Source organism: Terrisporobacter othiniensis (assembly GCF_000808015.1).
Lineage (GTDB): Bacteria > Bacillota > Clostridia > Peptostreptococcales > Peptostreptococcaceae > Terrisporobacter > Terrisporobacter muris.
The window spans coordinates 1-57,671 of sequence record NZ_JWHR01000079.1 but is presented as its reverse complement, the minus strand read 5'-3'; the positions used below and the strand labels follow the sequence as shown (position 1 = coordinate 57,671).

57 protein-coding genes and 4 pseudogenes are annotated in these 57,671 nt (G+C 29.2%); 7 read left to right on the top strand and 54 right to left on the bottom strand.

Annotation, left to right across the window (positions count from 1 at the left end; translation table 11 throughout):
* Window positions 1-50 precede the first annotated feature (50 nt).
* The 10 genes and pseudogenes from QX51_RS08860 to yedE form a co-directional block, all read right to left on the bottom strand.
* Window positions 51-908 carry a cation diffusion facilitator family transporter gene (locus QX51_RS08860; RefSeq protein WP_039679544.1) on the bottom strand — a complete coding sequence of 286 codons (858 nt, stop codon included), beginning with the start codon at window positions 906-908 and terminating at the stop codon, window positions 51-53.
* Window positions 909-923: 15 nt separating this feature from the next.
* Window positions 924-1,280, bottom strand: a complete 357-nt coding sequence (locus QX51_RS08855; protein WP_039679543.1) for an ArsR/SmtB family transcription factor — start codon at window positions 1,278-1,280, stop codon at window positions 924-926.
* Between the two features lie 290 nt (window positions 1,281-1,570).
* Window positions 1,571-1,891, bottom strand: a pseudogene (locus tag QX51_RS08850) (VOC family protein); the annotation flags it as partial.
* A gap of 69 nt (window positions 1,892-1,960) precedes the next feature.
* On the bottom strand, window positions 1,961-2,332 hold the full coding sequence (locus QX51_RS08845) for a hypothetical protein (protein WP_141660809.1): 372 nt from the start codon (window positions 2,330-2,332) through the stop codon (window positions 1,961-1,963).
* Window positions 2,333-2,454: 122 nt separating this feature from the next.
* Complete coding sequence (locus tag QX51_RS08840) at window positions 2,455-2,850, bottom strand: RNA polymerase sigma factor (RefSeq protein WP_052232967.1); 396 nt, start codon at window positions 2,848-2,850, stop codon at window positions 2,455-2,457.
* 250 nt (window positions 2,851-3,100) lie between these two features.
* Complete coding sequence (locus QX51_RS08835; RefSeq protein ID WP_039679541.1) at window positions 3,101-6,268, bottom strand: ligand-binding sensor domain-containing protein; 3,168 nt, start codon at window positions 6,266-6,268, stop codon at window positions 3,101-3,103.
* A 243-nt stretch (window positions 6,269-6,511) separates the two neighbouring features.
* Window positions 6,512-7,075: a hypothetical protein gene (locus QX51_RS08830; RefSeq protein ID WP_039679540.1), complete on the bottom strand. Its 564-nt coding sequence runs from the start codon at window positions 7,073-7,075 to the stop codon at window positions 6,512-6,514.
* Between the two features lie 152 nt (window positions 7,076-7,227).
* Window positions 7,228-7,470 (bottom strand): putative Se/S carrier protein, encoded by a 243-nt coding sequence (locus QX51_RS08825; protein WP_039679539.1) that lies wholly within the window; start codon window positions 7,468-7,470, stop codon window positions 7,228-7,230.
* Between the two features lies 1 nt (window position 7,471).
* Window positions 7,472-7,690, bottom strand: a complete 219-nt coding sequence (locus QX51_RS08820) for a sulfurtransferase TusA family protein (RefSeq protein WP_039679538.1) — start codon at window positions 7,688-7,690, stop codon at window positions 7,472-7,474.
* Window positions 7,674-8,753, bottom strand: a complete 1,080-nt coding sequence (yedE, locus tag QX51_RS08815) for a YedE family putative selenium transporter (RefSeq protein ID WP_039679537.1) — start codon at window positions 8,751-8,753, stop codon at window positions 7,674-7,676. The genes QX51_RS08820 and yedE overlap by 17 nt, the downstream gene beginning before the upstream one ends.
* A 187-nt stretch (window positions 8,754-8,940) precedes the next feature.
* Between yedE and QX51_RS08810 the strand changes: the two genes are divergently transcribed.
* Window positions 8,941-10,104 (top strand): aminotransferase class V-fold PLP-dependent enzyme, encoded by a 1,164-nt coding sequence (locus QX51_RS08810; RefSeq protein WP_039679536.1) that lies wholly within the window; start codon window positions 8,941-8,943, stop codon window positions 10,102-10,104.
* A 102-nt stretch (window positions 10,105-10,206) separates the two neighbouring features.
* Here the strand turns inward: QX51_RS08810 and QX51_RS08805 are convergent, their stop codons facing one another.
* The 18 genes from QX51_RS08805 to QX51_RS08720 form a co-directional block, all read right to left on the bottom strand.
* A complete protein-coding gene (locus QX51_RS08805) occupies window positions 10,207-11,133 on the bottom strand; it encodes a DUF7973 family transport facilitator (RefSeq protein ID WP_039679535.1) in 927 nt (308 codons plus the stop codon).
* A gap of 58 nt (window positions 11,134-11,191) precedes the next feature.
* Window positions 11,192-11,704, bottom strand: a complete 513-nt coding sequence (locus QX51_RS08800; RefSeq protein WP_082007819.1) for a GlcG/HbpS family heme-binding protein — start codon at window positions 11,702-11,704, stop codon at window positions 11,192-11,194.
* 53 nt (window positions 11,705-11,757) lie between these two features.
* Window positions 11,758-12,579 (bottom strand): ethanolamine utilization protein EutJ, encoded by an 822-nt coding sequence (gene eutJ, locus QX51_RS08795; protein ID WP_039679534.1) that lies wholly within the window; start codon window positions 12,577-12,579, stop codon window positions 11,758-11,760.
* Window positions 12,580-12,692: 113 nt separating this feature from the next.
* Window positions 12,693-13,274: a BMC domain-containing protein gene (locus tag QX51_RS21455; protein ID WP_039679533.1), complete on the bottom strand. Its 582-nt coding sequence runs from the start codon at window positions 13,272-13,274 to the stop codon at window positions 12,693-12,695.
* Between the two features lie 72 nt (window positions 13,275-13,346).
* Window positions 13,347-14,462: a 1-propanol dehydrogenase PduQ gene (locus tag QX51_RS08785; RefSeq protein WP_039679532.1), complete on the bottom strand. Its 1,116-nt coding sequence runs from the start codon at window positions 14,460-14,462 to the stop codon at window positions 13,347-13,349.
* A 28-nt stretch (window positions 14,463-14,490) separates the two neighbouring features.
* Window positions 14,491-15,906, bottom strand: a complete 1,416-nt coding sequence (locus tag QX51_RS08780; protein WP_334291544.1) for an aldehyde dehydrogenase family protein — start codon at window positions 15,904-15,906, stop codon at window positions 14,491-14,493.
* A 97-nt stretch (window positions 15,907-16,003) separates the two neighbouring features.
* Window positions 16,004-16,654: a phosphate propanoyltransferase gene (gene pduL, locus QX51_RS08775; protein WP_039679530.1), complete on the bottom strand. Its 651-nt coding sequence runs from the start codon at window positions 16,652-16,654 to the stop codon at window positions 16,004-16,006.
* Between the two features lie 36 nt (window positions 16,655-16,690).
* Window positions 16,691-16,969, bottom strand: coding sequence for a BMC domain-containing protein (locus QX51_RS08770; protein WP_039679529.1), 279 nt, complete (start codon window positions 16,967-16,969; stop codon window positions 16,691-16,693).
* 16 nt (window positions 16,970-16,985) lie between these two features.
* The gene (gene metK, locus QX51_RS08765; RefSeq protein ID WP_039679592.1) at window positions 16,986-18,176 is read right to left on the bottom strand and encodes a methionine adenosyltransferase; all 1,191 of its coding nucleotides are present in this window, start codon (window positions 18,174-18,176) and stop codon (window positions 16,986-16,988) included.
* Between the two features lie 24 nt (window positions 18,177-18,200).
* Entirely contained in the window at window positions 18,201-19,514 is a 1,314-nt protein-coding gene (locus tag QX51_RS08760) for an aldehyde dehydrogenase (RefSeq protein WP_039679528.1), read from the bottom strand.
* 43 nt (window positions 19,515-19,557) lie between these two features.
* Complete coding sequence (locus QX51_RS08755) at window positions 19,558-19,821, bottom strand: EutN/CcmL family microcompartment protein (protein ID WP_039679527.1); 264 nt, start codon at window positions 19,819-19,821, stop codon at window positions 19,558-19,560.
* Between the two features lie 18 nt (window positions 19,822-19,839).
* Window positions 19,840-20,205, bottom strand: a complete 366-nt coding sequence (locus QX51_RS08750) for a BMC domain-containing protein (protein ID WP_082007818.1) — start codon at window positions 20,203-20,205, stop codon at window positions 19,840-19,842.
* A gap of 14 nt (window positions 20,206-20,219) precedes the next feature.
* Window positions 20,220-20,996 (bottom strand): hypothetical protein, encoded by a 777-nt coding sequence (locus QX51_RS08745; protein ID WP_039679526.1) that lies wholly within the window; start codon window positions 20,994-20,996, stop codon window positions 20,220-20,222.
* 73 nt (window positions 20,997-21,069) lie between these two features.
* Window positions 21,070-21,348 (bottom strand): BMC domain-containing protein, encoded by a 279-nt coding sequence (locus QX51_RS08740; RefSeq protein WP_039679525.1) that lies wholly within the window; start codon window positions 21,346-21,348, stop codon window positions 21,070-21,072.
* Between the two features lie 58 nt (window positions 21,349-21,406).
* Window positions 21,407-22,189, bottom strand: a complete 783-nt coding sequence (gene pduB / locus QX51_RS08735) for a propanediol utilization microcompartment protein PduB (protein ID WP_039679524.1) — start codon at window positions 22,187-22,189, stop codon at window positions 21,407-21,409.
* 25 nt (window positions 22,190-22,214) lie between these two features.
* The gene (locus QX51_RS08730) at window positions 22,215-23,132 is read right to left on the bottom strand and encodes a glycyl-radical enzyme activating protein (protein WP_039679523.1); all 918 of its coding nucleotides are present in this window, start codon (window positions 23,130-23,132) and stop codon (window positions 22,215-22,217) included.
* Window positions 23,133-23,169: 37 nt separating this feature from the next.
* Window positions 23,170-25,713: a glycyl radical protein gene (locus tag QX51_RS08725; protein ID WP_039679522.1), complete on the bottom strand. Its 2,544-nt coding sequence runs from the start codon at window positions 25,711-25,713 to the stop codon at window positions 23,170-23,172.
* Window positions 25,714-25,881: 168 nt separating this feature from the next.
* The gene (locus QX51_RS08720) at window positions 25,882-26,448 is read right to left on the bottom strand and encodes a DJ-1/PfpI family protein (protein WP_330376060.1); all 567 of its coding nucleotides are present in this window, start codon (window positions 26,446-26,448) and stop codon (window positions 25,882-25,884) included.
* A gap of 331 nt (window positions 26,449-26,779) precedes the next feature.
* On the opposite strand from QX51_RS08720, the gene QX51_RS08715 reads away from it, so the two are divergent.
* Together QX51_RS08715 and QX51_RS08710 are read left to right on the top strand one after the other, a co-directional pair.
* A complete protein-coding gene (locus tag QX51_RS08715) occupies window positions 26,780-28,081 on the top strand; it encodes a PocR ligand-binding domain-containing protein (protein WP_052232966.1) in 1,302 nt (433 codons plus the stop codon).
* A 22-nt stretch (window positions 28,082-28,103) separates the two neighbouring features.
* Window positions 28,104-29,120 carry an AraC family transcriptional regulator gene (locus QX51_RS08710; RefSeq protein WP_039679520.1) on the top strand — a complete coding sequence of 339 codons (1,017 nt, stop codon included), beginning with the start codon at window positions 28,104-28,106 and terminating at the stop codon, window positions 29,118-29,120.
* Between the two features lie 77 nt (window positions 29,121-29,197).
* Here the strand turns inward: QX51_RS08710 and QX51_RS08705 are convergent, their stop codons facing one another.
* The 6 genes and pseudogenes from QX51_RS08705 to QX51_RS08680 all read right to left on the bottom strand — a co-directional run bounded on the left by QX51_RS08705 (window position 29,198) and on the right by QX51_RS08680 (window position 34,836).
* A complete protein-coding gene (locus QX51_RS08705; RefSeq protein ID WP_039679519.1) occupies window positions 29,198-29,407 on the bottom strand; it encodes a hypothetical protein in 210 nt (69 codons plus the stop codon).
* An 83-nt stretch (window positions 29,408-29,490) separates the two neighbouring features.
* A complete protein-coding gene (locus QX51_RS08700) occupies window positions 29,491-30,873 on the bottom strand; it encodes an MATE family efflux transporter (RefSeq protein WP_039679518.1) in 1,383 nt (460 codons plus the stop codon).
* Window positions 30,874-30,883: 10 nt separating this feature from the next.
* Window positions 30,884-31,312: a MarR family winged helix-turn-helix transcriptional regulator gene (locus QX51_RS08695; RefSeq protein ID WP_039679517.1), complete on the bottom strand. Its 429-nt coding sequence runs from the start codon at window positions 31,310-31,312 to the stop codon at window positions 30,884-30,886.
* Between the two features lie 649 nt (window positions 31,313-31,961).
* Complete coding sequence (locus tag QX51_RS08690; RefSeq protein ID WP_330376059.1) at window positions 31,962-32,507, bottom strand: alpha/beta fold hydrolase; 546 nt, start codon at window positions 32,505-32,507, stop codon at window positions 31,962-31,964.
* Window positions 32,508-32,800: 293 nt separating this feature from the next.
* Window positions 32,801-33,631, bottom strand: a pseudogene (locus QX51_RS08685) (chloride channel protein).
* A 296-nt stretch (window positions 33,632-33,927) separates the two neighbouring features.
* Window positions 33,928-34,836: a LysR family transcriptional regulator gene (locus tag QX51_RS08680; protein WP_039679516.1), complete on the bottom strand. Its 909-nt coding sequence runs from the start codon at window positions 34,834-34,836 to the stop codon at window positions 33,928-33,930.
* 118 nt (window positions 34,837-34,954) lie between these two features.
* On the opposite strand from QX51_RS08680, the gene QX51_RS08675 reads away from it, so the two are divergent.
* The gene (locus QX51_RS08675; protein ID WP_039679515.1) at window positions 34,955-36,145 is read left to right on the top strand and encodes a coenzyme F420-0:L-glutamate ligase; all 1,191 of its coding nucleotides are present in this window, start codon (window positions 34,955-34,957) and stop codon (window positions 36,143-36,145) included.
* Between the two features lie 198 nt (window positions 36,146-36,343).
* Here the strand turns inward: QX51_RS08675 and QX51_RS08670 are convergent, their stop codons facing one another.
* The 10 genes from QX51_RS08670 to QX51_RS08625 form a co-directional block, all read right to left on the bottom strand.
* On the bottom strand, window positions 36,344-37,090 hold the full coding sequence (locus QX51_RS08670; protein WP_242842713.1) for a LytR/AlgR family response regulator transcription factor: 747 nt from the start codon (window positions 37,088-37,090) through the stop codon (window positions 36,344-36,346).
* Entirely contained in the window at window positions 37,083-38,228 is a 1,146-nt protein-coding gene (locus QX51_RS08665) for a sensor histidine kinase (protein WP_052232963.1), read from the bottom strand. The genes QX51_RS08670 and QX51_RS08665 overlap by 8 nt, the downstream gene beginning before the upstream one ends.
* Before the next feature lie 254 nt (window positions 38,229-38,482).
* Window positions 38,483-40,093: an amidohydrolase gene (locus tag QX51_RS08660; RefSeq protein WP_039679513.1), complete on the bottom strand. Its 1,611-nt coding sequence runs from the start codon at window positions 40,091-40,093 to the stop codon at window positions 38,483-38,485.
* Between the two features lie 45 nt (window positions 40,094-40,138).
* Entirely contained in the window at window positions 40,139-41,449 is a 1,311-nt protein-coding gene (locus QX51_RS08655) for a cation:proton antiporter domain-containing protein (protein WP_039679512.1), read from the bottom strand.
* Window positions 41,450-41,995: 546 nt separating this feature from the next.
* Window positions 41,996-43,465: a family 1 glycosylhydrolase gene (locus QX51_RS08650; protein ID WP_039679511.1), complete on the bottom strand. Its 1,470-nt coding sequence runs from the start codon at window positions 43,463-43,465 to the stop codon at window positions 41,996-41,998.
* A gap of 12 nt (window positions 43,466-43,477) precedes the next feature.
* On the bottom strand, window positions 43,478-45,319 hold the full coding sequence (locus QX51_RS08645) for a beta-glucoside-specific PTS transporter subunit IIABC (RefSeq protein WP_039679510.1): 1,842 nt from the start codon (window positions 45,317-45,319) through the stop codon (window positions 43,478-43,480).
* Window positions 45,320-45,487: 168 nt separating this feature from the next.
* Entirely contained in the window at window positions 45,488-46,333 is an 846-nt protein-coding gene (licT, locus tag QX51_RS08640) for a BglG family transcription antiterminator LicT (protein ID WP_039679509.1), read from the bottom strand.
* Between the two features lie 492 nt (window positions 46,334-46,825).
* Window positions 46,826-48,748 (bottom strand): bilirubin reductase, long form, encoded by a 1,923-nt coding sequence (gene bilR / locus QX51_RS08635; protein WP_039679508.1) that lies wholly within the window; start codon window positions 48,746-48,748, stop codon window positions 46,826-46,828.
* 21 nt (window positions 48,749-48,769) lie between these two features.
* The gene (locus QX51_RS08630) at window positions 48,770-49,531 is read right to left on the bottom strand and encodes an alpha/beta hydrolase (protein ID WP_039679507.1); all 762 of its coding nucleotides are present in this window, start codon (window positions 49,529-49,531) and stop codon (window positions 48,770-48,772) included.
* Between the two features lie 27 nt (window positions 49,532-49,558).
* Window positions 49,559-50,923 carry an MFS transporter gene (locus QX51_RS08625; protein WP_039679506.1) on the bottom strand — a complete coding sequence of 455 codons (1,365 nt, stop codon included), beginning with the start codon at window positions 50,921-50,923 and terminating at the stop codon, window positions 49,559-49,561.
* Window positions 50,924-51,097: 174 nt separating this feature from the next.
* On the opposite strand from QX51_RS08625, the gene QX51_RS08620 reads away from it, so the two are divergent.
* Complete coding sequence (locus tag QX51_RS08620; protein ID WP_039679505.1) at window positions 51,098-51,931, top strand: helix-turn-helix domain-containing protein; 834 nt, start codon at window positions 51,098-51,100, stop codon at window positions 51,929-51,931.
* A 152-nt stretch (window positions 51,932-52,083) separates the two neighbouring features.
* Here the strand turns inward: QX51_RS08620 and QX51_RS08615 are convergent, their stop codons facing one another.
* From QX51_RS08615 to QX51_RS21575, 7 genes and pseudogenes are all read right to left on the bottom strand, one after another.
* On the bottom strand, window positions 52,084-52,302 hold the full coding sequence (locus QX51_RS08615; RefSeq protein WP_039679504.1) for a hypothetical protein: 219 nt from the start codon (window positions 52,300-52,302) through the stop codon (window positions 52,084-52,086).
* Between the two features lie 100 nt (window positions 52,303-52,402).
* Complete coding sequence (locus QX51_RS08610; protein WP_139045035.1) at window positions 52,403-52,606, bottom strand: hypothetical protein; 204 nt, start codon at window positions 52,604-52,606, stop codon at window positions 52,403-52,405.
* Window positions 52,607-52,663: 57 nt separating this feature from the next.
* A complete protein-coding gene (locus QX51_RS19460; RefSeq protein ID WP_082007817.1) occupies window positions 52,664-53,065 on the bottom strand; it encodes a sensor histidine kinase in 402 nt (133 codons plus the stop codon).
* 16 nt (window positions 53,066-53,081) lie between these two features.
* Entirely contained in the window at window positions 53,082-53,327 is a 246-nt protein-coding gene (locus tag QX51_RS19455) for a sensor histidine kinase (protein ID WP_161791916.1), read from the bottom strand.
* A 97-nt stretch (window positions 53,328-53,424) separates the two neighbouring features.
* Window positions 53,425-53,646: a winged helix-turn-helix domain-containing protein gene (locus QX51_RS21585; RefSeq protein WP_330376062.1), complete on the bottom strand. Its 222-nt coding sequence runs from the start codon at window positions 53,644-53,646 to the stop codon at window positions 53,425-53,427.
* A 20-nt stretch (window positions 53,647-53,666) separates the two neighbouring features.
* On the bottom strand, window positions 53,667-53,798 hold the full coding sequence (locus QX51_RS21580) for a hypothetical protein (RefSeq protein WP_330376058.1): 132 nt from the start codon (window positions 53,796-53,798) through the stop codon (window positions 53,667-53,669).
* 18 nt (window positions 53,799-53,816) lie between these two features.
* Window positions 53,817-54,023, bottom strand: a pseudogene (locus QX51_RS21575) (response regulator); the annotation flags it as partial.
* 241 nt (window positions 54,024-54,264) lie between these two features.
* Here QX51_RS21575 and QX51_RS08595 point away from each other — a divergent pair.
* Together QX51_RS08595 and QX51_RS21570 are read left to right on the top strand one after the other, a co-directional pair.
* Window positions 54,265-54,960 (top strand): NAD-dependent epimerase/dehydratase family protein, encoded by a 696-nt coding sequence (locus tag QX51_RS08595; protein ID WP_330376057.1) that lies wholly within the window; start codon window positions 54,265-54,267, stop codon window positions 54,958-54,960.
* Window positions 54,961-55,011: 51 nt separating this feature from the next.
* The gene (locus QX51_RS21570) at window positions 55,012-55,284 is read left to right on the top strand and encodes a Rossmann-fold NAD(P)-binding domain-containing protein (RefSeq protein WP_330376056.1); all 273 of its coding nucleotides are present in this window, start codon (window positions 55,012-55,014) and stop codon (window positions 55,282-55,284) included.
* A gap of 433 nt (window positions 55,285-55,717) precedes the next feature.
* Here the strand turns inward: QX51_RS21570 and QX51_RS19960 are convergent.
* From QX51_RS19960 to QX51_RS08575, 3 genes and pseudogenes are all read right to left on the bottom strand, one after another.
* A pseudogene (locus tag QX51_RS19960) lies at window positions 55,718-56,816 on the bottom strand (IS3 family transposase).
* A gap of 188 nt (window positions 56,817-57,004) precedes the next feature.
* Window positions 57,005-57,340 (bottom strand): hypothetical protein, encoded by a 336-nt coding sequence (locus QX51_RS08580; RefSeq protein ID WP_039679501.1) that lies wholly within the window; start codon window positions 57,338-57,340, stop codon window positions 57,005-57,007.
* A 136-nt stretch (window positions 57,341-57,476) separates the two neighbouring features.
* A partial coding sequence (locus QX51_RS08575) for a DUF1492 domain-containing protein (protein ID WP_039679500.1) occupies window positions 57,477-57,671 on the bottom strand: 195 nt, incomplete at its 5' end.

Genomic DNA, 57,671 nt, shown 5'->3' with positions numbered 1-57,671 from the left:
AAAAAGTATGGAGCTTTTACGCTCCATACTTTTTATTTGTATTTATTTAATTACAATACTTCAATAGTTGATTCATTTATCCCCTCATCATTAAGCATTTCTTTAACTTTGTTTAATACCTCATTTTTATTAGCATTTTCTAACGTTTTTATGGATGCTGTCAATACATGAATTTCCCCATCCATAGTCCACATATTTAATTTTTCAACCTTTTCTATTTCATTTATTTCCATTAGATGTTCTTTTATTTCTTCATAAAGATCTTCGTCAGGCACCCTTTGCATTATAATCAAAATAGCTGTTTTTAAATTAAAATATATATTTCTTCCTATAATAATACATATTCCAAGAGAAAGAATAGGATCTAGAATATACCAATTTGTAAAATATATAACTATACTAACAACTAGCACAGCTATCCATCCTAGTAAATCCTCCATCAAATGCATTATAACTGTCTTATCTAAAATTTTTTTAGAACCTTTCATTCTAAATACTGATGCTCCATTTATAGCAATACCTATAAATGATAAAAGTAGCATGCCTTCTGCTTTTACAGGCATTGAATTTACCAAGGATTGCAATGCTTCACTAAATACAAATATTGTACATACTGAAAGCACTATGATATTAATAAAAGCTCCTATAAGTGAAATTCTCTTATATCCATAAGTATACTTTTCATTTGCACCTCTTTTGCCTACTTTTTCAAATACAAAGGATAATGCCAATGCTATACTGTCACCAAAATCATGTACTGCATCAGATAATATTGCTTTACTACCTGTAATAAGACCACCAACTAATTCTAATATTGAAAATCCAAAGTTCAGTAAAAATACCAATATTACATTACTTACTCCTTCACAATGATTATAATTATGTGAATGACTATGATTGTGTGCCATTTTATTCTCATCTCCTTATTTATATTTTATATGTTCTAATGCTCTGCTTAAAATATCTACAATGTGTTCATCGTCCAACGAGTAATAAACATTTTTTCCCTCTTTTCTACTTTTAACTTGTCTTTCAGCTTTTAATTTTTTTAATTGATGACTTACTGCTGACTTAGTCATATTAAGAACTACAGCTAAATCACAAACACATAATTCTTCCTGTGATAAAGCAGTTATTATTCTCATACGAGTATTATCACCTAGCACCTTAAACAAATTAGATAGCTTTGCTATATCTTCATTTGGTAGTGCATTTTCCTTAACTTTTTCTACTTTTTCTTTATCTATTGCAATGCAATCGCATATGTTGTTTTTTTCCATATTTTCCTCCTTATTAGCTGAGTAATTATTCAATTGTTATCTTCATAATAGTTGAACAAGCAATCAACTGTTAATAATTTTTACATAATTAGTGTGATTATTATATTACAATGTTATTCTTACAAAACCTCTTAAGTCTTTTCATATTTAAATTTATTATTTAATAAATTTAATAATAAAAGGAATTAGCAAACCTTAAAATTTAGCAATTCCATAAAAAAATAACCACTAAGTATCATAACTTAATGGTTATTTTTCATATATGTATTTTTATTTACATACGATTTATATTATTTATCTTCTCTAACTAAATATCTATTATTATCTTGATCTTTAAATTCAAACATTTTACCATATGGCATTATCATTAATTCTGCCACATCAACACTATTTGATTTCATTTCACTATAAGTACTTTCTATATCATTAGTACTTAATATTATATTTGGGTGAGATACATTTGCATTGGGATTTTGAGCTAGCATTAAATTCTTTTCATATATTACAAAAGAAGTAAACTCTTCATTACTAGGTCCAACTTCTAGCCATTTCATATTAGGTCCCATTGGTTGCTCTAATTTAACAACGAAGTTCATCTTTTTAGTCCAAAATTCTTTTGATTCCTAATCACCATAACTCTTCTTTATAAATTTTATTTTAATATATCTATTTATTAATAACTATATAGCTTGTCTTTTTCCAAAATATTTTATTAAACAAATTACAATCGGTATAGATATAAGAACTAAACTTATTAATACAGTTGAATATAATGTTGGGTTTCCGAAAATATCGTAAGTACTAGGGAATACAAACATATTTTCCACTTTAATAGCTTCTGCTATGTTTATTTCCTTAAAAACTTTAGATAAAGTCTCTATTGGGATAAGATCACCAATAAACTTTGGAATATGATACATTCCTAAACTTAATAAAATTGATATCATATTATTTTTTACTAATAGAGATATCAGCATAGTTACTAAAGCAAATAATCTTGAACCAATAAAACTAATCCCCAATTCTACCATATAGAAATCAATTATTCTCATATCAAAAGGTGTATATCTATAATATTTAAATAAATCCAGAGGCTTGTCCCAGCCTATAAAATCATACCTTAAAGCACTTATTAGATATATGCTGTGTATTATAATAAATATTAATCCACTTACTATTTTATTTTCAAATCGTTATAGTACTTTAAAAATATTGCTTCCCTTTGAAGATTTGTTAACTTTTCAACAGCTTCTTTTATTTTTATAGATTCCTCTTTTTTAGAGATTATATAAATAACATTTGATTTATCTTCTATTTCATGATTTTCTATATTATAATTCTCAATTCTTTGCTTATACGTTTTACTTTTAAAATTATCTTTTGTTGTATTTACTGCTATTTTTAATAGCCATTTTTTAAATTTTCCCTCTTCTAAATTGTATTTATCTATGTTTTGCATCATCTTTATAAATACATCTTGTGTTATGTCGTAGGCTATATCATAGTCATTTGTAGTTCTATATACATAACTATATACAAGGTCATAATGCCTTTTTCCCAACATTTCCATTGCACTTTCATTTCCTTTTAGTATCTTTTAGATTTTCATCAGTTTGCGCCAACATATCTCCCTACTTTCATTTATATAACGATTTAAATTTATAAAAGGTTTTATTTTTTATGTGCCTTTTCACTAATTTTTTTATTAAAAAATAAAAAGTACATCATTTGATGTACTTTTTATACTCCGAAAAAGTCCTACTTTATATAGTCTTGTAACAATCCTCGATTATTATATATGGTAACATAACCCTTATTTCTTAATTTATTTTTTCTTTTAAAACAATCTTAAAAGTGCTGCCTTTATTCACTTCACTAGAGACAGATATTTCACCATTGTGCAAGTCTATAATATGTTTTGTAATAGTTAAACCAAGCCCACTACCACCCTTAGCTTCAGACTTCTCATCTATAATCTGATTAAATCTATCGAATATAGAACTATGATATTTTTCATCTATACCAATGCCCGTATCCTTAATAATTATTTCAACTTGATTTCCTAAATCTTTTATAAGAACATCGATACGTCCTCCCTTAGGAGTAAACTTAGCTGCATTACTCATCAAGTTGACTATACATCTTTCGATTTCATATTTATCACATTGAATAATTTTTTCTTCCATATCAGGTTCTATAACAAGTTCTATATTTTTATTTTCTATATAATCCTTTAAACTTAATGCTGCCTCTTCTACTATATAAACGATATTTTCCTCTTTTATATCTATTTGATAATTTCCATGCTCCACTTTATTTGTATCAATAATATTATTTATTAATTTTAAAAGACGCTGAGAATTTCTCCTCACTATCTCCATATAATAGTTTATTTTTTCCCTTGATATTCCAGATTCCTTTTTATTTAAAGTTGTAATCAGCTGCTCTGTTGAAAATATTACATTTAAAGGAGTTCTAAGCTCATGAGATAAATTTACAAAATAGTTATTTTTATTTCTTTCTAACTGTATAACTTTATTTAGTAATTCATTGCTTTTTTCCATCTCGTCACTTAGCTCTTTGGTTCTTTCGCTTACTAATTTATCTAGCCTTTTTATCTTATGTTTTTGTGTATATATGAATAGAATTATTAATAAAAAATATACAAGATAAGCACCTTTGCTTAGCCAAATTGGTGGTTTTATAGTAAACTTCACGCTACTTTCTCCACTAATAACACCAGTGTTATTTCTTGCTTTTATTTTAATTTCATATTTACCTGGGGACAAATTATTATAGATTATTTCATTATTGTTAGTAAGGTGCCAATACTTATCTATCCCCTCTAATTTATATTGATATTGTATACCTTTTATATTTTTATAATTTGGTAAAAAGTAATTTATGCTAATGATATTTTCATTGTATTTAAATTCTAGATTATTAATATTATTATATATTTCGCCTTTTACAATAAATTGCTCAAATACTACCTTTGGTGAATATTCTCCCACTATTATCTCATCTGGATTAAATATGTTTAATCCATTAATACCTCCAAATAAAAATTCACCTTTGCTATTTTTATAATAGGAACCTCCATTAAATTCATTACTTTGAAGACCATCTTCTAAATATAAGTTTACAAATTTATCTTCATTAACATCAAATTTAGATATTCCATTATTAGTACTCATCCATAGATTTCCATGATTATCTATTAAAATTCCATAAATATTGTTATTTGATAAACCATCATCTTCTGTATAAGTTACAAGTTTATTTGTTTTCTTATCCAACTTGCATAACCCATCACTAGTACCAATCCACATGTATTTGTCATCCTCTGCTATAGTTCTAACAGATTTTGAATCTATTTTATCCTTAAATACTTTAACACTTTTATTCTTTGTATCTATTTTAATTAGATACCCTTCTAAAAATGTACCTATCCAATAGTTATCTTCTGCATCTTCATAAATAGTTTCTATATAGGTGTCATTCACGTTGTTATCACTAAGTATATATGAGAGATCTGTAACTTCATCTGTGTATGTGTTTAATACAAAAATACCTTCTGATGTGCCCATCCATAAATATTTTTTACTATCTAAATATAAGTATTTTATTCTCATTGAACTCAATATTTCATTGGAGTTGTAATCTTCTATTGTATTATTGTTTTTATCTATTTTATTAAGACCATTACTAGTTCCTGCCCATATGTATTTATCATATCCTGCAATATCATTGATTGTATTACTTACTAATCCATCATCTGTAGTAATATGTTGTATGGTTTCGCTATCTCTATCAATAATATTAATTCCTGTAGAGCTAGTACCTACCCACATAACCCCTTCTTTATCTTCATATATGCCATATACTGAATTTTCACTTAAAGAATTACTATCAAATGGATCATTTTTATAATGTTGAATTTTATTATTAGGATCAAATATACTGACTCCTTTATATGTTCCTACTAATATCAAACCGTTTTTATCTTCAATAATAGAAAATGTATTATTATCTACAATACTATATCTATCATAAGGTTTGTTAGTGTAAGTAATAAATTTATCTTCACTGTGTACATACTTAGATAAACCCTCGTTTGTACACACCCAAATAGTACCGTTGCTATCTTGCAATATATTTTTTACATAATTTCCACCTAAAGAATGTTCGTCATTCTTTATATTCTTATATACTGTAATTTCATTGTTCTCTATATTAATTTTATTAAGTCCTTCATCATAAGTTCCAACCCACAGATATCCATCTTTATCACTATAAATTTTGTAAATCCAGTTATCACTAATGGAGTTTTTCTCATCTGAACTGTATATTTTTTCTATTTTATTTGATTTAACATCTATCTTGTTTAAGCCATCTGTGGTTCCTATCCATATATCACCATTAATATCTTGGGCTATAGTATATATTGACTGATTAGTTATAACCTTATTTTTATATAAGATTCTGTTAAATTTATCATTTTCTTTATCATATAAGTTAAGTCCATCATTAGTTGCTACTAATATATTACCTTCTCTCGTAACTAAAATTTCACATACATTGTTATTAGATAAATTACCTTTATCCTTTTCAGTTGTATAGTTTGTTATGTTATCGTTTTTCGAGTTAATTTTACTTACTCCACCTGGTGTTCCTACCCATATGTTTCCTTCTTTGTCTTCTTTTATATCTATAATATAGTTACTGACTAAGCTATTTTGTGAGTTTTTGTTCTTCTTATATACTTTGAATTCATATCCATTATACCTGTTTAGACCGTCATTTGTTCCAAACCATAAATAGCCTTTGCTGTCTTGTAGCATGGTTTCTACAGTACTTTGAGATAATCCTTCTTCTATTGTTATGTTTTTGAAGTTTATGTTATCCATTGCATTTACTGTGTATATGCTAGTATTTATACATATTAATATTGTTATGATTCTTAATATATTTTTTATTACCCACATGCTATTTTTATTGTCCCTCTCTTATGTTTAGTTATTGTTTATCAAGGATAATTTTTTCTTAATGCTTAAATATTATACTATATATTTAGCTTCTTAACTACATTTTGGTTGTATATAAAAAAGGAATACTATATTTATCATATATAGTATCCCTTTTATTTTTATATTTATCTCTTCAATTGTATCCCCCATATGTTTTTACAATACAATTAATCCCTTGTAATATCTTTCCTTTTCTTACATCTAAAATGCGCATTCTATAAGGTTAATATTTCTATATTCTACAGCCATTGGTACAAATCTAACTCTATTACCTTCGCAAGCTATTCTAAATCCTTGAATACTTCTATTATCAGCTCTATCTACTACCATAAAGAAATTGCCAGGATTAAACCCTCTTCTCATTTCTATTCTAACAATTGCCATTCTTCTACAATTGTTTATAGTGAATTGACCACCGCCAGGTGATATGAATGGTTGAGGGTTTTGTCCTCCGCCAGGTGGTGTAAATGGCTGAGGAAATGATCCTCCACCAGGAAATATAAAAGGTGCAGCAGATGGCCCACCAGCAGGTGATATAAGAGGTGGATCGTCATCCATTTCTGAATTGTTATCACCTCCGCTATTGTCATATGGCTCATAAGTCTGGTACTCCTCTATAGGCATAACAGGCTCAAATAAACTAGCAACTTCTGTGTATTCACTTTTAATATCCATCTCAGGATATGCTTCCTGTACCTCTCTAAGATATACAGCCATAAACTTATAATAATTATCCCAATATTCTTGCCAATAATTTCTATCCATTGTTGATTCCCCTTTTTTGTGATATAAATAATGTTCTATATATCATATGTAAATATTGGGTAATGGTTCTTATTCATGTAATGTAAATCTATCATTATGTCTTCCTATATTCCTGTTGGTCATATAATAACAATGTTTTTTATTGCTACCTTTTAAGATTCATCAAAATCTCTATATAGACTATACTTATCCCCTGATACATAGTAAATTCTTTCAATATCATCTATATATAATGATTCAATGTCATCTTCATAAATAAAACTTACACCTATTCCACAATTGGAACTTATTTTTCTAGGAACTGGTGAAGTTTCATTTAAAATATTTTTTCTATTAAGTAATCTAGAAAACTTAATTGCCCCAGAATGAGTAAAAAATGTAATAAAATATTTCATTCTATTTTGCACCTACTACTAGAAAATCTTCTTCTAATTCTTTTATACTTACATTATAGCCCGCATGTTCCATATATCTTTTAACATTCATACAAGCCGTATTATTATCAACTAATATTTCAGCTCCAGAGGTATCTTCTTCCAATGCTTTTTTTGTTAAAAGAACTGGTTGTGGGCAAGAATAACCTCTTGCATCTACTTTTTTAGCCAACTTTAACATCCCCCTTCTCTTTAACTTTACTTCTTTCCAAACTAAAGTATGATATTAATCCAAGCACAACAAAGCATATTATAACTGCTATTTGTCCATTTGGAGTTGGACCTTCTGCAGATGCAGCCAACTTGAAGTTATGAGCAAACGCTCCTCCTACTAATAATCCCAGAATTGTCACAACAGAATCAACATTTCCTTCTCCAGCTAATATTAATTGTCTCATAGGGCAACCTCCTAAAAGAATAGACCCCCATCCAACTACTACCATACCTAAGAAGTTCCATAATCCATCATTATGTGCAATTGGCTGTTCTACAAATCCAGGGTTGAAAAATCCAAACATTAAATTTCCAACAAAAGCTGCCACTAACATTGCTAAAAATCCACATATTAAATAAGAATCCTTAAATAATATTAAATCCCTTATTCCTCCAGCCATACACAGTCTAGTTCTTTGGCATATAATCCCAACTGCTAGTCCTATTCCTAAAGCTAGAAAAGCTGGTGCATGCATTGAACCTGGTCCCTCTTGAGAAAATATTAATAATGTAGAAGATGTAATTAACATTACAAATAAAACTACATTTATAATTGGAAGTATGTACCCTTCCATCTTAGTTTGTTTATAATTTCTTTTTAATGAGAATCCCTTATTTAAAAATACAATTCCTATAGCAATACCTGCAACAAAACCTAATATACCAAATATTGCATTAAAATCTCCACCTGCTAATCTTAGTACCATTCTAGTAGGGCAACCTAAAAACATTAATGCACCTATCATGATCATAAAACCTAAGCAAAATCTAATAAAAGGTGAAGAACCTCCACGAGATGCAAATTCTTTTTTAGAAACGGCTATTATAAATGCTCCTAGTATCATTCCCATTATTTCTGGTCTTGCATATTGTACTACCGCTGCACCATGTAAGCCTAATGCTCCTGATATATCTCTTATGAAACATGCCACACAAATCCCCATATTCTTTGGATTCCCAAAATATACAGAAATTACTGCCAATAAACCTATAATAGCCCCTCCAACAATAATATTTCTTTTTTCTTTCATATACTCCCTCCTATAATCATATATATCATTTCAATTTCATAGTATCACGAAAGCAGTCAAAAGAAATGATTTTCCATCCATTATGCAAACTTTCAATATAGCTAATTCATTTATAGAAAAAAACTATAATCGATATCTATATAATGATGCTATATTAAACTTGAGATATAAAAATAGGAGGCTACCAATGAGAAAAATTTATTGTGATAACGGGGCTACATCTTACCCAAAAGCACCACAAGTTGGCGAATCTATGATTAATTATATAAACAACATTGGCTGTAATGTTAATCGTGGGGCTTATTCTTCTTCTTATGAAGCTGAAAATGCGGTCTATGAAACGAGAGAATTATTATGCGAACTATTTGATTTTGATAAACCAGAAAATGTAATATTCACTTCTAATATTACAACTAGTTTAAACATGGTTCTAAAGGGACTTCTATCAGAAGGGGATAATGTTATAGTCTCTTCTATGGAACATAATGCTGTTATGAGACCTTTAAGTTCTTTAATCAGAAAAGGTATTACAATGACTAAAATACCTTGTAATAATCTGGGCGAGATAGATGTGAAAAATGTTGAGTCATCTATAACAGAAAAAACAAAGGCTATTGTTATGACTCATTGCTCTAATGTTTGTGGTACATTACTCCCAATAGACGAAATTGGTCAAATATGTAAAAATCATAATATAATCTTCATAGTTGATAGTGCCCAAACTGCAGGAATAATAGATATAAGTATGAGAAAAAACAATATTGATATACTGTGTTTTACTGGTCACAAAGGTCTCCTTGGTCCACAAGGCATAGGTGGTTTTTTGATTAGAGATGAGATTGTCCCTTTAGTTGATCCTCTTATTGAAGGGGGAACTGGAAGTTTATCAGAACAGGAAGTTCAACCTATATACATGCCAGACAAATATGAAAGTGGAACTGCTAATATTCCTGCTATCTATGGTCTTAACTCTTCCTTAAAATACTTAATGGAAGTAGGAATTAAAAATATATATGAAAAAGAAATGTACTTAACAAAAGTATTTATAGATGCCATTTCAGATATTGACGAAATATTATTAATAGGAAAAAAAGATATGGAAAATAGAACTAGCGTAGTTAGTCTTGATTTTAAAAACTTAGATAATGGATTAGTGTGTCACCAGCTTGATAAATTTTATAATATTCAAACGAGAAGTGGCTTGCACTGTGCTCCTTCTGCCCATAAAACTCTCGGTACCTTTCCTAATGGAAGTGTAAGATTTAGTTTCGGACATTTTAATTCAGTAGACGATATTAATTATGTCATTGAATCATTAAAAAATATAATTAGTAGTAAGTCCGAGATTTAAATAGAGTTAAATTACAAAAGGACTTACATTTGTTAAGGTTTTCTTATACTTAGTAAGTCCTTTATATTTTATTAGTCGTAAAAAAATAAATGTTATATAACCTTAAGCGAATATAGCAAAAATTATAAATGTCATTATAAATATAGTACAAGCAGGTGGATCTATATGGCTATCACAATAGCTATTAAATGTCTTAGTAAAAAAGTCTCCTAATAACGAACATAGAATAGCAACTATTATTCCCACTATAGGATTTCCTGACAATACAAATGCATTTGCCGCTGGTAAAGTTATATGATGTGTTGTTGGTACTCCTGCTCCAAATTGTGCAAATATTAAAATTACTGCACTTATTGCAAAACATAGTATTGGATACGATCCTTTAACTGAATCTATAGGCACACCACTTTCTATTAATACGGCACCTGTATAACTTACTACAACACCTACTATTAAACCTAATACAATATTATAAATTAATTCATTACCTTTTGATATAAATTCTCTAGGTCCTTTATCTGTATATTTTCCTAATAATCCTGTTTTGCCCATGATTAATCTTGCTAATATACCAGATGTTGCAACAGTCATAGCTACTGTATCCGTTTGTAAGCCTATTACATTTGCATATAAATAGTTTATTAAATATCCTATTACTCCAAAAATTCCCCCTACAATAATAACAGAATAATCTCCTTTTGCATTTAAAGAAAATGTAATATCTGAACCATTAAACGTGTCTTCTTCAACCAGTGTAACTGTATCTCCACTTACTAATTGTCCTGTTTTTGAAGTCACACTTTTTCTACCGGCATAAGCAGCTGCAGCAACACCACCTGCAAATGCTATATGAGGTCCGAAAAAAGATCCAAACGCTAAGTTTCCTACTAATGCATCAGTTCCTCCAGCCAAAGCTATTCCAGCTCCCGCCAATGCTACAAATCCAGTCATAATAAATGCTGGTAATGCACCTAATGCTGCACCAAATGTTCCTCCTCCAAAAGCTGCAATTAAAGATAAAATGCTCATACTATTTCCCTCCATTATTAATAATATAATTATCTAAAAAATTAATATTTTTAAAATTTTATTTCGTCATTATTTCTCTAAGAGCATATTCACATACACATATGTCTTCTTCTACACTCCCACCACTTACTCCAATAGCTCCAACTACTTTACCTTTGTATATAAATGGTATTCCTCCTCCAAATATTACTAATCTATTGTTCGTATGCTGGATACCATATAATTCTCCTCCTGGTTTGCATAAATCTTTAAGATTGTCCGTTGGCATTTTTAAACTTGCTGCTGTGTATGCTTTATTTAAAGATATATCTATACTTGCAAGAAGGGAATCTTCCATTCTATGAACTAAAATTACATTTCCCCCATTATCTACTATTGAAATAACCACAGGTACTTTTATTTCTTTAGCTTTTTCTTCAGCAAATTCTGCTATTTTTTTAGCTGTTTGTAAATTAAGTTCCACACATGTATTATCCTCTATATTAAATTTTTCTTTATTTTTACAATCTAAGAATTCATTTTTAATTACTTTTCTTATTATAGATTCAATTTCTTTTATGTTTTCAGGCAAATTTATATCCTCCCTTAGCTTCAACCGAACATTTTACAATTTAATCAATATTTCTAAACTGTACAATTCATAGCTATTCCTAGAGGTGTTACTAAAAGTGGTTCTATAGGCTTTATAGTTTTCACTTTTATTTCTTTTTCAAATATTTTTTCGAATTCTTTGAAACAACAAGCCCCTCCTACCACGTATATCTCATGAACATCATAGTCTTCTATGTATTTCTTAACGATTGTAGCCATTTTTTCTACTACAGGTCTGATTATTGAAAATACTTCTTGTTCCTTACTTGCTTGTTTTTTTACTTCTTCCGCTTCCTCAAATGTTTTCTGTAAAGATCCAGCTAATACAAGAGTCATATGAGTACCTCCTGTAGCTTCATCTGCAGTAAATATAACTTTTCCATCTTTCAGTATGCTTATGCCTGTAGTTCCCCCTCCGACATCTACTACTACTCCTTCTTTTATATCAAGTGCATAAGAAGCTGCTGTTGGTTCATCAACTATATTCACAACTTCTAAATCAGCTGATTCTACTACATTTGCAATAGCTTTTATATTTCCTTTTGTTATTCCAGGAGGTATTGCAGTAGCTGCATAAGATAGTTTTTCTCCTATTATCTCTTCCACTTGTTCTTTTAACATTTTTACTATTCTTATGGCTCCCATATAGTCAACTACTATTCCATCTTTTACTACACTTGACCCATATGTTGCTCCTGCTATAGGATTATTATTTTCATCAACTACAGATAAAACAATATTAGCTGTACCTAAGTCAACTCCTACCTTTAATTTTCCTTCATATTTATTGCACCTTTTTTCTCTTATAAGACAAGAAAATTCTTCTAGTAATTGATTACTTTTATTTAAGCTCAAAATATCACCTATCCTCCCTCTTCTTTCAATAAATCAATATATTTTAAATCATACCTATTTTATTAATTTCTATATTTATTTTCCAAACATAATTTTATTATTTAATTATTTGTTTATTTATCCTCATGATGAATACAATTTACCCTTAAATCACCTTTTTCTCTAGGACATTTAGGATCTTTGCATAAGTTACATGTATATTTTTCCTTGGAATTATCTTCATTAGGATTATTTTCTTCTATATTATTTATCTCTTCTTCTTTAGTATTTTCATTTATTTCTATCTCTTTTATTTCTTTATTTGTTTCATCATCTTCTACTTCTTCTATCTCTTCATTTATGGTTTCAATCTCTTTTATATCATCATCTATGATTAATACATTTGTATCATCATCTGTGTTTTTATCTTTATCATCATATCCAACTGTATTATTATTTTTGATTAGGCATTCAATCCCCTCGCCAGGTCTTGGTATAATTTTTTTGCTATATACTTTTCCAACGTTACTTGATGCTTGTACTGCTGCTGTAACAGCACCAACATCCCCTTCTATTTTTATTACAACCATTCCATTTCCTTGACTTAGCTCATATCCAATCAGATTAACGTTTGCAGATTTTACACAAACATCTGCTAGTTCAATTGCACTAGAAAGACCAATTACTTCTATAATTCCTATTGATAACTGTGACATATACTGACCTCCTTCGATACTACATTATAAGCAAAAAGCTGGATTATAAACCCAGCCCTTTATAATATACATTTAGTATATTTGCAATAATATCTCTTTTATATCATCGCTACTTATATCTTTAGGTGTAGTAGGTAAACATCTATCTTTTAATGTATTTTCTACCATAATATTAATACTGTTTTGATAATCAGCCTGACTAATATTCATATCCCTTATTCTAAGTGGCATATTCATAGATATCATCATAGTTTTTATAATACGTTTTAATATCTCTACCGCTATTTTAGGATTTTCATCTATATTTACAAATTGTAGTTTGTATGAAAGTTTTGCATATTTTTTTAGTATCAGTTCATCTTTACAGTTATAATCTATAACACTATTTAGTAGCATAGCATTGGCAAGTCCATGTGGAATATGGAAAGTAGCACCTAATTGATGTGCTATACTATGATTTAATCCTAATCCAGCTATATTAAAAGACATTCCTGCAAGAGTAGATGCTTCCTGCATCATTTTTCTACTATCTAGATTATTTCCTTCTTCATAACATTTGACTAACGACTTTATTAATAGCTCTATTGATTTTTCTGACAATGCATCAGAAAATGCATTATTATTTTTAGATACATAAGCTTCTAGTGCATGAGTTAACACATCCATACCTGTATTTGCAGTAATAGCTTTTGGAACTGTTAATGTTAATGCCGGGTCTAAAAGAGCTACGTCTGGTAAAATGTCTTCTGACTCTATTATCTTTTTCACATTACTTTCTTTGTCTGTAATAACAGTTAAAGATGTAACTTCTGTTCCTGTACCACTAGTAGTTGGAACTGCTATAAATAAAGGTTGAGAAGTTAAATTTTCTAATTTAGTTAAATAAAGTATTGCTTTTGCAGTATCAATAGCAGATCCACCACCAAAACCAATTAAAATGGACGGTTTTTCTTTGCATATATGTTTAATTCCCTCAACAACTACTTCTGTAGAAGGATCTGGTACTACACCATCATATATATGTATTTCATTATTTGATTCTAAAATGTTTGTAAGATATGATACTGCTTTACTTTCTACTAAAAACTTATCACATACTATTAAAATTACTTGATTCTTAATTTCTTCAAGATATTTTATAGACTTGTCCCCACTATAAATTCTTGTTTTGACATATACATTTGACATTATATTTCTCTCCCTTGTGTTCTATCAATTATCTTATGCTGAATGAATCTGATACAACACATCTACGAATTCTACAGAAAGATTTTGGAGATGTTAATCCTTCACCTGTAGGTCCAGCTATTGTAAATGTTGAATGACCTTCTCCTCCTACACCTATTCCAGCATAAGAAGGGGCATTTTTAACAAATATTGTAGTCTCCATAATTTTTGACATCTTGCTTAATTTATCTATATTTTTAGAGTGCATAATTGCTGTATGTCTATTTCCATGTTCAGCTTCTTGTGCATATTCTATAGCTTTATCCACATCTTCAACTCTTACAATTGGTAAAATAGGCATCATCATTTCTTCTTGAACAAAAGTATGATCCTTATCAACTTCCATAATGATAGCTTTAATATTATCATCAACAGTTACACCTATTTTATCTAATATATACTTCGCACTTTTTCCTACAAAGTTAGTTTTTGGAGCTCCATTTTCTTTTGCAACAACACTTAAAAGTTGCTCTATTACTTTCTTGTCTTTAACTAAATAAGCGCCGTTTAACTTCATATTCTCAATTAAGCTATCGCAAATTGATGCTACTGCAAATACTTCTTTTTCTGCTATACAAGGAACGTTATTATCGAAGCTACATCCATCTATAATATCCTTAGCTGCTTTTCTGATGTCTGCAGTTTCATCTACAACAACAGGAGGATTTCCTGCCCCAGCTCCAATAGCTTTCTTTCCTGATGAAAGTACTTTTTTAACTATAGATGGTCCACCTGTTGCTACTAAAAAACGTACTTTTGGATTTTCAATCATTTTATTTGTATTTTCAATTGAAGGTTTTTCAACCATAGTTATAAGGTTTTTAGGTGCCCCTACTTCCTCTAATGCTTTGTTAAGTATTTTTATAATAGTTTGAGAAACCTTAGTAGCTCTTGGATGCGGACTAAATACTACTGTATTTCCTCCTGCTATCATACCTATAGAGTTACAAATAATAGTTTCTGTAGGATTTGTTGTAGGAGTTATAGCTCCAATAACACCAAATGGACAATACTCTACTAAAGTAAGACCATCATCTCCAGTTTTTACAGATGATATTAAATCTTCTGTACCAGGAGTTTTTTCAGCTGCTAATCTATTTTTTATTAACTTATGCTCATAACATCCTATCTCTGTTTCATCTACTGCTAACTTAGATATAAGCTCAAGATTTTCTTGATTTAATATAGCGCTTCTTATAGCATCTACATATTTTTGTCTATCTGATATTTTTGAAAATAATAGTTCTTTTTGTGCTACATATGATGCATCAATAGCTCCTTCTATAGTTTTAAAAACTCCATAATTATCTTCTATAGAATTTTTTTCTACTTCTTGAGTAATATTTTCAATTTTAATTTCTTTTAGTGCATCTGAAACCATTTTTTCAATTAATTTTACATCTATATCCATATTTACACCTTCCTTAAAGTTACCATTTCTGTCAATTCGAGATTATTACATCTCTAATAATATATCTAAATTTCTAAAATATTTTTCTTAATTAACCTTGCTTTTTTATAATTACAGAATCATTATTTTTTAAATCAAAAGCATTTGCTTCGTCCATATCCACATGCATTTCTAATTTATATTTAGGAGATACTCTAACAAGCACATCCCCTAAAACTCCTGATCTTTGACCACAAATTTGTACTTCCACAGTATCCTTATCTTTAATTCCCATAATTTGTGCATCTTCTGGTGTCATATGAATATGACGCAATGCAATTATGGCTCCATGAGGAAGTTTTATAACTCCTTTAGGTCCAATAATTTCTATACCCGATGTTCCATCTAAATCCCCTGACTCTCTTACTAAAGCTTTTAAACCAAGACGAAAACTATCAGTTCTTGAAATTTCTACTTGGCTTTCATTTCTTACAGGACCTAAAATACGAACCTTATCAAATTCCCCTTTTGGACCTCTAATAGTAACTGTTTCGTTACTAGCAAATTGACCTGGTTGTTTTAGATCAACTTTTTTTGTAAGATTATATCCTTCTCCAAACAACACATCTAAATGTTTTTGAGATAAATGAATATGTCTATTTGATATACCTATTGGTATTCTTAGTTTTTCATATTCTTTTAATTTCTCTATTACTTTCTGAGTAATGATTTTTACTAATACTTCCGAATCTTCTGAAATCATTTTTTATGCTCCTTTTATGATACTACTAATTTGTTTTTATAAAGATTTTGGTAATATTTTTTCAACATCTGTGTGTGGTCTTGGTATTACATGAGCAGAAACTACTTCTCCAATAGCATTTGCTGCTGCAGTACCTGCATCTACTGATGCTTTAACAGCTCCAACATCACCTCTAACCATTACAGTTACTAATCCAGATCCTATTTTTTCATATCCTATTAAATTTACATTTGCTGCTTTTGTCATTGCATCTGCTGCTTCTATAGCTCCTACTAACCCTTTTGTTTCTACCATTCCTAATGCTTCATTTGACATTTTTAAATCCTCCTAATTAAAATAATTTATTTTTTATTTTTCTTTTTATTTCATCAACCTTATTAGTTTTTTCCCAAGCAAAATCCTCATCATCTCTTCCAAAATGACCATATGCTGCCGTTTTTAAATATTGAGGTCTTCTTAATTGAAGATTTTCTATTATATCTACAACTTTGAACGAGAAAACTTCTTTAACTATTTCTTCAATTTCTCTATCAGGTATAACACCTGTATTAAATGTATTTGCGGTAACAGCTAATGGCTCTATTCCTCCAATAGCATAGGCAATTGATACTTCACATCGTTTTGCAAGATTGGCAGCCACTATATTTTTAGCAACATATCTCGCCATATAAGCCCCAGATCGATCAACCTTTGTTGGGTCCTTTCCCGAAAAGGCCCCTCCCCCATGTCTAGAAATAGTGCCATAAGAGTCTACCATTATTTTTCTTCCAGTAAGACCTGTATCTCCTGTTGGTCCTCCGATTACAAATCTACCTGTTGGATTAATATATATTTTTGTATCTTTTGTTATCCATTTATTATCTATAACTGGATTAATAACAGATCCAATTATGAATTCTCTAAGTAAATCATTAGATATCTTTTCACTATGTTGAGCTGAAATAACAATACTTTCAATGCTTATAGGATTATCCTCTGAGTCATAAGCCATTGTTACTTGTGTTTTTCCATCAGGATAAAGGAAGTATGCTCCTCCAATTTTTCTAACTTTTGCAAGTTGAAATGATAATCTATTAGCTAATTCACAAGAAATAGGCATAAAGTTTTTAGTTTCATCACAAGCATAACCATACATTATTCCTTGGTCACCGCTTCCTATTTCTTCTTTATCTTCATTTTTAGATTTTTTAACTCCTATGGATATATCTGATGATTGATTATGTACATTAGTTAAAATCAAGCAGGAATCAGCATCAAATCCTTTGTTAGGTGTTGTATAGCCTATCTTTCTAATAATATTTCTTGCTACTTCAACTATATTAACCTTTGCAGTTGAAGCAACCTCTCCAGCAATTACTAATGTATCTGTAGATACCATAGCTTCAACAGCTACATGAGATTTGCTATCTTGCTTTAAATATTCATCTAATATACCATCTGATATTTGGTCACAGATCTTATCTGGATGACCTTCTGTAACAGATTCTGATGTTACATAATATCTTATTTTTCCTTTATTCATCTCCACATATCACTTCCTTATCATTTAACGAATAGAAAAGCCTGTTGTTAATATACATCTTCTTTTTCTTCCAAAATTTTTGGCAGTAGTTGAACCTTCTCCTGTAACATTAGCTATTGTGAATGTCGTATCTCCTTCTTCATCAAATCCTATTCCAAGATATGAAGGTCCATTTTTTACAAATATAGATGTTTGCATTTTTTTAGCAGCTCTATTCAAATGCTCAATAGATTCGGAAAACATACTTGATGTATGTTTACAGCCTTGCTCAATTTCAATAGCTATTTCTAAAGCTTCATCAAAACTTTTTACCCTTACAATTGGAAGTATTGGCATAAATATTTCTTTTACAACTACATCACTATAACAAGAATCTTCAAATACAATTAACTTTATAATCTTATTAACTTTTATTCCAGACTTATGTAAGATTAGATTTGCATTTTTACCTTCTAATTTTTTATTTACATTACCATCTTCTGTTATAATGGTATTTAATAGTTTTTTCTTTTCATCTTCACTTGTAATAAAGTAAACTTCATTTTTCTTAATTTCTTCTATAAACTTATCGGCAATATCATCAACTAAAACAGCGCTTTTTTCTGATGTGCACATAAGGTTATTATCAAAAGATGCTCCTAAGAATATATCTTTTGCAGCTTTTTTAATATCTGCCGTTTCATCTACTATAGCAACTGGATTTGCAGGCCCTGCAGCTATAACTTTTTTCTGAGAACTTAAAGCCCTTTGTAATCCAGTGCTTCCACCTGTAAAAACTACTAGCTCTACATCTGGATGATTCATTAATTCTAATGTGTACTTTATAAGACTCTCATCTAAAGTTACTACTAGGTTATGAATACCACAGACTTCCATAATAGATTTATTTATTATTTCTGTTACTAATTGAGATACTTTCATTGCCCTTGGATGTGGACAATGGATGACAGAATTACCTGCTGATAATAGGGCTATGGTATTATTTATTAAAGTTGCACATGGATTTGTACATGGCTGTACTGCGCAAGCAACTCCGTATGGTGAAATTTCATACAAAGTCATACCATGATCTCCTGTGCTGACCTCTGTAGTTAGATTCTCAATCCCAGGAGTTTTTTCAATAGCAAGGGAAATTTTTTTAGCTTTATCATTTATATTTCCCATGCAAGTCTCATCAACTGTCATTCTAGCCAAATCATTAACTAAGGGACGAAGAGATTTTTTAATAGATTCGATAATTTCTTGTCGCTCATTTAATGTAAATTCTGTATATCTCTCAAATGCTTTCTTCGATACAAATACTGCATCACAAACACTTTTATAAATGCCACTTTTCATTTGAAGAAACTTCACCCCCTTTTTTCTTTAAAAAAATTACTTTCTAAATATCTATAGCATCAATAATTCCAATAATAGCCATGTCAATCATAGCTTCTTTTCTTCTTGGGTCCATGCGAACTGCTGACCCTTGAGCAATTAGAACTATATCTCCTATGCCTGCTCCTACAAAATCTACAGCTATTTCTTCACTATCTATATATTCACTCTTACCATTAACTCGTCTGATTATCATTAATTTACACCCAACTAATGATTCTTCTTTTCTAGTAGCTACAACAGTTCCTATAACCTTTGCCAGTTTCATAAAATTTACATCCTTTTATTATTTATTTTCTAAATTATCATCAGTTTCTTCTTTTAACTCACTACTTTCACTATCTGTTAAAGAGCTATCTGTTTTAACCATATCTTCTTTTATTGTTCCGAAAACTTTATATACAAAATCTGATGGTCTTGGAATAACTTTTGATGACACAAAATTATTGTGTGTAATTCCTATTTGTTTACCTGCACTTACTGCAGCATTTACTGCTCCAATATCACCAGTAATTTTTATAGTCATATATCCTAAACCTTTTGAATTTTCTATTCCAATAATCTTAATATTAGCGGATTTGGCCATAGCATCAGCAACTACTAAAGCTGTTGACATTCCACTAATTTCAACTAATCCTAATGATTGATTCATTATCTGTCACCTCCCTAAAATTGCTTTATTTCTATGTTTAAAGTTCTGGCTTTTTCTCTTGCCAAGTCAGTTATAATATCGTCAGAGTTGACAATAATAGCTCCATTAGATCCATATTGTTCTATATTTTCTAAGGTTATTACTTTTTTTCTACCTTTATGATTTTCTTGTAAGGAAATACTATCTATTGTGTTGCAATTTAATTTAGTTCGTTTATCAGAATCATCTTCGTTGTATAACTTAATTAATTCTGATGTACTTCTTATTTCTATTCCATACTCTAAAACTTTTCTATAATAAGATACAATCTGTCTTATATATGCCTTAGGTTCTTTATTTGTAAATTTTTTCAAACCTGATTTTAAAAATACTATCTTTCCACCTTCTTCTATAGCAGATGCAATCCATTTATTACAAAATGTATCGCTTATACATAGTGCTGTTTTTACAACTAAGTCTCTTTCAACTACCGGAAATACACTTATTGCCTCAGAAAGATCCTCTGGTATTCCATGTGAAAAATATATTATATTTTCATTTGGAACATATTTATTTATATGTGATTTGCAAATATCATCTTTCAATGCATCATCTGCAACTATATAAATATGGAATAAACCACTTTTATCTATTTTTTCTAAAAAATCTATATACTCTGTGTTACACTTTTTGCTACAAAATATGTAGACTTTTAATTTTTCTATATTATTTTTAAAAATATTCTTTTGATTTGTAATCTCTAGTAATACTTTTTTAATAATCTCTCTTAGCTTTTCTTCACTAATATTCAAATCTACACCTCATCTCAATAAGCGCCCCAATTGTAAAATTGAGGCACTATTTTACATCTATATGTAAATGTTTCTATTTAATATTAGGAATAATCTTTTCAACATCTGTGTGTGGTCTTGGTATTACATGAGTTGATACTACTTGACCTATTGCAGAAGCTGCTGCTGTACCTGCATCTACTGATGCTTTAACAGCTCCTACATCACCTCTTACCATTACTGTTACTAGACCTGAACCTATTTTTTCATATCCTACTAATATAACATTTGCAGCCTTAACCATTGCATCAGCTGCCTCTATAGCTCCTACAAGCCCTTTTGTTTCTATCATACCTAATGCTTCAGAATTCATATATAAGCCTCCTTAATTAATAAAACCAGTTTTTATTTATATTTTTTATATTTTTATATTAAATATATGGAGTTGTAGTAGGTTTAGGTTCATCACCTAAAGCTCCGAGCATTTTTTTACCAGCTGAAATAGCTGCTTTAACTGCTTGTCTTACTGCTCCCGAATCTCCTGTGAAAGTTAAAATAATTTCATTTGAAAAACTTGTCCCATTAGATGGAGAAGAATATCCAACAACTTCTACATTTGCAGCTTTAACTGCTATATCTGCTAAAACTGTTCCTATAGCAGCTGGTCCAGCACAAGTCATACCAAATGCTTTACCAAGAGGTGCCCCTAAAGCTTTCTCCAAGCAATAGCTTGCTCTTGCAGTATATTGAAACTCTAAGTGTCCTGCCTCGTTACCATATACATCTCCAAAATATTTAGGTATTGCTTGAAGTGCTATCTCAACAGCTCTTCTAGCATCAGATACATCATCTGCTCCTATATATATAAGACTTCCATGTCCTGCTCCACCTTTTGTATCTCTTGGTAATTCAACAGATATGATTTCAGTATTTGTAGCTTTTACAGCTTCATCAACTGCCCATATTTGAGGTCCTGCACCTGTTCTTCCTCCAATAATACCTATTGAACGATATTTTCCTAATTTCATAGTATCAACTAACATTGAATCTACACTTGCTATTACAAGACCTATAGTGTCTCCCATTGAAGTTCCAACAAATTCAGTCATACCAATAGATTTATTTTCTGTACAACTTTCTTTAGCTTTTTCTTCTTTAACACCTAACTCTTCAGTTACTTGCTTCATAACTTTTTCAATTAAATTTTGATCCATTAAACTTTCCTCCACTATATTTTAACTATCCGCCTATGATACATTTAATACCATGGCTTTCTACTATTCTCTTATGTTCATTTAAATCTTCCTTGCTTAATCTTTTAAGTCCATCAAGTGTATACTCTATTCCTAAAAGATCATATTTATTTTCACCAAAAGTATGATATGGTAAAAGATGTATTGTATCTACGTTATTAAGAGTTTTCACAAACTTGGCAATATCCTCAATATCTTTATAAGAGTAATTAAATCCAGGTATTATAGGAACTCTAACCACAGTTTTGGTAATTTGAGAAATACGTTTAGCATTTTTCAAAATTACCTCATTAGATATACCAGTAAATTTTTTATGAGTATATGGATCTATATGTTTTATATCTAATAAAACTGTATCCACATATGGTATAACTTTTTCAATAGCTTCTGAACTGCCAAAGCCTGTTGTTTCAATGGCTGTATTCCATCCCTGACTTTTACAAGCTAATAATAGTTGCGATGCAAAGTCATGTTGAACAAGAGGCTCTCCTCCAGAAAGAGTAACACCTCCATCAGATCTTCTAAATATAGTTGCATCTTTTTTCAGCTCTTTTATTGCTTGTTGTATGGTCATTGTTTTTCCTTTTAAAACTAATGCACCTGATGGGCAAACATTTGTGCACTCTCCACAACCCGTACATTTCTCCCTATCAATATGAGTTTCATTGTCAAAACTTATTGCTCCAACTTTACAAACTGAAATACATCTACCACATTTAAAGCAATCACTTTTTTTATACATTACAATAGGGCTATTGTTTTGACTTTCAGGATTACTGCACCATCTACAGTGTAAAGGGCAACCCTTAAGGAATACAATTGTACGAATACCGGGACCATCATGTAAGGAAAATCTCTGCATATCAAATACAGTTCCTGTCATATTATAATTAATTGAATCCATAACGACTCCCTTCACTCTCTTGTTTATCTATTAATTTCTATAAGTTTTGCTCTGTACGGCTAATTATGTCATCTTGAACTTCTTTAGCTAATACAGTAAATTGAGCACTATACCCAGCAACACGTACAACTAAATCTTTATGTTCTTCTGGATTCTTTTGAGCTTCTATAAGTTTTGCTTTATCTATTACATTAAATTGAACATGCATACCTTTATGATCAAAATATGATCTTACTATTGAAGCGAATCTCTTAAGCCCTTCGTCTCCTGCTAATGCTGAAGGTAAGAATTTTTGATTATAAAGTGTTCCATTTGAATAATTTTCATGATCTAATTTGGCAACAGACATTGCAGCTGCTGTTGGACCATTTACGTCTTTACCTTGTCTTGGCGAAACCCCATCAGCTAAAGGTTGTTTTGCTAATCTACCATCTGGTAGTGCTGCTACATCTTTACCGAATAATACGTTGGCAGAAACTGGGTAGCAACCTGCTTGGAACGCTCCTCCACGAGGATTTGTATATTTTTCAACTTCGTGAGAATATATTTGACCGCATTTTCTAGCTAATAAATCTACTTCATCTTCATCATTACCATACCAAGTTGTATTTTCCATTATTCTCTTGATATCAGCATATTTAGAAGCACCATCATTAGATACTCCACAAGCTAACTCATTTGTTATTGTTTTTTGCATATCTGCTATATCTATAGCATTTGATGTACCCATACTACTTAATATACGCTTAACAGCTTCATATATTTTAGCTTCATCGTCACTAGATGATGTATCACCACAATGTTGAGCATCTACACCATACCCAAAGTTATTATCTAAAGCTTCCATAAGGTCAGACATAGTAACTTCTTTATTATCAAATACGTGCTTTTTAATTGCATACATTGAGTCACCACTATCAGCTACTCCAAATGCTTGTGGTCCTGTAAAGTTATAAATTGCTCCACCTTCTTGAACACTCTTACCTCTGCCTATACAGTCATCAACTAAAGCTGAAAGGAATGGTAATGGAGCTCTTTCTGCATGAGCTAAATCTACACAGTTATCAGCTTCTACTAAATGATATATGAAGTATTCCATTTGCTTTTTATATGCTTCAAATAATTGATCTATTGATGTAAATGTTGTTACATCACCAGTAACAGGTCCAAGTTGTTTATCTCCAACTTTACCGTTGTGAAGAGTTATTTCTAATATTTTTGCTATATTAAAGAATGCAGCATCATGCCATCCTTCAGTTTTGTGTGGAGTTTGAGGTTCAACACAACCTATTATGCAGTAGTTTCTAGCATCAGCAAGTGATACTCCTCTATTACAAAGTGCAGGTATTATAACCTCATCATTGTACATTGCAGGTACTCCTAATCCTAAACGTGTTACCTCGCAAGCTCTATAAAGGAACTCATCTGGTGTATTTTGATGAACACGTATTGAAAATGATGGAGCTGGTAATTGTACATGAGCAACTGCTTCCATACACATGTAAGAAATATCGTTTGTAACATCCATACCTTCTTCATTTTGTCCACCTACTATAAGGTTTTGGAAAACTGCATATCCAGCAAATGCTTGAGCTGAAACTTCATCACGAGTTTTATTTACATCATTTAATTTTACCCATATACAATCTACTAGTTCTTGAGCACTCTCTTTAGATATCTCTTTATCCATTTCTAAGAAAGGATACATATATTGGTCAAAACGACCTGGAGATATTGAGTGACCATTTGCTTCTATTTGAAGTAATATTTGAACAAACCAGAATGATTGACAAGCTTCATAGAAGTTTGTTGCTCCGTTTTCTGGAACTCTATCACAGTTTGCTGCTATTTTAAGTAATTCAGATTTTCTTATTGGATCTGAGCAACTTGCTGCCATCTCTCTAGCTTTATCAGCATAACGATGAGCAAATCTTATTGCAGCCTTATATGTTATAATTACTGCATCATAGAAATTTCTTTTCTTTATATATTCAGGATCAGTTGTATCCATTTTTTCTAATGCTTGTTTAACTTCCTCTATTATTCCAGAGAAACCTATATTTAAAACTTTTCCATAATCTACACAAACGTGGCCAACACCACCGTAGAAATAGTTACCAACAGTAAATACACCGTTAGCTATACAATCTTTTGTATCTTGAGACATATATGAATCAGCTAATTCACTTGTTGTTTTACCTTTCCAGTATTCAAAAGCACCTTCAAGTTCCTTTGCTGTTTCCTTAGGTATTTGGAATGGATCTGCTATTCTTGTTCCCATTGTTTCAAACTCTTTAGCAACCCACTCATATGAAAACTCTGGGCAAAGTTCTGTTGAACGTAAGTTTTTAGTAATTGCACCTACAACAAGTTCATCTTCATGGATTGTTACTGGTAAATTATTAAATATATGTTCAGCAGCTTTAGCACGTCTCATTATTGGAGATAATCCTTCTGTTTCCTTATATGACTCTGTTACTAATAAAGCTCTTTCTGACTCTACATATGGTACTGCATCAATAATAGCTTTCTTTAATTTTTTTATACGTTCTGTTGGCTCTGTAAAACCTCTTCCTATCATAAATATCCTCCTCATAACTTGTCTAAGTAAATGTTAAAAAGTTTTTTTATTTCTAATTGCATTCTATCTCATAGACAATAAAATCTATAAATATTTTAAAAACTTAAAATATGTAATTTTAAAACTAATATTTTTATTTATTATTTTTTATGTGATACAAAATTTGTCTTAATTTTGTCTTTTTAGTAGTTTTAAGAAACCTTTTAGTATTTCTATATTTCCAGGCCATGCTGGAGAAGTTACTAAATTTCTACATATAACTGCCTCATGTGCTTCTTTTTTTATAAAATTCCCACCTGCTGACTTAACTTCTGGTTCTAAAGAATAATATCCAGTTACATCTAATCCTCTAATAACATCAGCTGCTGTTAAAATCTGTACTCCATGGCAAATTGATGCTATAGGTTTTTCTAAATCCATAAAATAATGAACTATATCAATTATCCTACTATCCATTCTCAAATACTCTGGTGATCGCCCTCCTGTTATAAACAATCCATCATACTCATGTAGTTTTATATTTTGAAAAGAAGCATTCAAAATAAAGTTATGTCCTACTTTTTCTGTATAAGTCTGATATCCTTCAAAATCATGGATGGCTGTTTTCACAATATCTCCCTTATTTTTGTCAGGACATACCACATCAACTTCTAGTCCTACTACTTGTAGCGCTTGATAAGGTACCATCAACTCATAATCTTCTGTAAAATCACCTGCTATCATTAAAATTTTCACAATGTACCTCCTTAATTTGAAAATATGTTATATAAATATGGATAAATCATCATAATTCAATATCATTTCATTCATTATAGTTTATTAGTATTTCAATCTCATGTGTTTACGGCGTCTATTTAAGGTAATATTCAAACCATTAACAATACTTATTTATACATTGAAACAGTCATAATTTTACATTTATAGGTTTGTAATTTACATCTAGCTTTTCAGCTATAATACTCAATTACATTCAATTGTTAAAAAATGTCACATATGATATAATTTAGCTTAAAGGTAGGGGGAGTCAATATTCTACTTTTATAAATATTTACTAAGGACTGATAAAATGGATAAAAATTTGTTAACTAATCAAATTAAAATGTTATATGATGACGATTTTTCAGATCCAGTCAATGAAAAGGTTTTACTCGATAAGCTAGATATTATACACCTTTTCGGACGGGAAAAACTTGAGCAAATACAAACAATTCTTTCAAATACCACGGGTTTGGCTTTTGTTACTGTAGACTTCAAAGGTGATACTATTACTGATGAAACTAGCTTTTCAGAGTTTTGTAAGAATATAAGAAATAGTCCTCTTGGATTGCAAAGATGTAAATCTTCAGATGCATTTGGTTCTATTCAAGCATCAGTTACACAAAAACCTAATGTATATTTTTGTCCATGTGGTTTAACAGAAGTCGCTATACCAATTATTATTCATGGTCACTATTTAGGCGGATTTATAGGTGGCCAAATTCGCTGTAATGATGCTCCTAGTGAAATTTGTGATCTTAGAGCTGTAATGCCTAACAAAGAGTTTGATAATTTTTCTAATAGCTTTAAGGATTTATTTAATGAGATTCCAATATTTCCTTATAAAAAATTAAGAAGCATTGCTGATCTTGTTCAACTTGTAGTAAACCAACTGGGGGAAAATTTACTTTCAAAACAGATAAACCAAAAAATTTCAACTTCTAAACTTATGGAGATTAAAGAGTTAAATAATAATTTAAAAAAAGATTTAAGTAAGGCAACATACGAACTAAATGAGCTAAAATCAACTACAAATGTATACGCTCTTTTAGATATGATTGCACTACTTACTAATCTCTCCATAATAGAAAAAGCGCCTAATACTGAATCTGCACTTTATTCATTGTCAGAGTATATTAAATATACACATCAAGTTACAGAGCCTTTTGCTACCCTAAATGATGAGTTGAAAAATATTGAAAATTATTTGGCACTACAAAAAATAAAATATAATGAAAAACTTATATATTCTATAAATGTTGATAATAAGGTAACATTTAAAAAAGTGCCGACAAAAATACTATTTCCTTTTATTGAAAATGCCTTATATAACGGTATTTTACTAAATAAAAATGGCGGTTCTATCAACATAATAGGCACATTTGAAAATAATGAAACTACAATTACTGTATGTGATAATGGTCCAGGACTTACGGATGAAGAACTTTTTATACATTTTGAAGATTATGAAGATAAACACGAAGGCTATTACATAAAACTAGGTATAGATAGTTCAATAAAGAAATTGAAAAGTATCTACGGTGATAAGTTTGAGTTTGCAGTAAGTATAGATAAACTAAAAGGCAGAGAATATAAATTTATATGGAAATAAACATAAAAGGGGCTGATTGATTTTGTATAAAGTTTTAATAGCAGATAACGATATCCTTATGTGTGAGGCTTTAAGTATCAAAATTTCAAAGAATAGCAACTTTGAAGTTATTAATATTGTAAATAATTATGAAGATGTTTTAGAAGAATATAGGAAAAATCCTATTGACATTCTTTTTTTAGGCTCTCATATTTCTGGTATTAATTGTATAGAGGCTAGCCAATTCATCAACCAATCGTTCCCACATACATCCATATATGTAATTTCATCTTTTCAGGCTAAAAATTTATTAAAAAGTAAGGGAAATAATGCTATACAAGATATTATTGAAAAGCCATTAAACCATATGATTATAAATAATATATTAAATTCATTCGCTGGTAAAAAAGAAGATTTGTCTTCTTTTAATCCTTTTGAAGAATTAATTAAATCTATAGAAAATAAAAATTATAATGATTTTTATCTAAATATAAATCAAGTTTCTGATAAAGTATATAAATACAGCAAAAAAAATATTGCTACAGTAAATGAATCCTTTAAGATTAATGTACAAAATATTTTATTGGATCAAGGCTTTGATATAAATATATTTAACTCTATTAAAACTAAGTTTCCTTTGAGTTCAAATATTTTACAGAATTCTAAGTCTACTGAAATTTGGATTTTTAAAGTATTTGATTTTATATTTAAACAAAATAGCATAAAACGATATTCTATTCTAAAAAATGTTTTTATTTATATAGACGATCATATTCATGAAGAAATTAATCTAAGTTCCATAGTAAAATCTTGCAATATAAGTCAAGGTTATCTAAGTAGAATATTTAGAGAACAATTTGGTATTAGTGTTACAGAATACCTACATATGAAAAAAATCCATTTAGCTAAAACATATTTTTATTTTAATAAAGACAGTATTGTAGATGTAGCATTTAAGCTTGGATATAATGAAAGTAGCTATTTTAGTAAAGTGTTTAAGAAGTATGAAAATATGACCGTTAAAGAATATAAAAGTCTATGTACAGATAATACTTTATAAATTTGTGAATAATAAAATATAATATATAAAAAGACCTGTAATAAGTCAATTACAGGTCTTTTTATATATTAATCACATTATTTATTGTATAAGTATTTATTAAATATGATTGTTGCTAATTCTTCTTTTGTTAGTGTTTCAAGACTTGGTATATCACATAAGTCCATCTCTAATAGAAACTCTCCACACTCAACTTCTAAATATGATTCTGTATCATCTTTTTTAACTTCCCAGCCTTCTATATCAGCTACTATATTTGCAATTCTTTCTTCTTTAGTTTTAGTCATAAGAGTACTCCTTTTTATTTTTCTATAAATATATTTTAAGTTTTAACTTTTTGTCGTAATTAAATTTAATATTTTATTTATATTTATGCTGAAAGAACTTCTTTTTCTAGCGGTTCTTCCACTAGTAACTTATGAGTTTTAACTTCTCTCACTAATAACACTCCAGTTAACACAAAAGAAATCACATCTGCAATAGGTTGAGCAAACCAAACACCGTTTAAACCTAAAATATTAGGTAAAATAAGCATCATCGGCACTAGTAAGATTACCTGTCTAAGTAAACTTAAAAACATAGCTTGTTTAGCTTTACCAATTGATTGGAAGTAATTTGAACCTATCATAGACACACCTATAAGTGGCATCATAATTAAATATTTTCTAATACCATCTACTGATATATTAACAAGATTAATGTCACTATTAAACAAACTAACAATTGGCTCTGGTACAAACATAACTATTAACCAACCTATACCTAATCCTATAGTAGCTGCCATTGAACAAAGTTTTAAGGCTTCATCAGCTCTATCAAATCTTTTTGCACCGTAATTAAATCCAATTATAGGCTGAGCACCTTGACTTATACCTACAATCGGCATACCAACTAACATGATTATTGAGTTTATAGTAGCCATAGCACCTATAGCTAAATCTCCACCATGAGTTTTTAAAGCATTGTTACATATAATTTGCACACAACTTGCAGCTATTTGCATTGAAAAAGGAGCTGCACCTATGGCAAATATCATTTTTATTAAATACGTATCTAATTTTAAATTAGCTTTTCTAAGTTTTAAATTTGATTTACCTTTTAAATAATAAGATAGTCCCCATAAAGCTGTTATACTTTGAGAAATTATAGTCGCCACAGCTGCTCCTTGTATTCCCATTTTGAACAAAAATATAAATAAACCATCTAATACTATATTAGTAGCACATCCAACAACCATTATAGTTGCAGAAAGCTTTGGATTTCCATCTCCCCTAATTATATTGTTAAAAGAAAATGCCATTAAATTAAATACTGTCCCAAGTAAAATTATGTCTATATAAGCTTTTGCATAAGGTAAACTATCTGTACTTGCTCCAAATAATTGTAATATTTGATTACCAAATGTTAGTCCAATAGCTGTTATAGTTAAACCTATCACTATTGATAAAGTTAAAGAGTTTCCAATTATCTTTTCTGCCTCTTCCTTTTTACCTTGACCAAGTTTTATAGAAATATTTGTTGCAGAGCCCACACTCACAAGCATCCCAAAAGCCATTATTATTGTCATAATTGGCATAGTAACTCCTAAACCTGTTATGGCAAGTGGACCTACTCCTGGTATATTTCCTATAAATATTCTATCCACTACGTTATATAGCCCATTTACCATCATACCAATTATGGCTGGTAAAGAATATTTCAATAATAACTTTCCTACAGTCTCCGTGCCTAAAACTTGTTGATTATCTTTCATTTAATCTCTCCTATATATTTTGATTTATACAAACTTTTTTAAGTAAGTTACGTAAAACTTCCACTTCTTCTTGAGAAATAGTTGTAGTAATACTTTCTTCCCATTGGTATAACAATTGAAACACTTCATCTTTTATTTCTTTTGATTTATCTGTTAAATATAATTTATAAGCTCTTTTATCATGTTCGTCTCTTTCTCTAGTTAAAAATCCTTGTTCTACAAGTTTTTTTACTGCTCTACAGGTAGTTCCCTTATCTATACTTAGGTTTTGTGATAGTTCTTCTTGACTAATTCCATCTTTTTTATAAAGTTGTATCAAAAACATTACTTGCCCATATCCTAATCCATATTTTGCGACTTCTTTACTTATAAAAGAATTTCCTTTTCTATAAATTCCAGATATATATTTACCTATAGGTTCCTTACTTTTGATTTCCATTTTGTCCTCCTAAGTGGATATCTTTTAATTTAGTTGTATGAGCAACCATTGACCATTCCTTAATTATATTATTTTTTAGTTGTATGTACAACTATTTTTGAAGTGATATTTGACTAAAGCTATCTGAATTCTTAAACACAATTTCTTCAAATATAAAAAACTACTAAATCATAAATCTTCATATATGGACTTAAAATCATAGACTGCTGTTTTTGAATCATATTATACCTACCTCAAATAAATTTATAGATGCCTATTATAAATTAACAACTAAAAAATCGTAGATTATATAATCTACGATTTTTTATAACTTGGATAATGTAACCCCTTTTTCAGTGGTCTCACTTTTAACCAATATCTTTTTCTTATATACTTATAAAACTTTATTCTTCAATAAATTTCACCAATTCTTCATTAAATCTATCTCGCTGATCATAGAATGAGGCGTGCCCACTGAATTCAAATGGCACAAGTCTAGAATTTCTAATACTCTGATTTTGCACCTTACCTAATGAAAATGGAACAACTTTATCATGAATTCCATGAATAATTAAGGTTGGAACATTTATTTTTCCTAAATCAGAAAATAGTACCTCATTTATCCAATCATTTGCAATTGCTGCAGTTGACCAACCTGCTGCTTGTAAACCTAATTGTAAAAACCAATCAGAAAATGGCTCAGTTGTGTGCTGAAAAAAAAAGTATCACCGAAATCACTCAGCATTTTAGGACGATCATTGTATGTTCCATCAATAATTTTAATCACGTCCTCTTCTTCTAAACCATATGGAAAATCTGGACGTTTAATAAGACTAGGAGCCGCAGCAGCAAAAAGAGCAAGTTTGGATACTCCGTATCCATTATGACGGGACATGTATCGAATAGCTATAGCTCCTCCAGTTGAATGTCCTGCAAGTATGAAATTATTTAATTTTAAGCCATTAACCACGCATCTAACATCGTCTGACAATCTATCATAGTCATAACCTTCATAAGGCTTATCCGACTTGCCAAATCCTCTCATGTCTATACCGATACATCTATAACCTAGTTTTGGAAGTTGATTAAACTGATATTCAAACAGATTATGATTCCCAGGCCACCCATGTAAAAACACTATTGTTTTATTGCCATTTGGGTTAAGATCCTCTACGTAAACTTTTACATTCGGTTCTACTTTAACATAATACCCCATACACATACCTCCACATAAAATGCTTTATTAATAAGTTATTCTTATTTTATAGAAATATGTGATTTGTCTTCTTATTCTTAGTCTCTATTTGATTTTTTAAAGAGTACAGGTTTAGGCTAAACTCTTTCAGAAATACTCATATTAAAGTCGAAAATCTGCTTGTGGTAGCAATTCATATCTCCACTATAATGTAGATGAATAAATATAAAAATCTCACACTTTACCAGTATGAGCTTTTCGTGAATTTGAGTGGTAGAGACTAATCCCAGCAATAGAATCTACGATTTATTTTTTTATACTTTAATTTCAATATTATTAATCATTTTACCTATAGCTGTAGCCTTACTTGCAAGACCTGTAACTATTATAGACAAACAAAAAACTGGATCTATAGAAAATAACTTAGACAATCCATAAGCTAGGCAACTTCCAGAAAATATAAAAGGAAATATATGTCCACCCCTATGCCCTATTGATAAACATATTTCTGTCAACAAAAGTTTTACTATTTATAATAAAATCAGCATATAAATAGGGATATTATTCCACTCAACAACTAATGATCTTAATTCATGTTCTCCAGAAAATAATATCCAAGGATAGATAGTTCCTAATCCTCCAATTATTCCCTTTAGTATTTTTTTATTTTCAATAGGCTTTAATATTCCATTTAGTACTAAAGCATACATTTTGTATATATATGCAAATAGCATACCTATAATAATTAATGGTACAAACCAAATAATCTCTTTAAAACCAATATTACTTTGTCCAAATTTAACTATAAATGAAGGTCTATTATCAAATTTTGATGATAACATAAATACTAAAAAACTGGCTATTGTTGTTACAGTATAAACAATTACTTTTATGTGCTTTATTATATGTATATTTTCTGAACTTTTTTCACTTAATGTATATAATCCAAATAAAGGTGCTCTAAACATAAGTCCTACACTAACTTGCATACTGCATACTATTATCTCATCTGGATGCTGGTTAACAACATTCATTTTCTTAAATCGTTCTTTCATTTTATCTCCAATAAAGGTGATCATTCCTCCTACAATACCTGATAGTGCAGCCTCTGGTCCAACACTTGCACCAAAGAATAATATTGTCAAAGAATTTATAATAGAATATTTTTACGATTTATACTCTACTCTTTTATTTTTCTTAAACTCTTCTAGCTTTTGGTCCATATATTTTGGTATTCTCCAAAATATTTTTGAGTAATCCCGACTAAAATACCACCTATACTTGCAACTATTAAAGTCCAATATTTTATATTAAAAAATCTTTTAAAGTGTACCTATATTTACAATTATTTCTCATATACTCACACTCCTATAAAATAGTATGATGGTTTATTGTAAAGTAGCAAAATCAATTGTAATAACACTTTAAATCAACACCTGTGTTATATACTATCATTCAATGAAGAGTTGGCGGATGATAATATTTCAACAAACTTTGCAGAGGCCAATGAAAGTGGAACATCCTTTAAATAGCAAACACCAATACTTCTACTTGGTATTTCTTCTAAAGTATTAACCTCATACAATAATCCCTTTTCTAAATAATCCTTTGAAAACTCCTTTACTACACAAGCGATTCCTAAATTAATCTTTGCAAACTCCAATAATAGATCAAAAGATCCAAGTTCAAACTCTGGAGAAATTTTTATACCTTTGGATATCATGAACTTTTCTACATACTTTCTTGAATTTGAATTAGGCTCTAGGAATATTAAAGGATATTTTACTATTTCTTCTAATAAAATTTTCTCCGTTAATAAATCCTTATACTTATCTCCACAAACAAAAATATCTCTAACCTCTCTACAAGGTCTTAATTCTAATGAATTATCATCAAGCGGAAAATTACAAATTGCAATATTAATTTCTCCTGACTTAACTCGAGCACAAAGTTCTAAGGTAGTTCCATTTATAATCTTAAACTTAATATTAGGATATCTATTATGAAAAAGTTCTAAATATGGAAGTATAAAATACTTAGATATAGTATCCCCTACCCCAATCTTTAACTCTCCCACAGTTAAATCTTTAAATTCTAATATTTTTTCTTCTCCAGCATTAATCAAATTAATTGCTGAATTTACATATTCAAATAAAAGATTTCCTTCATTAGTTAAAGATACTCCCTTAGGTGTTCTATTAAAAAGTCTAACATCTAATTCTCTTTCTAATTGAATTATAGATTGACTCACTGCTGGCTGTGTCATGTAAAGCTCCTTTGATGCCTTTGAAAAGCTTTTACTCTTTCCTACCTGACAAAACACCTTATATAAATCTAATTTAGTAACCATATAAGCCCCCCTTATACCATGTATTCGTTCTATTTATTTTACTTATATCATTTCTTGATGTATATTACAATAGTACAAGATATTTGAAAATAAATTTAATTTGTTGGGAGAGATTATTTTGGAAAGAGTTATTGGTACAGTTGTTAGGGGACTTCGTTGCCCAATCGTTAAAGAAGGCGATAAAATCGAGGATATAGTTGTTGAAAGTGTACTTAAAGCTTCAGAAGTTGAGGGCTTTACTATAAATGATAAAGATATAGTTACTGTAACTGAATCAGTAGTTGCACGTGCTCAAGGAAATTATGCTTCTATAGATAATATAGCTAAAGATGTTAAATCTAAATTTGGTGACGATACTATTGGGGTAATATTCCCTATCTTAAGTCGTAACCGTTTTGCAATCTGCCTTCGTGGTATAGCAAAGGAAGCTAAGAAAATAGTATTAATGTTAAGCTATCCATCTGATGAAGTTGGAAATCATCTAGTTGACTTAGATATGTTGGATGATAAAGGAGTTAATCCTTGGACAGATGTTTTAACAGAGCAAGAATTCCGTAATCTATTTGGGTATAATAAACATACTTTCACAGGTGTTGATTACATTGATTATTATAAATCTTTAATCCAAGAATATGGTGTTAAGTGTGAAGTAATATTCTCAAACAATCCTAAAACTATCTTAAATTATACAAAGAGCGTTCTTACTTGCGATATTCATACAAGATTTAGAACTAAGAAAATTTTAAAAGCAAATGGTGTAGAAAAAGTCTATAGCCTTGATGATATATTATGCGAATCTATTGATGGAAGTGGATGTAATGAAGCTTATGGATTACTAGGTTCAAACAAATCAACAGAAGAAACTGTTAAACTTTTCCCTCGTAACTGTCAACCTATCGTTGATAATATACAAGCTATTCTTAAAGAGAAAACAGGAAAAGATGTTGAAGTTATGATTTATGGAGATGGAGCTTTCAAAGATCCAGTAGGTAAAATTTGGGAACTTGCTGACCCAGTTGTTTCACCAGCTTATACATCAGGATTAAATGGTACTCCAAATGAAATAAAATTAAAGTATCTTGCTGATAATAACTTCGCTGATTTAGAGGGTGAAGAGCTTAAGACAGCAATATCAGAATATATTAAAAATAAGGAATCAGATTTAGTTGGAGCTATGGAAGCACAAGGTACTACTCCAAGAAGACTCACTGACCTTATAGGATCATTATCTGATTTAACTTCAGGAAGTGGAGATAAGGGAACTCCTATTATATTCATCCAAGGTTATTTCGATAATTACACAAAATAATAATAAAAAATTCGCTTCGCCTGAGTGACACGTCGGCGAAACACTTCATGTCACCAACGATATGCCCTAGTTACCACTTTAAGCCACTGTGTGGGCGATATGAAATTTCAGGCAATGTCCCTTTTATAAAAAAACTGTAGATAAGTTTGTTTTACACAAACCTATCTACAGTCTCAAAATAGCAGCAACTTTAATATTTTACATATTCATATGTTGTCTAAATTCTTTAATTTTGCCTCTACTTACCCAGCATTCCAAGTCTTTATTATCCAAAATTAGCTTGTATGTGCTATTTCCTCCTGGTATAATATTTTTTATTTTTGATAAATTAGCTACATAAGATCTATGGACTTTTAAGAATTTATCTTTTGGTAATTCCTTATATATTTCAGATATACAATCTAGAATCACATATTTTTTATCTTTGGTATACACAAAAGTTTCTTTATCATTTGCTTCACACATATATATATCATCACTATCTAAAACTATGAATCCATGTTTTTCTTTTAACTTTATTCTTTTTTCAACAATATCATTAGTCTTAGTTTCTGGTTTATCTAGTACTTGTAATACTCCATCACTTATCTTTAATCTAGCTAGGGTCTGTAGTATTCTTTCCTCTAAATATGGTTTTGTTATATAGTCAAAAACTTCTAATTCAAATGCCTCTACTGCATATTTTTTATAAGCTGTTATAAAAACTATTTTAGGCTTAACATTGAAATTTTTTAGAGTCCTTGTTAACTCCATTCCATTTAGCCCTGGTATATTTATGTCTAAAAATACAACATCCACTTTATTTTTATTTATAAAATTTAGTACATCTATTCCATTGTCAAATGTCTCTATTACTTCTATATTACTATTATTTTCTATAATGTATTTTAACTCTTCCAACGAAAGATATTCATCTTCTACTATTACTGCTTTTATTTTAATCACCACCTACTTTAAACTCTACTCTAGTACCATCATCTAATCTTGTTATATTTAATCCTTGTCCATATTGATACTTTAATCTACAGTGTACATTATATAACCCAATCTTATTTTCTTCAACTTGATCATTATTTATCTCTTCTATTATTCTTTCTTCAATAGGTATTCCCTTATTTTCAATACATATATTAGTATTTTGTTTATATTTTTTTATAGAAATTATAAGTTTGCCTTTCTCTTTTGATTTTAATATTCCATGTACTATTGCATTTTCAACTATTGGTTGAATTATCAAGCTAGGTATTTTTACATCTATGTCTTCATCTATATCATATATTATTTCCAATTTATCTTTAAACCGTACTTGTTCTATTTCTAAATAAGTCTTAGTTTGTTCTATTTCTTCTTTTAAATCAATTAATCCTACTTTTAATTCTAAATTATATCTTAAATAATGAGATAACTTAAAGATAACCCTTCTGGCTTCTTGTGGATCTTTTCTTACTAGTATAGAAATTGCATTCAACGTATTAAATAAGAAATGAGGATTTATTTGAGCTTGAAGTGCTTTTAATTCAGCCTTTGCTATATTAGTTTTTAGCCTTTCAATTTCTTTTTCTTGCTCTACTACAATCCTTTCATTTCTGATATCTTCTAGCATATTTATAAATAATCCTGTTCCTACTTGACTAATTAACGCTGGAATTATAAATACCTTAACAAACCCTATCAATTCTCTGTTACTATATTCAAATAATAATATAAACGCATACATAATAAGTATACTAGATGTACATATTAATATTCCGCACATAGCCTTACTTTTCTCCTTAATTCTAGGCTGGAAAAATAGTGCTATAAATATAACTACTAATAATTGAATTATTTCTACTTCTAAAGATATACTATATATATTTATTATTAATCTATGGATAATACTAATCGTACCTACTATTACTCCTGCTCTTCTCCCAAATAGTAATATTACAGATACAACAACAATATTTCTAATAATAGAGCCCACGCCATAAATATTTATATTTCCATATGCACTTATAATTGTAATTATACCAAATATAATTCCTAACTTATTCAAATCACTTTTAGTGTAGTACTCCTTTTGAAGTAACTGTTTAAACATTTTATATCTTCCTAATATTAACAATAGAATAAATATAAATGAAACTTTATAAATTATCAGTTCTAAGATGCTTAATTTCATATGAAACACTCCAAATATTTATTTTTACTCAAACATTCATTATACTATTATATCTTCTAGTATTAAAACATTCTAGATATATTATAATAAAATCGGTTGTATCAAATTTGACACAACCGATTTTATTATAATATCTATTTAAAAAGAGTACTTATTATCTTTTTAGCAACCTGCTATTTTTTGTATATTGTTTTATCTTCTTTTATTGTTTCTAATACCTGTATATCTTTTATTGTTGCAGGATCAACTTCTAAAGGATTCTTGTCTAATATTACAAGGTCAGCAAGTTTCCCTGGTGTTATAGATCCTTTTTTATCTTCTTCGAAATATTGGTAAGCTGCATTTATAGTTATTCCTTTTATAGCATCCATTGGAGTTACCCTTTCAGCTTCTCCTATAATTCTTCCACTAAGTGTATTTCTGTTTACAGCACAGTTTATAGTTCTTAGCATGTTTGGAGGTAAAACTGGTGTATCTTGGTGTAGAGTCCATTTTATATTTCTATTTAAAGATGATTTTAATGGACTTATTTTAAATGCTCTTTCTTCACCTAATACAGAATCTATATGCCAATCTCCCCAGAAGAAAGTATGATCTACAAAATATGAAGGTATCATTTCTACTTTAGCATTAGCTATTCTATCTAATTGGTCTTCTCTTACTGTTTGACAGTGTATTAACACTGGTCTTAACTCTGGAGTAAGTCCTGTATCTTCCATTGCTTTTTCATATGCATTTAAGAATTGATCTATTGCTGCATCACCATTCATATGAGTAAGTAATTGTATATTGTTTTCTATGGCCTTTTTACAGAATCCATAAACTTCTTCATCTGTAAATGTTGGATATGCACAATAATCTTCTTTTTCCCCTTCTGGTACTACATGATATGGTTTAGTTAACCAAGCAGTTTTTCCTTGTGGAGAACCATCAAGTAATAATTTTGCCCCACCTATTCTAAATCCATTCTTATATTCAGTTACATTTACATCATTTTCTATCATGTTGTATCCTACAACATCGATTAACATTTCATCTCTTCTTGCTGTTTCTCTACATAATGCTTCTATATTTTCAAGAGTTGCTCCATCTTGAGCTGTAGTTATTCCGTGACTTGCATACATTTTTTGAGCTTCAATCATGTTTGCTACCATTCCATCCATATCTGGTTGACGCATGCTGAAGTATACCATACGCATAGCTGTTTCTTCTAAGTATCCATTAGGCTCATTACTTCCCTCTACTCTCGCTATAACTCCACCTTCTGGGTTAGGTGTATTTTCATTAAAGTTCATAACTTCTAATAATCTAGAGTTTATAGCTGCCATATGAAGAGATGCATGTACTACCATTACATTATGCTCAGTTGATATCTCATCTAAGTCAAACTTATTTGGATGTCTTTTTTCTGCAAGCTCTGCATCATTGTATCCATATGCTATTACCCACTCACCTGGCTTTATATCTTTTTCTTTTATAAATTCTCTTACTTGCTCTTTCATAACTTCTATAGAAGTTGTAGTTCCTATTGGTGGTGCTGCAACATATTTAAATGACATAAATGGTGCCACGTTTCCTATATGACTGTGAGGATCTAAAAATCCTGGTAATAAAGTTGCTCCATTTAAATCTTTAGTTACAGTATTATCATCAGCTAATCTTAAAGCTTCCTCTTTTGCCCCTACAAATTCTATAATCCCATCTTTTACGAATACAGCTTCTGCACTTGGCATATTTTCATCTACTGTTATTATGTTTCCATTTAGATATATTGTTGATTTCATTTATGACACTCTCCCATACTTAAGTATATATTTCATTTAAATTAATTAACTTGCTTTTGAAACTGTTTCTTGATCTTCCTTAGTAAGCCATTTTCCTTCAGCCTTATCTAATAATGTTATTCCTAATGGAACTGAAGCTACTATACTAATTGCTGCTAATAATATCATAAAGTCTACTACATAACCTAATCCCATTGACGTAAGAGGTCCCATAAGTATTAATGAGAAATTAACTAATATTATTCCTTTTGATACAAATGCTGCCATAGCAAACTTTCTTTCTCCATAAGTATACTTTTCATCTTTTAATACTACTTTTGTAACAAATCCTTTTACTGCTATTCCTATAAATGTTACTGCTACTCCAAACGCTAGCATCACTGGGTTTAATAAGGCTTGTATATTTATTAATGAACCTACGTATGTAAATATTATTGGACTTCCAAACATCGCAAATACTACTGATGAATTAAATCCTATTATTCCACCTAGTTTATTTTTTTCTTTTGAGTTTATACCAACTGACACAGCAACTATAATTAAAACTGCTAAACTTTTTAAAGGTCCTGCGAAGTTAAGTATAAGTGCAAATATTGCAAAATATATCATAGTATAAGATATTGCAACTTTCTTATTTTGAGGGTTCTTTGCTACTTTATCACTAAGTGATGACAATATTTTCGCTACTATTCCTCCTAATAATGATGCTAATATACATATTACTCCTAATGCTAATACAACTCCTATTACTATTCCTACTAACATTAATGGTGATAATTTCATTCCCATTACTGGCGCTACTGTAAGAACAATTGCTACTACTAATAGTGGGAAATGTGTAAAGTTATCAAATATAGAAGCAGTAAGAACTGTATCTGTTATTCTATTTTTCCCTGCAAGTCCCTTCATATTAAGAGCTACACACGCTGGAATAACGTTTGCTGGTGATGCACATGCAAATAACAACATTATTATTGCTACATGAGGTAATTTTAAATCAAATCCTAGTGGTAAAACTTTTAATCCTAAGAAAACTACTCCTGTCATAACTATAGCTTCAATATATACTGGGATTACTGACATATTTATAGTGTCTTTTCCTGAGCTCTTTAACTTGTTGATATCAATATTAAATCCTGCTCCAAAGAACATAAGCCATAATGCTATTGTGTTGTAATTTGCCATATTGGGAAGTAAGTCTTGATTTCCAAATATATGAACTACACCTATGCTTCCTCCAAATAACACACCTAATATTAAATAAAATATTGGTGGAGCTATTTTAGCTTTTTTTGCCACAAACTGTCCTATTAAAAATAGTACTGGCGATATTATTAGTAAAGCTAATATATCCATATTAAAACCTCCTCGATTAGTCAATTAATATAACTGACTTTTTTAATTTTAAAACCAAAATATTTTGTATTTCGCTCTACTTTTGATGTATTTCACTCTTAAATATAGAATAAATCATTTTGATACTTTTTGTCAATATTTTTTTTATTACGACATTTTTTTCATTTTTATAGTTAAAATTATTATATTTTTCATTATTTTATCTTATTTTAAATATATTCACTAATCATTTTTGTATTTTATTCTTTTATCTTGTATTTCGCTCATTTTTCTACTAATATCTATACTTATTTATAAATCGAGTAGGAGCTAAATAATTATTTTATTTAGCATACTCTCACACAACCGTACGTCACGTTCGGTACATCATTATTCATCCTGAATATTCTGATTATTTATCTCATTCACGTTTGAATCTATATTTAGATTATTTGTGTCAAATTTTATTTTAACTTATTTTTCTGATTGTGTGATAGATGTGTACTAAAAGACAAAATAAAAGGAACTACCAAACCATAAAGTCTAGTAATTCCAAATATTCTACTATTAATCTAAATCTGCACCATTAGTAGCTATAACTTTCTTGTACCAATCAAATGAATCTTTTTTATATCTTTTCATTGTTCCGTTACCTTCGTTATCAAGATCTACATAAATAAAACCGTAACGTTTTTTCATTTCTCCAGTAGAAGCACTGATTAAGTCGATACATCCCCAAGGTGTATATGCAATTAAATCCACCCCATCTTCTAAGGCACCTTCCATAGCTTTAATATGTTCTCTTAGGTATTCAACACGATATGGATCATGTACTTTTTTGTCTTCTGTAAGCTCATCTATAGCTCCTAGTCCATTTTCGACGACCATAACTGGAATTTCATAACGATTATAGATTTCATTTAAATAGTAACGTAAACCTATAGGATCCATTCCCCATCCCCACTCAGAATATTCTATATATGGGTTTTTTGAGCCAAGGCTGAAGTTTCCTAAACCGTCTTTAGCTATACTTTCATCTGCTGAAGTACAAGTAGTTGAATAATAAGAAAAAGTAAAGAAATCAACTTTTCCTTCTTTTAAGTTTTTAATATCCTCTTCTGTACATTCTAGCTTAACATTATCTTCTTCCCATAATCTTTTCGCAAATACAGGATATTCTCCACGTACCATAACATCTCCACAGTAATAGAAGTTATCTTGCATTTTCTTTTGATTTCTTAATACATCTGCTGGGTTACATGTTAATGGATATGAACATGCTCCTGCCATCATACATCCTACCTGATACTGTGGGTCAATAGAATGTGCACGTTTTACAGCTCTAGCACTTGCAACAAGCTGATTATGTAAAGATTGATAATTTTTTGCTATATCTTCACTCGACATATTAGGCATAAAGTCCTTAAACATTAAAAGGCTATTTATTTCATTAAAAGTTAACCAATATTTTACTAATCCTTTAAATTCATTAAATAATACTTCTGTATAACGATCAAATAATGAAATAAGCTGACGATTTTTCCATCCACCTAATTCTTCTTCCAAATAAAGTGGTGTATCATAATGAGAAATTGTTACTAATGGTTCAATATTATATTTTTTAAGTTCTTTAAATATATTACGATAGAATTCAATACCTTTTTGATTAGGTTTATCTTCTATCCCATTAGGAAATATTCTTGACCATGAAATAGACATACGGAAAATTTTAAATCCCATTTCAGCAAATAAAGCAATATCTTCTTTATAATGATGATAAAAATCAATTGCATTATGATTAGGATAATAGTGTTCATCTAAAACAACACCTTTTGCATCCTTAGGATATGGTGTAAACATAGGAGCTATTCCTGTTTCACCACTTGGTAAACGATAAGTTATGCCACGTGGTTTTGTAGCTGTTCCAGCAGTTGTAACATCTGTTTTTGCTAGACCTCTTCCATCTACATTGTAAGCCCCTTCACATTGATTAGCAGCAGTTGCACCGCCCCAATAAAAATTCTTTGGAAAACTCATATTATATCCCTCCTAATGTATAACTGTAAGAAGCTCTTCTCCAGCCTCTACGCTTTTATTTTTTGTTTCTATAATATCTAAATAATTATCAGTATTAGTAATAACAACAGGTGTTTCTATACTATAACCCTCTTCTTTAATCTGATTAATATCAAAAGATACTAGTAGATCTCCTTTTTTAACTGTATCTCCTTGCGTTACAAAACTTTCAAAGTATTTTCCTTCTAATTGAACAGTATTATATCCTACATGGATAAGCATTTCACAACCATTATCAGAAGCAATTCCAATAGCATGCTTTGTTGGGAATAATGTTCTTACTACACCATCAAATGGAGCGACAACTTTTCCCTCTTCTGCTTTAATTACGATTCCTTTTCCTAATGCCTCACAAGCAAACGCAGCATCAGCAGACTCTTTTAAAGGTGCCACTTCTCCTTTTATAGGAGCAAAAACAGTTTCTTTTCCTGTTTTTTCAACTTTGCCATCTACTTTTGTCTCTATTTTTGCTTCAACTTCATCATCTTTATAAGTTAAATAAGCAACTACAAAAGAAAAAACAAACGGAACTACTGTAGCTATTACAAGTGGTAGTATTTCTGGTCCTTTTGGATTTAATAAACCTAATAATCCTATAACGCCCATGCCTGCATATGTATACATCATAATATTAGCAAAATATACTACTATACCAGCAGTTGCTGAACCAATACAAGATACAACAAACATTTTAATACGTGGTAGCGTAACACCATATATAGCTGGCTCAGTAACACCAAATATTCCTGATATAAACGCTGGAAGAGCTATAGATTTTAGCTTCTTGTCTTTAGTTTTTAAATAAATTGCAAGTACAACACCTATTTGTGCAAAACATGCAAAGTATGTATATGCCATTAATTGACTAGGAATACCTTGCATTAAATCCATAAATGGGAACATATATAACACACCACTTACACCAAATAGTACAAATACTTGATAGAATCCAGCTAGAAGAGTTCCAGCAATTAATGGACTAACTTCAATCAATGAATTCATTCCATAATTAATTCCAACTCCAATTAGATTTGCAACAGGTCCAATTAAAACAAATCCTATAGGAATAACAATTATTAATACAAGTACTGGCACAATAAAATTACTAACTAAATCTGGCACATATTTTTTGAAAAATCTTTCTAAAGGTGCTGCTGCCGCAATCATAAATACTACTGGTAAGAATGATCCCGTATAAGTAGCATTAAATACATGTCCAAACAAATTAATATCTACACCATTTATTGCTGGATAACACATAATTGCTCCAATAAGGAATCCTAAGAAAGGATCCATTTCTAACTTCTTCGCTACGTTTTGACCAAGCATTAATGGTAAATAGAAGAAAATTGCATCTCCTATTGCTGTTAAAAGAAGATATATTCCATCTTCAGGCTTAATAATTCCTGAAACAGTTAATAAGGTTGTCACCCCTTTGACAATACCACTTGCACAAATCATGTTTAAGCAAGGACCCATTCCTCCCATAACCACATTTAAAACACGATTAAATAAGCTTGACTTTTTTTCTTTAGCTTCTTCTCCTTCTTGTCCACCATAAGGCTTCATTCCTATTTTTTCGCAAACTTCAGTATATACATGAGGAACATGTTCCCCAATAACAACCATATACTGTCCCATGGATTTCATAATAGTAATGACACCATCCATGTTTTTTAAAATATCATCATTTGCTATACTTTCATCCTTTAGATTGAAACGTAAACGCGTAATACAGTGTTTTAAGTCTATAATATTTTCTTTTCCACCGACATTTTTAATAATGTCCTCTGCTAATTTTGAATATTTTCCCATATTTCTTTACCTCCATTTTAACTTAGCTTTTAAAAATTGAAGGTTTAGCCAACTTAATGTTACCATCCAAATAAAAAAATTAACTACTGTTGCTTTAATCTAATCATTAATCACATCCTTTTGTATAATATTTTATATTTAGATACCTATATAGGCATATTAACTAATTTAAAGTTTACTTTTATAAATCATACGTTCAATATGAATTGTAAGATATAATTGTTCTTCATTTGATAATTCATAATCATATTTGCTCTTAATATAGTTACTAATTTTTCCTACACATTTATATGATGTATGATATTTTACTTTAACAACATCTAGCAATCCATCGCTACTTTCATCATCGATTGGTTTTCTTAAAGCTAATCTTTGAGCAAAAAATTTAAGATGTGTTATAAAACGATAATAATAAACTGAGTTAGTATCAAATTCAATTCTAAAATAATACTTAACTATATTAGATATTTCTTGCATAATACGAGTTATATCTATAATTTGATCCATATTACTTTCATCCATATATGCGTTGACAATATGTAAAGCAATAAAACCTGCTTCATCATCAGGTAAACGTACATTAAATAATTCTTCAATTATATCCAATGCATTCATGCCAATTTCAAATTCATCCTCATAAAATCGTTTAATATCCCAAAGCATGGCATTTTTAATTGCAATCCCCTCTGAGTAACGAGCAATAGCAGTATACAAGTGATCACTTAATGAAATTATTAAACTATCATTTAATTTTTTACCTAACCTTTCTTCTGCTAGATTTATTATTTCATCTGCCATTTTAACATGCTCTATAGGTATGTTTAGCAATAGCTGTTTAAACTTTTCATTCATACTCTGGTCTTTTAAGATAAACACTTTATTAACTTGTTTACTATCAACGCTATCACCTATTTTCTTTTTAAAAGCAATACCCTTTCCACAAACTACACATTCTTTCTCGTCTTTATCAAGAATTATTACAACATTATTATTAAGTATTCTATGTATTATCATCTGTTTATCCTCCAAAATAAAAAAACCTATTTATAGGCAAAATAGGTATAGTATACCTGTATTGCTTATAAATAGGTCTAGCTTGCATTAAAACAATTACCATCCTAATTTCTATTCTCATTTATTTTATATTATCATAACATTTTTCATACTGCAATCCTTTTCTTGAAGAATTATAGTACTATTTTTTATTATTTATGTTTGAAAATATAAAACGTAAAACACAAATAATTATTAATAATAACAATAAAATAGAAACTATAAAAATTATTCTAAATCTATCATTGCAAGAGTAGTTTATATGCTTTTTTAAAAATATAATAAAAAAACATAGTCCACTCTCTCATCATACATATTTTTGCTAAAAATTCTTTATTCAGCAAATCAGAGTATAATGAAAAAGCGGACACATAATCACTCTAAAACATAAATTAATTTAAATGATCAATATTCTTTAGTTCATAAAGTGATTTTTTATATTATATATGTTATTTATATTTCGTTAGCAGCATCATAAGCAGTTTTAATTGCATTTTCAATATCAGCTGCTCTATCTTTACAATCACCTATTTTAACAATTTTAACATTACTTTCTAATAATTTATCAACATCAAAACTATTAGGTCTAGCACCAACTGCCATAACTACGTAATCACAAGGTATTTTTATTTCATTATTATTGTTTTCACAAATTATACATTCTTTATCTATTTTATTAACTTTGTGATTAGTGTATATTTTAACGTTGTTTCTCGTGAAATTTTCCATCAAAGTTGGAAGTATAGTACTACTTTCACCCTTAGCTATACTATTATCCATTTCAATTATAGAAACTTTATTTCCTTCTTGAAGGCATAAGTGCTCAGCTACTTCACAACCTACCATACCACCGCCAATAACAGCAATATTGCCAAATACTTGTTGTTCACCATTTAGGATCTTCCATGAATCGCATACCATTTGCTTATTATAGCCATCTATACTTGGTATAAAATTACTTGACCCTACTGCGACTAATACAACATCTGGATTTAAAGTTAATATATCTTCTTGAGTTGCTTTTTTTCCAAGTCGTAAATCTACATTTTGAGAAGTTACAGAATGTGTTAAAAATCTGATAGCTCTTCGAATTTCATTTTTTCTAGGAGGAATACAAGCTAAATTTAACTGACCTCCTAAATATGTATTTTCATCAAATAAAGTAACACTATGACCTTTTAAGCTTGCTACACGTGCTGCTTCAAGCCCTGCAGGTCCTCCTCCTACTACTATAACTTTTTTCTTAGTTACAGCTTCAGTGATTTTTCTAGTTCCTTCATATCCATTTTCGGCATTTAGTATGCAGCTTAAAAACTTACGGTTTTGAATATTGTCAGTACATCCTTTATTACAAGATATACATTCGCGAATATCTTCAAATTTATTTTCTTTTACTTTGTTTACCCAATCAGGATCTGCAAGTAAAATTCTACCAAGTCCAATTATATCTGCCTTATCAGCTTCTAGGATACTTTCTGCCATTTTAGGGTTAAATATTCTACCAACAGTACTAACTGGAATATTTACTGATTTCTTTATTTGAGCAGCAATATCAACAAAGAATCCATAAGGCTGTACACCCATTGGAGGAATAGTGTCAGCCATATTACCAGTATGATTTGCCTGAGCAACATGAAGCATATCAACTCCAGCTTCTTCTAACCATTTAGCAAATATAGGTGCTTCATCTAGATTGATTCCACCTTTACCTCTTTCAGGTGTAACAACTGAAAATTTATAATCAATAGGCATATTAGGAACAGCTTTTTTTAGTGCTTTTACAAGTTCTAGTGCAAATCTAGTTCTGTTTTCTAAAGTTCCCCCAAATTTATCATTTCTTTTATTTAATATAGTACTACATAATGAACCTACTAATCTGTCTCCATGTATTTGAATAATATCAACACCAGCTTTTTGAGCACGTATTGCACAATTACACATCTTATCGATGATATCTCTTAGACCTTCCTCACTAACCTCATTTACAAAGTGTTGCATATCATGATGTAGTTTTTCTCTTACAGCTTTCATATTACCAGTAGCAACTATCTTATTTATAGCATCACAGTCATACTCTGGATGAAATATCTGAGCAGCTACCTTAGCATCATATTTATGTATTGAATCACATAGTTTTTTGAAACCATCTATTTGGCTATCGTCATATAATTTTGGTGTAGAAGTAAATCCATTAATTGGAGAAACATCACCAATTACTATGTATGAAACACCACCTTTTGCTAACCTTTCATAAAATTCAATACTTTGTTTAGTTAAACTACCATCTCTACCTTCATAGCCAGTAGTCAGCGGAGGAAACATAACTCTGTTTTTTAGGGTAATATTTCCTATATTGATGTTTTCTAAAAGTTTCATATTAATTCCTCCTTAATTAGTTTATTTACTATTAATCAATTTACAAAAATTAATAATTGCATCTTCACATTCTTTTTTAGATTTTATATTGGCGAAATTATGATCTCCGCCTTCAATTTCTACATAGATTGACTTGTCACTGTTATAACAATTTAAATAAGCCTGACAAGCACGATTATCAACTAATTTATCTTCAGTACCTCTTATAATTACAACATCTTTATCATAACCCATGGCATTAGAGAATGGCTCATAGTTGTATAAATCATAATTAAAATCAATATTAAATTTTAAACCTTCCATATCAGCATATTGCATAGATTGTGCCTTTAATCCATCAGCACGCTCTTTACAACCATACCACATACCACCACCAGGGCACATAAGAATTAGACCTATAGGTTGCAACTTTGGAGCTACACAAGAAGCTACATATCCACCCATACTATGACCAGATAATATTATCCTGTCAGCAGTTGTTAATTTACAATCAACTAGATAGTTGTACATATCTATGGCATCTTCTATAAGTCCAGTGAAAGTCATTTCTTCAAATTCTCCATCACTTTCTCCACAACCATAAAAATCAAACCTAGCACAACCAAAACCATTAGATTCAAGTACTCTGGACAAATGAGTATGTGCATACTTGTAGCCTGACATACTACCTCCAAATCCATGCAGATTTAGCACTATGAGAGGATTTTCTATATTATCAGGAAGAGTAAGTACCCCTCTTAATATTTTATTTTTTCTATTTTTTATTTCTATTAATTTAACCATTTCTGTTCTCCTATAACTTTCTATATTTTAAACATTTTTCATATCTTTTCTCCTAATTGATAATTCTTCTAACATTTCTTGAGTTTTTCTCTTAGTTAATGGATATATAAAGAATAAGGCTAATATTGCTATTATGTACCCTACTGAATAAATCCCTGTATACGCTTTCCAAAGATTCGAAACAACTTCTGCAGTTTGAGTTGAAGCATGTACATTGTATCCTATAAATGCAAGTATAAAACTACTTAAACTTGCACTTAAAGCAGCAGCAAGCTTTCTAAAAAATGAATATGTAGAGTAAATCATACTTTCATTACGAGTTCCTGTTTTTAACTCTTGATAATCTATTGAATCATTTACCATAGCCCAAATTAGTATTTGGAAACCAGAAGCGCCTATATAGCAAACACCATTGATTACTATAAACATCATTGGATTATCTATTGGGAAGAAAAATAAAACTCCATATACTATTGCAGCAAAACCAGCACCATACATACACCATTCTTTTTTACCAAATTTATTAGCAACAAATTTAGTTCCAACAAATGTGATTATTGAATAAATTGTACTCAACATTCCTGACACAGCCATTATTTGTACATTTCCAAAATAATCTTTAAATAAATAAGTATTTAATCCATTAACAACACTAGCTGATATCATACCAACCAAACTAGCAATTATAACGCCAAATAAAGCTCTATTTTTTGAAATGTTTTTTAATACTTCAAAATAATTAAATTTCTCATTTTCTACATGAGGTAATTCAACACGTTCTTTACACCATACAGATGTAACTTGTAAACAGAAAACGCTTACACAAGCACAAATAATAGCTAATAGTAAAAAGTTTGAAGGAACAGGTACATTATCTTTATATAAGAATAGTGGTCCAACAATAACTATAACAGTCATAAATATAGTTCCACCTAAACTTCTATATCTTGATAAGTCTGTACGGTGGTCAACATCGTCTGTCATAACACTTGATAATGATCCAAATGGAACATTTACACAAGTATACATAGCTTCATATAAAACATAAGTAATTAAAATATAAGCTAATCTTAAACCATAATCTAAATTAGAAACATTTATAAATCCAATACACATTAGTATTGCACATGGTATTGAAAATGTGCGAATCCAAGGTATGAATTTTTTACCAGGTTTTGCTTTGCGAGACTCTATAATTGCTCCGATTATAGGATCATTAATAGCATCCCAAAATTTAGTTATTAGCATAATTGTACCTACATGTATAGGATTTACTTTTAAAACTAATGTATAAAATACTGTTAAAAACATAGCTCTAAACTGTTCTGTACAACAACACCCCAAATCACCCAGGGTATACCCTATCTTGTCCTTCATTGAAAACCTTTGCATAAGTTGCCTCCTTAATTATAGTTAAATAAAATTATCACAAATAAATTTAATAAAGTTATAAGATTTATCTGTAATTTTATTATGTCATATTGTAAAATAAAATTATATTCATATATTGATATAATATTAACAAAAATTGATGTATTGACTAAAATATAAAAAGGGTGGGGATTAATGCTTGATAGAAAAGATTATTTTGTAAGCGAAATTAAATTTGATAATATAAAAACTAAAAAAATTAAATCAAATAAATATTATAAAATATTATTTATATTGTCAGGTGATTGTTATGTAAAACTAAAGAACAAATATCAAATATGTAGCACTGATAGTATTATTTTAATAAGCCCTAATAATAAAATTGATATTGAATCAAAATCAAAGAAATCTCTTGTAATATATGAGCTAGCCATTACCGTAGAATTACTAAATAAATTATCAGATGAAGAAGTGGATTTAGCTAAAAGTTTTAATACTGTACCTTTTGAATGTACAGTAATAGATGCAAACACAGAAACTAATATGTTAATAAAAAATATATTAAAAAAACTTGTGTATATAAAAGAAGAAAATTATAAATTTGCTGATAATCTGTATATTAAAAATACACTGTCAATAGTTCTAGTTCTAATACTTAGGTCATGTATATATGCAGACCCAAAACAAAAAGCTAAAAAAAGTAAACCATTTTTAATTGATGATATTTTTGCATATATTAACAACCACATTACAGAAGAAATTTCCCTTGATCATCTTGAAAAAGAATTTTATGTTAGTAAATTTCACATATCAAGAGAATTCAAAAAGGCCACAGGGTTGACATTACATCGTTATATAGTAAAAACTAAATTAGACTTGTGTAAAAGGCTTATAGAAGAAGACTATTCCTTAACAGATATTTCACAAATTTGTGGAATTGGAAGTTATAATAATTTATTCCGCGCCTTTAAAAAAGAATTTGGAATTACGCCAAAGGAATATTACAACGAGATAAAAAAATATAAATAATCTAGTTATTTAAAATGTTTTATATAAGAAAGAATATGAATAAACTCTCTATGATTAAGTATTCAAACAATAATATTAATCAATCTAGTATACTAGTATAATTATGTATATAAAATTCTTAAAATAAGAGTTTTCATTGGAAGTGTTAAACTTTATTTATTATTAATCATTTCTGTAAAATAACTTTCTGAAAAACTAGATATTTGTGCAAGTGAAAGATTTAATAATGACCAATAAATTTTAAACTTTTTAGATTTACGCTCTACTACAGCCCATCCTTTTCGCTGATAAGCATCTATATATTCTCTTTCTTGATTTTTATTTACTCTTATTGTTTTATATTCATAATCAACAGATTTATTACTTTTCATATATATTTACCATTCCTTTTCTATAAGTGATTTATTAACTTAATTATGACAATCTTATATTGCTGTTTTTTAAAAGAAATGTTTAAGAATTATTAATTTATTAATTAAAGTAATCTATTTGTTTCATACAATGCTCAAAGTTTCTTTGCAACCTAGTTAATTCTACATTATTCATAATTTTACGATTACGTTTTAATCTTATAAATGAGTTTCCTTTTTCTGAAATAATGCTAGAATTTATATCAGTTTCCCAACCGAAATTATTATATCTATCTATATACATAGAAACCTTGCTACTATCCACTTGAATTTCTTTATATTCATATCCTATATAACTCTTTTTTTATTCTCCATATCCATTTTATAAAACATCATCTACTTCATTTAACATATTAATAGGGAACTTAATAGTAAATGTTGTCCCTTCATTTAATTTACTTTCTACCTCTATGCTTCCATCATGAATTTCTAAAATTCGTTTTACTAATGCTAAACCTAACCCATTTCCTTCCATAGAGTGAGATGTATCTCCTTGATAAAATTTATCAAAAATATGTTTTATAGTTTCCTCACTCATTCCACAACCATTATCATGTATGCATACAACAACTTCACTCTTAGTGCAATATTGACTTAATATTATTTTTCCTCCATTTGGAGAAAATCTTATGGAACTAGTATTATTAAATTTAATATCTAATTCCATCAAATTTTCATTAAAATATACATTCAGATAGTTGCCTATATAAATCATAATTTTCATAAGTTGGATAAATATGTTATTTTTCTAACTTATTTATTTTAAGCATATCATTAATTAAAGTAGACAATCTAGTTGATGATTGATTAATTATCGATACATACTCTTGCCTAACCTCTTCATCTAAATTAGTTTTTTTTAATATTTCTGTACTATTTTTAATAATAGAAATAGGTGTTTTGATCTCATGGGAAATATTTGAGAAAAAATCAGTTTTTAAAGTTTCAATACTACCGAGTTCTTCTACCATTTTGTTAAAATCCATAATCATAATATCTAAATAATCTAATTTATCATTTGTATGAAGAGATTCAATATAAACTGAAAAATGCGTATTTCTTACTGGATAATTAGTCTTTTTATCATTTTAATACCGCCTTATATCCAATTCCTCTTACTGTTTTTATTTCAAAACTATCACAGTTAGAAAACTTATCTCTAAGCTTCGTAATATATACATCTGCTGCACGCAAATTACTATCACTATCTAATCCCCAAAATTCATCCATTAATTGTGCTCTTGAAAATGTCTTATTTGGATAAGATAATAGTTTATATATAATATTAAATTCCCTTGTAGTAATTGGTATCTCTTCATCACATACTATGCACTCATAGCATCAGCATCTAAAACTAAGTTTCCTACATTAATATGTCTATTTATCTCTATATTTGCGCGTCTACATAAGGCATTAATTCTTAATACTAATTCATCTAATTCGATTGGCTTTACCATATAATCATCTATACCTAATTAAAATCCCTTTTTCTTTGATATTAAATCGTCTTTTGCAATCATAAATAAAATCGGTATATTTTTATTTATTTCTCTAATAGTCTTTGTAAACTCAAATCCATCTACGCCTGGCATCATAATATCCGAAATAATTATTTCAAACATATTATTATAAAGCTTTTCATATGCATCTTCTGCATTAATACAACCTTTAGCATTGTATCCATTATTATTAAGATATTAACAAACTATTTTATTTAAATTTATATCATCTTCTACTACTAATATATTTATCACTTGACTCAGCTCATTTTTTAATTATACATTTTAATTGTTTATAAATTGTTAGAACTTACAAATAAATTTTATAATTAATAATTTAGAAACAAAACTCAAACATTAAAGAAATAATAAATTTTTATTCTTTTATCATAATAAATTTATTTTAAATTATGAGGTGAATAAAATGAGTAATATATTATATTTAGTAACAGGTGCAACAGGATTTCTTCGTAGTACTATTTGTAGACAATTAATTGAGAGAGGGGATAAAGTAAGAGCCTTTGTTCTTCCAAATGACAAGGCAATTGAATATTTGCCAAAAGGAGTAGCTATTTTTAAAGGCAATTTATGTGACATAAATTCATTAGAAAAATTTTTTACAGTACCCAGTGATATGAAAACTATCGTTCTTCATATAGCAAATATAGTAACTGTAGACCCTACATATAATCAAAAAGTCATAGATGTAAATGTTGATGGAACAAAAAATATTATAAATTTATGCCTTTCTCATAAAGAATGTAAAAAACGAGTTTATTGTAGTAGTACGGGTGCAATCCCTGAACTACCTAAGGGAGAAGTAATTAAAGAAGTAAGTAAATTTGATGAAAATAAAGTCCTTGGATGTTATAGTCAATCAAAAACAATAGCTACTCAAGCTGTATTAGATGCAGTAAAAAATAAAGGATTAAATACCTGTGTTGTTCATCCAAGTGGAATATTAGGGCCAGAAGATTTTGAAGTTGGAGAAACTACAAAAGTAGTAATTCAGATTCTTAACAGAGAAATACCAATGGGAATTTCAGGTTCATTTAATCTTTGCGATGTTATAGACTTGGCTAATGGCACAATTCTAGCATCAGATAAAGGAAAGTGTTGACAGTATTATATCTTTGCCAATGAACAAGTTTCATTTAAGGATTTTTCTAAAATGCAGGAAAAAGAATCTAATTGCAAAAAGATGAAGATGTTCCTTCCATTAAGAGTTGCTAATTTCCTTGCTAGTATTCTTGAGAAGCAAGCAAAGAAAAAAGGTTCTAGACCACTTATGACTACTTTTTCTGTCTACAATTTAGCAAGAAATAATACTTTTGATTCTACTAAAGCAAAAACTGAACTTGGTTATACAGCACGTTCTTATGAAGAAACGGTTAAAGATCAAGTTGCTTGGCTAAGAAAAGAATGTAAATTAAATATTATTTAATGTTACAACTAAAAATACATGATATATGTGTCTATATATAATTTTATATATTATTAAAAGTTTGTGATAAAAATATGCCTAATTGTTACAATGTCATTTTTACTAGCTCCCATCAAGTACAGCAAGCACACCAACTTTATAAAAAATATATATAATCAATAAAATATAATAGTCCATTAGTTTTATTAATTTATGCGGTACTTGCTGTACCTTTTTAATTTTATATCTTTTATAACCTCTTTATGTATAAAAAGTACATCATTTAATGTACTCGTACACTATTAAAATATTAAATTTTCTGGTGACATAACTACCTCTGTTCTATATAATATAGAAGAAAACTATCATAGATTGCTTTATGAATATATATCTGAAAACTCCATTTTTATCAACTGGATTTATGTCAATATTTTAGACACAAATAATTGAATTTTTAACTTGCTCTAGCTATTTTTTCGCATTCATTTGGAGATATAAAACCAATACCTCCATGAATTCTTTTCCTATTGTACCAACCTTCTATATATTCAAATAACCTTAGTTTCGCAGATTCAAAATCAAAATACTTAACTCTACAAACTTCTTCTTTCTTTAAAATGGCATGAAAAGATTCTATACAGGCATTATCATAAGGACATCCCTTTTTACTAAATGATTGAATCATTTTATTTTTTGATGTATAGTTGCTAAAATCAGAACTCGTATATTGAGAACCTAAATCATAATGAAATATAAGGCCCTTGTCGGACTTTTGAACTATAACTGCATTATCTAAAGCTCTTACTATTAAATCCGTTGTCATATTCCTATCAAAGGCGTAGCCTACTATCTTTTTTGTATGTAAACCCATGACTGATGATAAATAACACCAGCCATCTTTTATTGTGTGTATGTATGTGATATCTCCAACCCACTTCTCATTTATTGTGTTTGTTGAAAAATCTTGATTTAAAATATTCTCTTTAGCTTCTATTTTTACTTTGGTAGCATGGTGCTTAAACTTTTTTACTATCACTGATTTTAACCATAATTCACTCATAATTCTTTGTACCCTTTTTATACTTACATCGAATTGTGCGCACCATAAATACCATTACTATCATCATAAATATACTTAATTTCTTGTTTTAAAATTGCTCTTTCAACATATGTTTTACTAGGTTTTTTGTACCTAAAAGAATAGTACGTACTTCTTGAAATACCTAACACTTTACACAATAATGCAACCTTATGATTTACTTTTAATTCATCGATCAATTTAACAATAGATTCTACTTCTTTGCAAGTATGCCCATATCCTTTTTTAAGATTTCATTTTCTTCTTTAATTTGAGATATCTCCCTTTTAAAGGCTCTTAATTCTTTTAATGTCATTTCATCTTCTGAGTTTGAATAGACTGGAGAGTTATCTTTTATCCACGTAGATATTGTTGACTTTAGTATGCCATACTCGCTATGTAATACTGCTAATGATTTTCCTGATTTATATGATTCTATAATTGTATTTTTAAATTCTTCTGTATATCTTGCCATTTTTAGACACGTCCTTTCTAATCTATATCTATTATAATTATTTCAACTAATTGTGTCTATACACTTATACTAACATCAGCTGCTCATACAATTCTGGTTCGTAATATATTAAAATTGTTCATTAAATCCTTTTTCTAAATTATAATTTATATAGTTTATATTATCTTAACATTATTACATAGTTTTTATTATCTCCAACTCATAGCTAATACGAATACTGAACCTATAGAAGTTAGAATACCTATTGAAATATCAACAACTAGTAATATATATAATAAATATTCGTCTTTTAACTGATGTTTCTTCATAAATAAATGTATTAATATTGGTATTATCAAGAATAATATTATGCTTAGAGTTGTTAAGACTGTCAGTATATATAAGTATAATTGTGCAATATTAATAGAATAATCACCGACTACGTAAGAGGCAATATTTTGAGCATAGGTTCCAATTACAGTAGCTAAAATTATGTTTATAAATATAAATATTCTAAATTCTTTTATTTTATCTTTAATTATCATTTTTATCCCCCTAATTACTTATTTATCTATCAGAAATCTCAATTTTTTACTCTTACTATATAACAATTGAGGCATTTCTTATATTATAATGCCAACTCAATGCTTATAATAAAAAAACTTTAAAGTAGCCTCTACACTAAAATAAATAGCTATCATACATATCTCTTATAAACTTATGATATATTATCTCACTAACTTTAAATATTAACTTCTCTTTCATATCATAATATGTACTTTTAGATATATTCATTTTACACATTATGTTTATTGGTCTTTCTTTATTTATATACAAACTATCAAATAATACATACTCATCATCACTCAATTTATT

Bases quoted from the DNA above. Each gene is read 5' to 3' on its own strand.
- QX51_RS19460 (WP_082007817.1), bottom strand. From the start codon at position 53,065: ATGAAAATTATGATTTATATAGGCAACTATCTGAATGTATATTTTAAT.
- QX51_RS08645 (WP_039679510.1), bottom strand. From the start codon at position 45,319: ATGGGAAAATATTCAAAATTAGCAGAGGACATTATTAAAAATGTCGGT.
- QX51_RS08770 (WP_039679529.1), bottom strand. From the start codon at position 16,969: ATGTCAAATGAAGCATTAGGAATGGTAGAAACAAAAGGGTTAGTAGGA.
- QX51_RS08650 (WP_039679511.1), bottom strand. From the start codon at position 43,465: ATGAGTTTTCCAAAGAATTTTTATTGGGGCGGTGCAACTGCTGCTAAT.
- QX51_RS08785 (WP_039679532.1), bottom strand. From the start codon at position 14,462: ATGTCAAATGTATATGTCAAAACAAGAATTTATAGTGGGGACAAGTCT.
- QX51_RS08595 (WP_330376057.1), top strand. From the start codon at position 54,265: ATGAGTAATATATTATATTTAGTAACAGGTGCAACAGGATTTCTTCGT.
- QX51_RS08845 (WP_141660809.1), bottom strand. From the start codon at position 2,332: ATGAGAATAATTGATTTCTATATGGTAGAATTGGGGATTAGTTTTATT.
- QX51_RS21580 (WP_330376058.1), bottom strand. From the start codon at position 53,798: ATGGTAAAGCCAATCGAATTAGATGAATTAGTATTAAGAATTAATGCC.
- QX51_RS08580 (WP_039679501.1), bottom strand. From the start codon at position 57,340: ATGATAATTAAAGATAAAATAAAAGAATTTAGAATATTTATATTTATA.
- QX51_RS08625 (WP_039679506.1), bottom strand. From the start codon at position 50,923: ATGCAAAGGTTTTCAATGAAGGACAAGATAGGGTATACCCTGGGTGAT.
- QX51_RS21455 (WP_039679533.1), bottom strand. From the start codon at position 13,274: ATGTCACAGTTATCAATAGGAATTATAGAAGTAATTGGTCTTTCTAGT.
- QX51_RS19455 (WP_161791916.1), bottom strand. From the start codon at position 53,327: ATGGATTTTAACAAAATGGTAGAAGAACTCGGTAGTATTGAAACTTTA.
- QX51_RS08750 (WP_082007818.1), bottom strand. From the start codon at position 20,205: ATGAATCAATCATTAGGATTAGTTGAAATTAGTGGAATGTCAACAGCT.
- QX51_RS08620 (WP_039679505.1), top strand. From the start codon at position 51,098: ATGCTTGATAGAAAAGATTATTTTGTAAGCGAAATTAAATTTGATAAT.
- QX51_RS08715 (WP_052232966.1), top strand. From the start codon at position 26,780: ATGGATAAAAATTTGTTAACTAATCAAATTAAAATGTTATATGATGAC.
- QX51_RS08695 (WP_039679517.1), bottom strand. From the start codon at position 31,312: ATGGAAATCAAAAGTAAGGAACCTATAGGTAAATATATATCTGGAATT.
- QX51_RS08755 (WP_039679527.1), bottom strand. From the start codon at position 19,821: ATGAAACTGGCAAAGGTTATAGGAACTGTTGTAGCTACTAGAAAAGAA.
- QX51_RS08810 (WP_039679536.1), top strand. From the start codon at position 8,941: ATGAGAAAAATTTATTGTGATAACGGGGCTACATCTTACCCAAAAGCA.
- QX51_RS08730 (WP_039679523.1), bottom strand. From the start codon at position 23,132: ATGGATTCAATTAATTATAATATGACAGGAACTGTATTTGATATGCAG.
- QX51_RS08680 (WP_039679516.1), bottom strand. From the start codon at position 34,836: ATGGTTACTAAATTAGATTTATATAAGGTGTTTTGTCAGGTAGGAAAG.
- QX51_RS08665 (WP_052232963.1), bottom strand. From the start codon at position 38,228: ATGTTTAAACAGTTACTTCAAAAGGAGTACTACACTAAAAGTGATTTG.
- metK (WP_039679592.1), bottom strand. From the start codon at position 18,176: ATGAATAAAGGAAAAATAAGATATTATGTAACATCAGAATCTGTTACA.
- bilR (WP_039679508.1), bottom strand. From the start codon at position 48,748: ATGAAACTTTTAGAAAACATCAATATAGGAAATATTACCCTAAAAAAC.
- QX51_RS08820 (WP_039679538.1), bottom strand. From the start codon at position 7,690: ATGTTAAAGTTGGCTAAAAAAGTAGATGCAAGAGGTTATTCTTGCCCA.
- QX51_RS08615 (WP_039679504.1), bottom strand. From the start codon at position 52,302: ATGAAAAGTAATAAATCTGTTGATTATGAATATAAAACAATAAGAGTA.
- QX51_RS08760 (WP_039679528.1), bottom strand. From the start codon at position 19,514: ATGAAAAGTGGCATTTATAAAAGTGTTTGTGATGCAGTATTTGTATCG.
- QX51_RS08725 (WP_039679522.1), bottom strand. From the start codon at position 25,713: ATGATAGGAAGAGGTTTTACAGAGCCAACAGAACGTATAAAAAAATTA.
- QX51_RS08830 (WP_039679540.1), bottom strand. From the start codon at position 7,075: ATGGATAGAAATTATTGGCAAGAATATTGGGATAATTATTATAAGTTT.
- QX51_RS08835 (WP_039679541.1), bottom strand. From the start codon at position 6,268: ATGTGGGTAATAAAAAATATATTAAGAATCATAACAATATTAATATGT.
- QX51_RS08855 (WP_039679543.1), bottom strand. From the start codon at position 1,280: ATGGAAAAAAACAACATATGCGATTGCATTGCAATAGATAAAGAAAAA.
- QX51_RS21570 (WP_330376056.1), top strand. From the start codon at position 55,012: ATGCAGGAAAAAGAATCTAATTGCAAAAAGATGAAGATGTTCCTTCCA.
- QX51_RS08630 (WP_039679507.1), bottom strand. From the start codon at position 49,531: ATGGTTAAATTAATAGAAATAAAAAATAGAAAAAATAAAATATTAAGA.
- QX51_RS08700 (WP_039679518.1), bottom strand. From the start codon at position 30,873: ATGAAAGATAATCAACAAGTTTTAGGCACGGAGACTGTAGGAAAGTTA.
- QX51_RS08860 (WP_039679544.1), bottom strand. From the start codon at position 908: ATGGCACACAATCATAGTCATTCACATAATTATAATCATTGTGAAGGA.
- QX51_RS08825 (WP_039679539.1), bottom strand. From the start codon at position 7,470: ATGAAATATTTTATTACATTTTTTACTCATTCTGGGGCAATTAAGTTT.
- pduL (WP_039679530.1), bottom strand. From the start codon at position 16,654: ATGATTTCAGAAGATTCGGAAGTATTAGTAAAAATCATTACTCAGAAA.
- QX51_RS08655 (WP_039679512.1), bottom strand. From the start codon at position 41,449: ATGGATATATTAGCTTTACTAATAATATCGCCAGTACTATTTTTAATA.
- QX51_RS08690 (WP_330376059.1), bottom strand. From the start codon at position 32,507: ATGGGGTATTATGTTAAAGTAGAACCGAATGTAAAAGTTTACGTAGAG.
- QX51_RS08705 (WP_039679519.1), bottom strand. From the start codon at position 29,407: ATGACTAAAACTAAAGAAGAAAGAATTGCAAATATAGTAGCTGATATA.
- QX51_RS08740 (WP_039679525.1), bottom strand. From the start codon at position 21,348: ATGAATTCTGAAGCATTAGGTATGATAGAAACAAAAGGGCTTGTAGGA.
- QX51_RS08840 (WP_052232967.1), bottom strand. From the start codon at position 2,850: ATGGAAATGTTGGGAAAAAGGCATTATGACCTTGTATATAGTTATGTA.
- licT (WP_039679509.1), bottom strand. From the start codon at position 46,333: ATGATAATACATAGAATACTTAATAATAATGTTGTAATAATTCTTGAT.
- pduB (WP_039679524.1), bottom strand. From the start codon at position 22,189: ATGGATCAAAATTTAATTGAAAAAGTTATGAAGCAAGTAACTGAAGAG.
- QX51_RS08805 (WP_039679535.1), bottom strand. From the start codon at position 11,133: ATGAGCATTTTATCTTTAATTGCAGCTTTTGGAGGAGGAACATTTGGT.
- QX51_RS08660 (WP_039679513.1), bottom strand. From the start codon at position 40,093: ATGAAATCAACAATATATCTAAATGGAAACATAATAACAGTAGATGAA.
- yedE (WP_039679537.1), bottom strand. From the start codon at position 8,753: ATGAAAGAAAAAAGAAATATTATTGTTGGAGGGGCTATTATAGGTTTA.